The sequence below is a fragment of the Asaia spathodeae NBRC 105894 genome, assembly GCF_025994195.1.
Classification (GTDB): domain Bacteria; phylum Pseudomonadota; class Alphaproteobacteria; order Acetobacterales; family Acetobacteraceae; genus Asaia; species Asaia siamensis.
Window position 1 is genome coordinate 57672 of sequence record NZ_BAPY01000074.1, and the last position, 57550, is coordinate 115221.

Annotated in this window: 52 protein-coding genes (2 of these 52 only partly in view); 29 read left to right on the forward strand and 23 right to left on the reverse strand. The window is 60.5% G+C overall.

Going from position 1 to position 57550, the window contains the following annotated elements; all coding sequences use genetic code 11:
* Window positions 1-127, forward strand: the final stretch of a protein-coding gene (locus tag AA105894_RS15390; RefSeq protein ID WP_267312508.1) for a cell envelope integrity EipB family protein. Its footprint begins 674 nt before the window's first position; 127 of the gene's 801 nt are visible here — the last part of the coding sequence; its start codon lies off the left edge, out of view; the stop codon is at window positions 125-127.
* Window positions 128-212: 85 nt separating this feature from the next.
* On the opposite strand, the gene AA105894_RS15395 is transcribed toward AA105894_RS15390, so the two are convergent.
* Both AA105894_RS15395 and AA105894_RS15400 read right to left on the reverse strand, forming a co-directional pair.
* Window positions 213-1064 carry a PhzF family phenazine biosynthesis protein gene (locus tag AA105894_RS15395; protein ID WP_267312509.1) on the reverse strand — a complete coding sequence of 284 codons (852 nt, stop codon included), beginning with the start codon at window positions 1062-1064 and terminating at the stop codon, window positions 213-215.
* Window positions 1065-1066: 2 nt separating this feature from the next.
* The gene (locus tag AA105894_RS15400) at window positions 1067-1516 is read right to left on the reverse strand and encodes a UrcA family protein (protein ID WP_267312510.1); all 450 of its coding nucleotides are present in this window, start codon (window positions 1514-1516) and stop codon (window positions 1067-1069) included.
* 211 nt (window positions 1517-1727) lie between these two features.
* On the opposite strand from AA105894_RS15400, the gene AA105894_RS15405 reads away from it, so the two are divergent.
* On the forward strand, window positions 1728-3143 hold the full coding sequence (locus AA105894_RS15405) for an aminotransferase-like domain-containing protein (protein WP_267312511.1): 1416 nt from the start codon (window positions 1728-1730) through the stop codon (window positions 3141-3143).
* A gap of 171 nt (window positions 3144-3314) precedes the next feature.
* Here the strand turns inward: AA105894_RS15405 and AA105894_RS15410 are convergent, their stop codons facing one another.
* Window positions 3315-3761, reverse strand: coding sequence for an RrF2 family transcriptional regulator (locus AA105894_RS15410; RefSeq protein ID WP_267312512.1), 447 nt, complete (start codon window positions 3759-3761; stop codon window positions 3315-3317).
* A gap of 79 nt (window positions 3762-3840) precedes the next feature.
* On the opposite strand from AA105894_RS15410, the gene AA105894_RS15415 reads away from it, so the two are divergent.
* A complete protein-coding gene (locus AA105894_RS15415; protein ID WP_267312513.1) occupies window positions 3841-5034 on the forward strand; it encodes a globin domain-containing protein in 1194 nt (397 codons plus the stop codon).
* A gap of 151 nt (window positions 5035-5185) precedes the next feature.
* Here AA105894_RS15415 and xth read toward each other — a convergent pair whose 3' ends face one another.
* On the reverse strand, window positions 5186-5953 hold the full coding sequence (gene xth, locus AA105894_RS15420; RefSeq protein ID WP_267312587.1) for an exodeoxyribonuclease III: 768 nt from the start codon (window positions 5951-5953) through the stop codon (window positions 5186-5188).
* A gap of 10 nt (window positions 5954-5963) precedes the next feature.
* A complete protein-coding gene (erpA, locus tag AA105894_RS15425) occupies window positions 5964-6335 on the reverse strand; it encodes an iron-sulfur cluster insertion protein ErpA (RefSeq protein ID WP_188425958.1) in 372 nt (123 codons plus the stop codon).
* Window positions 6336-6393: 58 nt separating this feature from the next.
* Between erpA and AA105894_RS15430 the strand changes: the two genes are divergently transcribed.
* From AA105894_RS15430 to AA105894_RS15475, 10 genes are all read left to right on the forward strand, one after another.
* Complete coding sequence (locus AA105894_RS15430; protein ID WP_267312514.1) at window positions 6394-7563, forward strand: deoxyguanosinetriphosphate triphosphohydrolase; 1170 nt, start codon at window positions 6394-6396, stop codon at window positions 7561-7563.
* Window positions 7564-7602: 39 nt separating this feature from the next.
* Window positions 7603-9408 carry an arginine--tRNA ligase gene (gene argS, locus AA105894_RS15435; RefSeq protein ID WP_267312515.1) on the forward strand — a complete coding sequence of 602 codons (1806 nt, stop codon included), beginning with the start codon at window positions 7603-7605 and terminating at the stop codon, window positions 9406-9408.
* The gene (locus tag AA105894_RS15440) at window positions 9405-10487 is read left to right on the forward strand and encodes an SPOR domain-containing protein (protein ID WP_267312516.1); all 1083 of its coding nucleotides are present in this window, start codon (window positions 9405-9407) and stop codon (window positions 10485-10487) included. Before argS ends, AA105894_RS15440 begins: the two co-directional genes overlap by 4 nt.
* Window positions 10488-10492: 5 nt before the next feature.
* Complete coding sequence (locus tag AA105894_RS15445; protein WP_267312588.1) at window positions 10493-11326, forward strand: segregation and condensation protein A; 834 nt, start codon at window positions 10493-10495, stop codon at window positions 11324-11326.
* Entirely contained in the window at window positions 11326-11901 is a 576-nt protein-coding gene (scpB, locus tag AA105894_RS15450; protein ID WP_267312517.1) for an SMC-Scp complex subunit ScpB, read from the forward strand. The genes AA105894_RS15445 and scpB overlap by 1 nt, the downstream gene beginning before the upstream one ends.
* Window positions 11902-11939: 38 nt before the next feature.
* Window positions 11940-12572, forward strand: coding sequence for a Sec-independent protein translocase protein TatB (gene tatB / locus AA105894_RS15455; protein WP_267312518.1), 633 nt, complete (start codon window positions 11940-11942; stop codon window positions 12570-12572).
* Complete coding sequence (gene tatC / locus AA105894_RS15460; RefSeq protein WP_188425951.1) at window positions 12569-13348, forward strand: twin-arginine translocase subunit TatC; 780 nt, start codon at window positions 12569-12571, stop codon at window positions 13346-13348. The genes tatB and tatC overlap by 4 nt, the downstream gene beginning before the upstream one ends.
* A 22-nt stretch (window positions 13349-13370) precedes the next feature.
* A complete protein-coding gene (gene serS / locus AA105894_RS15465; protein WP_267312519.1) occupies window positions 13371-14633 on the forward strand; it encodes a serine--tRNA ligase in 1263 nt (420 codons plus the stop codon).
* Window positions 14634-14770: 137 nt separating this feature from the next.
* On the forward strand, window positions 14771-16507 hold the full coding sequence (gene dld / locus AA105894_RS15470) for a D-lactate dehydrogenase (protein ID WP_267312520.1): 1737 nt from the start codon (window positions 14771-14773) through the stop codon (window positions 16505-16507).
* A 1190-nt stretch (window positions 16508-17697) separates the two neighbouring features.
* Window positions 17698-18927, forward strand: coding sequence for a Gfo/Idh/MocA family protein (locus tag AA105894_RS15475; RefSeq protein WP_267312521.1), 1230 nt, complete (start codon window positions 17698-17700; stop codon window positions 18925-18927).
* A 127-nt stretch (window positions 18928-19054) separates the two neighbouring features.
* On the opposite strand, the gene AA105894_RS15480 is transcribed toward AA105894_RS15475, so the two are convergent.
* Window positions 19055-21520 (reverse strand): helicase-related protein, encoded by a 2466-nt coding sequence (locus AA105894_RS15480; protein ID WP_267312522.1) that lies wholly within the window; start codon window positions 21518-21520, stop codon window positions 19055-19057.
* Window positions 21521-21720: 200 nt separating this feature from the next.
* Between AA105894_RS15480 and AA105894_RS15485 the strand changes: the two genes are divergently transcribed.
* The 3 genes from AA105894_RS15485 to gorA all read left to right on the forward strand — a co-directional run bounded on the left by AA105894_RS15485 (window position 21721) and on the right by gorA (window position 25772).
* Window positions 21721-23277 (forward strand): S10 family peptidase, encoded by a 1557-nt coding sequence (locus tag AA105894_RS15485; RefSeq protein ID WP_373316793.1) that lies wholly within the window; start codon window positions 21721-21723, stop codon window positions 23275-23277.
* A 117-nt stretch (window positions 23278-23394) separates the two neighbouring features.
* Window positions 23395-24279, forward strand: coding sequence for a ferredoxin--NADP reductase (locus AA105894_RS15490; RefSeq protein ID WP_188425945.1), 885 nt, complete (start codon window positions 23395-23397; stop codon window positions 24277-24279).
* Between the two features lie 101 nt (window positions 24280-24380).
* Window positions 24381-25772 carry a glutathione-disulfide reductase gene (gene gorA / locus AA105894_RS15495; RefSeq protein WP_267312523.1) on the forward strand — a complete coding sequence of 464 codons (1392 nt, stop codon included), beginning with the start codon at window positions 24381-24383 and terminating at the stop codon, window positions 25770-25772.
* Window positions 25773-25811: 39 nt separating this feature from the next.
* On the opposite strand, the gene AA105894_RS15500 is transcribed toward gorA, so the two are convergent.
* From AA105894_RS15500 to AA105894_RS15520, 5 genes are all read right to left on the reverse strand, one after another.
* Window positions 25812-26642 (reverse strand): alpha/beta fold hydrolase, encoded by an 831-nt coding sequence (locus tag AA105894_RS15500; RefSeq protein ID WP_267312524.1) that lies wholly within the window; start codon window positions 26640-26642, stop codon window positions 25812-25814.
* Between the two features lie 86 nt (window positions 26643-26728).
* On the reverse strand, window positions 26729-29122 hold the full coding sequence (locus tag AA105894_RS15505; protein ID WP_267312525.1) for a TonB-dependent receptor: 2394 nt from the start codon (window positions 29120-29122) through the stop codon (window positions 26729-26731).
* 411 nt (window positions 29123-29533) lie between these two features.
* Window positions 29534-30502: a glycosyltransferase family 2 protein gene (locus AA105894_RS15510; RefSeq protein ID WP_267312526.1), complete on the reverse strand. Its 969-nt coding sequence runs from the start codon at window positions 30500-30502 to the stop codon at window positions 29534-29536.
* 216 nt (window positions 30503-30718) lie between these two features.
* Entirely contained in the window at window positions 30719-30958 is a 240-nt protein-coding gene (locus tag AA105894_RS15515) for a hypothetical protein (RefSeq protein ID WP_267312527.1), read from the reverse strand.
* Between the two features lie 76 nt (window positions 30959-31034).
* Window positions 31035-31421, reverse strand: a complete 387-nt coding sequence (locus tag AA105894_RS15520) for a hypothetical protein (RefSeq protein WP_267312528.1) — start codon at window positions 31419-31421, stop codon at window positions 31035-31037.
* A 137-nt stretch (window positions 31422-31558) separates the two neighbouring features.
* Between AA105894_RS15520 and alkB the strand changes: the two genes are divergently transcribed.
* The 8 genes from alkB to AA105894_RS15560 all read left to right on the forward strand — a co-directional run bounded on the left by alkB (window position 31559) and on the right by AA105894_RS15560 (window position 41238).
* Window positions 31559-32215: a DNA oxidative demethylase AlkB gene (gene alkB / locus AA105894_RS15525; RefSeq protein ID WP_267312529.1), complete on the forward strand. Its 657-nt coding sequence runs from the start codon at window positions 31559-31561 to the stop codon at window positions 32213-32215.
* 62 nt (window positions 32216-32277) lie between these two features.
* Window positions 32278-33672: a class II 3-deoxy-7-phosphoheptulonate synthase gene (locus AA105894_RS15530; protein ID WP_188425937.1), complete on the forward strand. Its 1395-nt coding sequence runs from the start codon at window positions 32278-32280 to the stop codon at window positions 33670-33672.
* Window positions 33669-34874 (forward strand): nicotinate phosphoribosyltransferase, encoded by a 1206-nt coding sequence (locus AA105894_RS15535; protein ID WP_267312530.1) that lies wholly within the window; start codon window positions 33669-33671, stop codon window positions 34872-34874. The genes AA105894_RS15530 and AA105894_RS15535 overlap by 4 nt, the downstream gene beginning before the upstream one ends.
* The gene (locus AA105894_RS15540; protein ID WP_188425935.1) at window positions 34871-35245 is read left to right on the forward strand and encodes a hypothetical protein; all 375 of its coding nucleotides are present in this window, start codon (window positions 34871-34873) and stop codon (window positions 35243-35245) included. Before AA105894_RS15535 ends, AA105894_RS15540 begins: the two co-directional genes overlap by 4 nt.
* Window positions 35245-36003, forward strand: a complete 759-nt coding sequence (locus AA105894_RS15545) for a transcriptional initiation protein Tat (protein ID WP_267312531.1) — start codon at window positions 35245-35247, stop codon at window positions 36001-36003. The genes AA105894_RS15540 and AA105894_RS15545 overlap by 1 nt, the downstream gene beginning before the upstream one ends.
* Window positions 36004-36078: 75 nt before the next feature.
* Window positions 36079-37413, forward strand: coding sequence for a glutamate--tRNA ligase (gene gltX / locus AA105894_RS15550; RefSeq protein ID WP_267312532.1), 1335 nt, complete (start codon window positions 36079-36081; stop codon window positions 37411-37413).
* A 20-nt stretch (window positions 37414-37433) separates the two neighbouring features.
* Entirely contained in the window at window positions 37434-38381 is a 948-nt protein-coding gene (locus tag AA105894_RS15555; RefSeq protein ID WP_267312533.1) for an ion channel, read from the forward strand.
* Between the two features lie 421 nt (window positions 38382-38802).
* Entirely contained in the window at window positions 38803-41238 is a 2436-nt protein-coding gene (locus AA105894_RS15560) for a TonB-dependent receptor (protein WP_267312534.1), read from the forward strand.
* Window positions 41239-41401: 163 nt separating this feature from the next.
* Here the strand turns inward: AA105894_RS15560 and AA105894_RS15565 are convergent, their stop codons facing one another.
* From AA105894_RS15565 to AA105894_RS15575, 3 genes are all read right to left on the reverse strand, one after another.
* Window positions 41402-42184, reverse strand: coding sequence for a CDP-alcohol phosphatidyltransferase family protein (locus tag AA105894_RS15565; protein WP_188426271.1), 783 nt, complete (start codon window positions 42182-42184; stop codon window positions 41402-41404).
* 142 nt (window positions 42185-42326) lie between these two features.
* Entirely contained in the window at window positions 42327-43052 is a 726-nt protein-coding gene (locus AA105894_RS15570; RefSeq protein ID WP_267312590.1) for a phosphatidylserine decarboxylase, read from the reverse strand.
* A 34-nt stretch (window positions 43053-43086) separates the two neighbouring features.
* The gene (locus tag AA105894_RS15575; protein WP_267312536.1) at window positions 43087-43851 is read right to left on the reverse strand and encodes a class I SAM-dependent methyltransferase; all 765 of its coding nucleotides are present in this window, start codon (window positions 43849-43851) and stop codon (window positions 43087-43089) included.
* Window positions 43852-44043: 192 nt separating this feature from the next.
* Here AA105894_RS15575 and gloB point away from each other — a divergent pair, with 192 nt between their 5' ends.
* Together gloB and AA105894_RS15585 are read left to right on the forward strand one after the other, a co-directional pair.
* Window positions 44044-44763: a hydroxyacylglutathione hydrolase gene (gene gloB / locus AA105894_RS15580; protein WP_267312537.1), complete on the forward strand. Its 720-nt coding sequence runs from the start codon at window positions 44044-44046 to the stop codon at window positions 44761-44763.
* 17 nt (window positions 44764-44780) lie between these two features.
* Window positions 44781-45380 (forward strand): HAD family hydrolase, encoded by a 600-nt coding sequence (locus tag AA105894_RS15585; protein WP_267312538.1) that lies wholly within the window; start codon window positions 44781-44783, stop codon window positions 45378-45380.
* On the opposite strand, the gene AA105894_RS15590 is transcribed toward AA105894_RS15585, so the two are convergent.
* The 9 genes from AA105894_RS15590 to AA105894_RS15630 form a co-directional block, all read right to left on the reverse strand.
* Window positions 45361-45492: a DUF2474 family protein gene (locus AA105894_RS15590; protein WP_188425926.1), complete on the reverse strand. Its 132-nt coding sequence runs from the start codon at window positions 45490-45492 to the stop codon at window positions 45361-45363. The two genes, AA105894_RS15585 and AA105894_RS15590, sit on opposite strands and share 20 nt — an antisense overlap.
* A 12-nt stretch (window positions 45493-45504) precedes the next feature.
* Complete coding sequence (cydB, locus tag AA105894_RS15595; RefSeq protein WP_267312539.1) at window positions 45505-46527, reverse strand: cytochrome d ubiquinol oxidase subunit II; 1023 nt, start codon at window positions 46525-46527, stop codon at window positions 45505-45507.
* Between the two features lie 8 nt (window positions 46528-46535).
* On the reverse strand, window positions 46536-47945 hold the full coding sequence (locus AA105894_RS15600) for a cytochrome ubiquinol oxidase subunit I (RefSeq protein ID WP_267312540.1): 1410 nt from the start codon (window positions 47943-47945) through the stop codon (window positions 46536-46538).
* Window positions 47946-48029: 84 nt separating this feature from the next.
* Window positions 48030-49091, reverse strand: a complete 1062-nt coding sequence (locus tag AA105894_RS15605; protein ID WP_267312541.1) for a hypothetical protein — start codon at window positions 49089-49091, stop codon at window positions 48030-48032.
* Between the two features lie 330 nt (window positions 49092-49421).
* Window positions 49422-50165 (reverse strand): lysophospholipid acyltransferase family protein, encoded by a 744-nt coding sequence (locus AA105894_RS15610; protein WP_267312542.1) that lies wholly within the window; start codon window positions 50163-50165, stop codon window positions 49422-49424.
* A gap of 219 nt (window positions 50166-50384) precedes the next feature.
* Window positions 50385-50987, reverse strand: coding sequence for a YdcF family protein (locus AA105894_RS15615; RefSeq protein ID WP_267312543.1), 603 nt, complete (start codon window positions 50985-50987; stop codon window positions 50385-50387).
* Window positions 50984-51892: a cell division protein FtsX gene (locus AA105894_RS15620; RefSeq protein WP_267312544.1), complete on the reverse strand. Its 909-nt coding sequence runs from the start codon at window positions 51890-51892 to the stop codon at window positions 50984-50986. Before AA105894_RS15620 ends, AA105894_RS15615 begins: the two co-directional genes overlap by 4 nt.
* Complete coding sequence (locus AA105894_RS15625; protein ID WP_267312545.1) at window positions 51889-52569, reverse strand: cell division ATP-binding protein FtsE; 681 nt, start codon at window positions 52567-52569, stop codon at window positions 51889-51891. The genes AA105894_RS15620 and AA105894_RS15625 overlap by 4 nt, the downstream gene beginning before the upstream one ends.
* A 36-nt stretch (window positions 52570-52605) precedes the next feature.
* Window positions 52606-53016, reverse strand: a complete 411-nt coding sequence (locus AA105894_RS15630) for a hypothetical protein (RefSeq protein ID WP_267312546.1) — start codon at window positions 53014-53016, stop codon at window positions 52606-52608.
* Between the two features lie 204 nt (window positions 53017-53220).
* Here AA105894_RS15630 and AA105894_RS15635 point away from each other — a divergent pair, with 204 nt between their 5' ends.
* The 3 genes from AA105894_RS15635 to hslV all read left to right on the forward strand — a co-directional run.
* Complete coding sequence (locus AA105894_RS15635; RefSeq protein ID WP_267312547.1) at window positions 53221-55092, forward strand: response regulator; 1872 nt, start codon at window positions 53221-53223, stop codon at window positions 55090-55092.
* Window positions 55089-57014: a response regulator gene (locus AA105894_RS15640; protein ID WP_267312548.1), complete on the forward strand. Its 1926-nt coding sequence runs from the start codon at window positions 55089-55091 to the stop codon at window positions 57012-57014. Before AA105894_RS15635 ends, AA105894_RS15640 begins: the two co-directional genes overlap by 4 nt.
* An 88-nt stretch (window positions 57015-57102) precedes the next feature.
* Window positions 57103-57550: the 5' portion of an ATP-dependent protease subunit HslV gene (gene hslV, locus AA105894_RS15645; protein WP_188425916.1), read on the forward strand. The gene runs 131 nt beyond the window's last position; 448 of the gene's 579 nt are visible here — the first part of the coding sequence; it begins with the start codon at window positions 57103-57105; its stop codon lies off the right edge, out of view.

Genomic DNA, 57550 nt, shown 5'->3' on the forward strand with positions numbered 1-57550 from the left:
TTCCGCCTATAGCGATCGTCTCTGGACCAATGGTGTGGAAGACCGGCTTCTGATTGATTTCGGTGATTATGTCCTGTCCGGCACGCTTGATTCCCTGATATCCCTGCCAGCGGCTTCCTGCCATTAGGGCATGGGGTGCGCAGTAAGGGCGCTGGCACAGATCGCTTGCAGGGCGCGGTAACGCAGCGCCTGCAAGCAATCCGTTCAGATCATCAGAGAGTGATAGTGCCGTTGATTCGCGTGACCACGGCGCCACCCACCCAGATGTCATCGCCCAGCTTTTTCACCGAAACCTGCCCGGCACGACCCAGAGCCGTTCCCTGAAAGGCGGTGTAGGAGTCAGGGGCCTTGCCGCTTTCGATCAGCAATTGGCCGATGGAGGCATTGAGGCTTCCTGTCACAGGGTCTTCGTAGCCGGGGTTTTCCCCGACAAAGGCGCGGACTTCGAAACAGGCTCCAGTGGCGGCAGGGCTTTCGTGCCATTTTCCCACAACGCCGAGTTTCTGCCCTACCAGCGCGGCCCAGTCAGGCTTTATGGCAAGCACCGTGTCACGATTATCGACATGCACAACCAGCCAGCCAGGGCCGTTATCGGCCCACTGGATGTCGAGCACGGAAGCGGTGTCGAGCCGCAATGCCTCAATTGCCCGGTCGCGTTCCTCCTGACTGGCAGGACCGGTCCGTCGCCGTGGCGGTGCGGCAAAGGCCAGTCCCCCCGCCTGTCTGCGGATCGGCACCAGACCGGCGGCGCATTCCTGCACGATCAGATCCTTTTCCGGCGCATGGCCCGATGAGCGGGCCAGACTCTGCCAGACATACGCGCTGCCAAGCGTGGGGTGCCCGGCAAAAGGAAGTTCGCTATGCGGTGTGAAGATACGCACGCGATAATCAGCCTCTGGCGAGGTGGGTTTGAGCAGAAAGGTGGTCTCGCTCAGATTGGTCCAGTTGGCGATGGCGGCCATCTGCGCGTCGGTCAGGGAATCTGCCCCCGTAACAACGGCAAGAGGATTGCCCTTGAAGGGCTCTGCCGAAAACACATCGACCTGCTGAAAACGTAATTCCATAATCAGGGCTCCTCCTGGGGCGGCGTGGGGGTGGCGGGAAGCTGAAGAAGGGTCCCGTCAGCGAGTTGTGTCAAAAGCGGATTGTGAATGGCCGTCACGCTGCGGTGTAGACTCTCCCGGTGGCAATCGGACCGTTCGATCGCCAGACGAACCGGCATGGAAAGACCATCCATCTCTCCACAGACCTGCAGGGCAGCGCGATCGAGACGGCGCAGCAGAAGGCGGACATAAGCCTTGTCGGCCAGAGCCTCCGGTCGATACGTTACTAGAAGCTGGTCGAGGCTTTCCTCGCTGTCCAGAGGTGAGCGATCCGACACGCGCCCGGCAGGTTCTGCCAGATCCAGCGCCGTCTGGTCGTCAGCTGTTCCTGCTTGCACCATTTGTCTCGTGCCATGGTCCTGAGCATGGGCGCAGGGCGATACGGCCCAGCTGGCCAAGGTCAGGGCAAGCATGATGCGCCTGACGCCTGCCCTATGGCGCGTCTTTCTCCGCTCCGGAGGGGATGGGGAGGAATGCGCGGAATCCGCGCCGGAAGAAAACATGATCACCTCGATTGTATTGGTACAATAGTAACGAATCGATTCGATTGTGTTATTCTGCTTGGGGCGATAAAAAGAGCAATGACTTTAATGTCTCATGACAATATTGCCGAGAGTGACCTTCATGTGGACTCCTGAGCTCAAGCCCGGCCCTGCGCCGCTCTATGAACGGCTGGTCCAGTCCATTGCCGGCGATATCAGAAGCGGCACGCTTGCCCCTGGCATGCGTCTGCCGCCGCACAGGGAACTCGCCTTCAGACTGGGGGTGAGCGTGGGAAGCGTCACGCGCGCCTATACCGAAGCCGAGCGTCGCGGGCTGCTGGTTGCCCATGTAGGCCGCGGGTCATTCGTAAGAACGAACGCGTCGCCCGTGCCCGACATTCCCACCACTGAGCGGGGCGTGGCGCGCCTGACAAATGCCGGGCCAAGGGGGGCAGGGGCGATCGATCTGCGCTGCAATACGCCGCCGCCTGTTTCCCTCATGCAGGATCTGAATGAAGCCCTCATGGCCCTGATGGCACGTGGTGCGCTCGATCCGGCAGTGCATTATATCCAGGGGACCGGGCTGGCGCCTGTGAGGCAGGCTGCGTCGCTCTGGATCAGAAACGCCTATGGCCTTGAGGTCGATGCGGCCAATCTTGTCCAGTGCAACGGAGGGCAGCACGCCATTGCTCTGGCCTTCTCGTCTTTCTGCGGCCCGGGTGACACGATTTTATGCGAGTCCTCGACATTTTACGGCGCGCGTATGGCGGCAGAACATCTCGGGTTGAAACTGCACGGTTTGCCCATGGATGAGGAAGGTATTCTGCCAGAAGCGCTCGACCGTGCGGTTACAGAAACCGGAAGTCGCCTGCTGTTCACACTCCCCACGCTGCACAACCCGACCACGCGTACGATGTCGTTGCAGCGTCGAGAGGCCATTGCGGCGATAGCGCGCAGTCATGACCTGACCATTCTCGAAGACGATGCCTATTACGCCTATTCCCGCAGGCCGCCGCAGCTTGCCTCTCTCGCACCGGAGCGGACGCTCTATCTCGTCAGCCTGTCCAAGGGCATCTGCCCCGGCTTGCGCGTTGCTTTTCTGGCCCTTCCGCCGGGCCTGGCGCGCGAGCGTCTGATGCGCGGTGTGCGCGCTTTCGGATATTGCCCACCCGCGCTGGGGGCCCTGGTCTTTGAGGAATGGGTGAGAGAGGGTCGTATCGACGACATCGCACAGGCCATCCAGAAAGAAGCTGCCTCACGCTGGAAGATGGCCCATCAGGCCCTGGGGCCTCTGATGACGCCGCCCGGCGCCGACCACTCGCCGCATGGCTTCCTGCCCATGCAGGCGCTTGAAGCCGAGCGGGTAACGACGCGTCTGCTACGCGCTGGCGTCGAGGTGACGCCACCAGACGCGGCCCTGGTCTCACGCGATGCCGATACAGGGTTGCGGCTCTGCTTCGGGGCGCCGGAAAGTCAGGCCGAGCTTGGCGAGGCCCTGACGATCATTACCGAGGTCATTGCCGGTCATGGCCGTGCTGATCGCGACGGCATCGTCTAGGCTCAGGACCCATCGGCTAAACGGACTATCCGCCAGGCGATCCTTGGTCAGTTCTTACCGTCAGCAGAAACAGGGGGCTGTCGGAACCGAAGCACGTGAGTCTGGCGCCTGATGAAAGACGCGAATCAGGCGAAGGGCTGATTGTCTGTCAGCACTGAGGCCCGCTGCGCCTTACTCAGGGGCTGGGGGTTGCAAACGTGCAGCAAGCGCTGACCAGTCCGGCGGCTTGAGCAGGTCTGCGAGTGTCTGTCCGTCCAGAACGGCCATGAAAGCGCCGAGTGCGTCTCCAAGAAGGGTCTGGAGCCGACAGGCACCTGTCAGCAGGCAGCTCTGACCTGTCTGGAAACAGGCGACCAGCGCCATATCCTCTTCGGTGAAACGCACCAGATCGCCAAGCCCGATTTCGGCGGGGGAACGGGCAAGTACAAGCCCCCCGCCACGGCCACGCGTCGTGGTAACAAAACCGCCCTGTCCGAGGCGATGAACGATCTTGACCAGATGGTTTTCCGAAATCCCGTAGCGCTCGGCAATCTCGTGAATCGAGACGCGCCTTTCCTGGTTGAGGCCAAGATAAAGCAGCACGCGCAAGGCGTAATCTGTGTGGAGGGTCAGGCGCATTCCTAAAGATGTAGCAGATTTGCATCTTTCATGCATCAGGCCTAAAAGATGTGCGTAATATACATCTTTTAGGAGTCGCATGATGGTCAAACCGCTCGAATCCGGCACCCCGGCGATCGTCAAAGCCACGATCCCAGCCCTCGAGGCGCATGGCGTCACGATCACCAGAACCATGTACGCCTCTCTCATGCGCGACCCGGCCATAGCGGCCATGTTCAATCAGACAGATCAGGCCAATGGGCGTCAGCCCCATGCGCTCGCTGCTGCGGTTCTGGCCTATGCGCGCCATATCGAGCATCCCGAGAAACTCGAGGCGGCGCTCAGCCTCATCGTCGAGCGCCACGTCGCCGTAATGGTCAAACCGGAACAATATCCGGTCGTCGGAGCCGCTCTGCTCGGCGCGATCAAGACTGTTCTCGGAGAGGCTGCAACACCGGAAATCATGCATGCCTGGGGCGATGCCTATCGCTTTCTTGCCGATGTGCTCATTGCCCGTGAGGCCAGCGTCTATGATGAACGCTCTGCCCTTCCGGGTGGCTGGCGCGACTGGCGGGCCTTTAGGGTCGAGAAGCGCGTTCAGGAAAGCGACAGCGTCACGTCGTTCTGGCTTGCTCCCGTCGATGGCAAACCGGTCCTGCGTCATGAGCCGGGTCAGTTTCTGACCTTCCGCCTCGAACGGGATGGGATCAACACAAGGCGCAGCTACAGTATTTCCAGCGCACCGGACGCAAGCGGCTATCGTATCTCGGTAAAGCGCGACCCGCAGGGGCTGGTGTCACGCTGGTTTCATGACAGGCTCGCAGTGGGCGATGTGCTCGATGTGACACCGCCTGCGGGTGATTTTACCCTGGCGTCAATCGGCAAGGCGCCTGCCATGCTGGTCAGTGCCGGGATTGGCATCACGCCGTTTCTGAGCATGCTCCTTGCCAGCAAAGGCGGTGCTGAAGACGGCAAACGCCACCTCGTACATGGCGATCACGATCTGCACCATATGCCGTTCCGATCGGCTCTTGCAGAGCTGGCGACTGCAGAGTCAGCACCGAAAATCGACGTCTTCAGTACTCTGGGGCAGGATCGTCATCTTGCCATGCCGACCCATGAGGGGCGGGTCTCGGCTGAGTGGGTGTTCGCCCGGATGAGTCCTGACACGCATGTGTTTGTCTGCGGTCCGCGCAGCTTCCAGCGTGATCTTATAGGGGGGCTGAGCCGGTTGGGTGTCGACAGGGCGCGCATCCATCATGAATTCTTCGGCTCTGATGAGGGTGTTGCCTGAACATGCTTTTCAGGCGGCCCTTTGGGACTCTCCTCATTCCTGCCGCGTCATCGAGGAGCTGACCGGCAGGTCTTTCAGCGCCAGAGCCGCAGCCGTCCGCTGGGGCAGTCGCTCCCGTCACGTCTCCAGGGGTATCACGGGAGCGATATGTTCAGGACAGGGTGACGATGAGGGGAATATGATCCGAGGGCTGATCCCTGGCGCGTTCGTCACGATCGGGCGTGACGGAAACGAGGCGCTCAGCTAGACGGGGCGATAGCAGCGCGTGATCGATGCGCAGTCCGGCATTCCGCTGGAACGCCGCATTCTGATAGTCGTAAAAAGTATAGTGGCGTCCGGTCGGATGGAGCGCCCGCAAGGCGTCGGTCAGGCCGAGCCAGAGCAGACGATGCCAGCCCGCCCGGCTCTCCGGCCGCAGCAATGCGTCATCGGGGCTGAGGGCACCGGGGGCGTAATCCTCATCGGTCGGGCAGACATTGAAATCACCGGTGAAGAGAAAATCTTCTTCAGCCTCGAGCAGTTCTTTTGCCCGACGGGCGAGGGCATCGAGGAAGTTGAGTTTTGTCTCGAACCCGGCTGCGCCGCCCGAATTGCCATTGGGCAGATAGAGATTGCCGATCACCATGCCCGCCATGCGTAATTCGACATAGCGCGAGGCGTCGTTTTCAAAACCCGGCAGACTCATATTGGTTACTGCAGCCGGTTCGCGCGTCAGCATGGCGACGCCGTTATAGGCTTTCTGCCCGACCACAACCGGGTGATATCCTGCCTCGGCGAAGCTTGCCGGAAAGACCCCGGTCTCGCATTTCAGTTCCTGCAGGCAGAGCAGGTCAGGTTTGACGCGATCGAGCCAGTCAAGGACATGGCGTTCGCGCTGGCGGATGGAATTGACGTTCCAGCTGGCAAAAGTGAAGCTCATGGCAGACGGGTCACGCCAGCGAAAAGCTGGTGCCGCAACCGCATGACGAGGCGGCATTGGGGTTAGTCACTGCGAAATGCGCGCCCATCAGCTTGTCGATGAATTCGAGCTGCGCCCCTTCGAGCAGATCGAGGCTGACCGGATCGACCAGAACGGTCGCGCCATCCTGTTCGATCACGACATCATCTGCCGCCCGCTCGGTGTCGAGCTTGAACTGATACTGAAAGCCGTTACAGCCCCCGGCCAGAACCGCCACGCGCAGGGCAAGCCCCGACGGATCGGCCTGCTGCGAGATGATCTCCGAAATCCGGGCAGCGGCACCGGCGGAAACCGAGAAGCGTCCCGCGAGGGGCGCTGCGGAGGGGGGCGTGGTCTGGCTCATTTTTTCCCATATAATGCGCCAGTGCGCCCGCTCAAAGCGGGTGATGTGGAGAAAGCGGATGATCAGCCAGGATGTCGCCCCTTATGCCGTGCGTCGCGAGACCGCGCGAGGCCGCCTACACGCCGAGGAAGACGCTCCCACGCGCTCGCCCTGGCAGCGGGACCGCGATCGTGTGATCCACTCGGCGGGGTTTCGTACCCTGCAATACAAGACCCAGGTCTTCATCAATCACGAAGGCGATTTCTTTCGCACGCGGCTGACCCATTCTCTCGAAGTCGCCCAGATTGCGCGCTCCATCGCCCGCCAGTTGCAGCTCGATGAGGATCTCACCGAGGCGCTCGCTCTCGCGCACGATCTCGGTCACACGCCTTTTGGCCATGCAGGCGAAGATGCTCTCAAGCTCTGCATGAAAGACTGGGGCGGGTTCGATCATAACACCCAGTCGCTGCGCCTCGTGACCCATCTCGAAGGCCGTTACCACGCTTTCGACGGTCTGAATCTGACATGGGAGACACTTGAAGGGCTCGCCAAGCATAACGGTCCGGTCAAGCGCCCGACCCCCTATCTGTTCGAATACGACCAGCGCCATCATCTCAACCTGTCAAGCTATGCCTCGGCCGAAGCGCAGGTGGCCGCTCTTGCCGATGATATCGCCTATCACGGTCATGATCTTGATGACGGGCTGCGCGCCGGGTTGCTGGCGCTCGAGGATATTGCGGGTCTTCCCATTGTCGGCCCCGCGCTCGAACGCGCCATGGCAGGAGCGCGGACAGATGACCGCTATGAGCGCGAACGCCGCATCAGGCATGAGACGATCCGTCAGGTCATCAATGTGCTCGCAACCGATCTGACGCAACAGACACGGGCGAATATCACGGCACTGAAACCGGAATCGGCTGACGACATCCGCAATGCGCCAATGCCTGTCGTGGCTTTCAGCGAGACGATCGCGCGTGAGAACAAGGAGATCCGCAAGTTTCTCTATGCGCGCATGTATCGTCACTGGAAGGTGAACCGCATGACGCGCAAGGCGCGCTTGGCGACGACCGAGGTTTTCGAGATATTGTCCGAAGATCCGAGCCTGCTGCCCGATGGCTGGCGGGAGAAGGCAAAGACCGCAGACGAGGCTGGCCGGCGTCGCGTGGTGGCGGATTACATAGCAGGAATGACCGATCGTTTTGCGATGGATGAACATCGACGGTTGACGGAACTCTCCATGCTGGGTTGATACAGGCAGCAAGAACCACGTCAGGAACGCAAGGCCCTCATGTCCGATACACAAGCGCCCACCACAGATTGCCTTTTCGCCCGTTACCAGGGGCAGGTGCGAGAGGCGCTGCGATCTGTCGTGGCAGATCTGCCGGACGAGATTGCCGCACGTGTCGAACTCACCCCGGCGCGTGACGCCTCCCATGGCGACATGGCTACCAATGCTGCGCTTCTGGCCTCGAAATTCGCCCGCCGCCGTCCGGCTGATATCGCGGCTGATCTGGTGCCGCTGCTCTCGGCGCTGCCGGGTGTCGCCAGGGCAGAAGCGGCGGGGCCAGGCTTTGTCAATCTGACGCTCAGCCCGGACGTGCTGCAATCCGTTGCGCGCTCTGTCATCGAGGCCGGGCCGCGCTTTGGTGAATCGCGTCTTGGCGCCAATCGCCGCGTGAATGTGGAATATGTGTCGGCCAACCCGACCGGCCCGATGCATGTTGGTCATTGCCGTGGCGCCGTGGTGGGTGACGCGCTGGCCAATCTACTGGCCAAGACCGGGCACATCGTCACCAAGGAATATTACATCAACGATGCCGGAGCGCAGGTCATCGCGCTTACCTGGGCGGCCTATTGGCGCTATCTGCAGGCCATCGGCACGCAGATCGATGTCGAGGCCTTCTCGGCGCTTACGCCGACAGGTCTGCAATATCAGGGCGATTACCTGATCCCCATCGGTGTGTCCTTGGCTGCCGCGCATGGCAAGGGCCTTGCCGATGCAGCGGGTCAGCCCGCCGATCCGTCTGTCTGGTTCGAGATCGTGCGTGAAGCCACGCTCAAGGTCATGATGGAAGAGATCCGCACCGATCTCGGCCTTCTGGGTATCCATCACGAGGTTTTCTCGTCCGAGGCCGAGACGCTGGCCAGCGGTCAGGTCGATGAGGCCATCAACGCCCTCGACGCCAAGGGCCTGCTTTATGAGGGCGTGCTCGAGCCCCCCAAGGGCAAGACCCCGGAAGACTGGGAGCCGCGCCCTCAGACCCTGTTCCGCTCCACGCAGTTCGGCGATGACGTCGACCGTGCGCTGCGCAAATCCGATGGCAGCAACACCTATTTTGCCAATGATATCGGCTACCACGCCCAGAAGGCCCGCAACGCCGACGAGCTGATCGACGTTCTCGGCGCCGATCATGGCGGCTATGTCTCTCGTATGCGTGCAGCTGTCAGTGCCCTGACCGATGGCAAGACGGGTTTCGAAGTCGTGATGTGCCAGATCGTTCGTATCATGAAGGGCGGCGAACCTGTGCGCATGTCCAAGCGCGCGGGCACGTTCGTCACGCTGCGCGACCTGCTTGACGAAGTCGGACGCGACGCCGTGCGTTTCACCATGCTGACGCGCAAGGCCGATGCGCAGATGGATTTCGATCTCGATGCGGTCGTAGCCCAGACGCGCGACAACCCCGTGTTCTACGTGCAGTACGCCCATGCGCGGTGCCGCTCGGTCATGCGGAGTGCCGAGACCATGTTCGGCGCCGAGGTCACGAGCGATGCGTCCCTGACCGGTGCCGAGCTGTCACGCCTCGACTCCGATGTCGAGCTTGCCGTGCTGCGCCGTCTGTCGACTTTCCCCCGCGTGGTCGAAGGCGCAGCCCAGACGCGTGAGCCGCACCGCATCGCCTATTACTGTGGTGAACTGGCAGCGGATTTCCATGCCTTGTGGAACAAGGGGCGTGAGGATACGACGCTGCGCTTCCTGCATGAGCAGGACAAAGCAGCGAGTCTGGCCAAGCTCGCGCTCGTGGCATCGGTTGCCAGCGTGCTGCGCTGTGGCCTGGCCATTCTCGGTGTCGAGCCGGTTGAGGAGATGCGATGAACGACGACACGCCAGACTGGCGCGACGACCGGCAGGGGGGCGATGAGCGCCCCCGTCAACCCGGCGGCAATGACCGACGCGCCAATGATCCGCGTTTCACCGATACGCGGCCCCCGTCTTACGGCGCTGAGTCCTCATCGGCGCGCGACACTTCCCGCGCCTCGTCACCGCGCGAGCGCCTGAGCGCCGATTATGACGAAGAGCCCGTCTTCCGCCGTCGCGCTGCGACGGGTGGCGGTCTGGGCGCATTGCTCGGCTCTGACGTGATGACACGCCGTCTGGTCTATGGCGCAGCAGGGCTTGGCGCGCTTCTGGTCGTGGGCGTGGGGGGCTGGTCTCTTCTCGGCGGTCATTCCGGCGGTATTCCTGTCATCGGGCCGCCACCCGGCCCCGTGCGTGATCGCCCCGCCGATCCGGGCGGGATGCAGATCATGGGCGATGGCACCGATCTCGATGTGACTGGGCAGGGTGAAGCGCATCTGGCGCCCGAGCCCGAACAGCCGCGTCCCGAGGCGCTTGCTGCCCGCACAGCCCCCGAGGCACCGGCAGCGTCATCCGCCACTTCCGGCGAGGCAGATTCTACGGGCGCAACATCCGGCACAGCACCAAAAGAGAGCGCTGGCGCGTCAGACAATGCCGGGCCCTCTGCCGCCCCCGAAGCGCCTTCTGCCACCGCGCCGGAGCCGAAAGAACCACCTGCTTCACCACCCGCCCGCAAGCCGGAAGCGAGTCAGGCCGAGCCAGCTGCCAAGGCCGCGCCTCCGGCGCAGAAGGAAGCAGCCCGACCTGCCCCCGAGACGGCTCCGGTGGCGCCTGCGGCCAAGGCGGAAAGCGCGGGTCACATGGTGCAGCTGGCGGCTCTGGGCAGCGATGCCGACGCGAAGGCGACCTGGTCCAGGCTTTCGAAGCAGGCGAGCGATCTGCTGTCGAGCCATGAGCCGGTCATCGAGCAGAAGACGATCAATGGTCATGTCTTCTATCGACTGCGCGTTGGCGGGTTCGACTCAGCGCAGGCAGCCCGCGCTTTTTGCGTGCGTCTGCATGCCCGCTCGATTGCCTGCACACCGGCGGTCTTCTGATCGCAATGGGTGAGGGGGGTCTTGTCTTTCCGACGGGCGCGGAACCGGAAACCGCGCCCCACCTGTCCCTGACGGGTTTCGAGGGGCCGCTCGATCTGCTGCTCGATCTCGCGCGCGCCCAGAAAGTCGATCTGGCCCAGATCTCGATCCTGCAGCTGGTCGAACAATATCTCGCCTTCGTGGAAGGCGCGCGCCAGATCCGGCTCGAACTGGCAGCGGACTGGCTTGTCATGGCGGCATGGCTGACCTGGCTCAAATCGCGCCTCCTGCTGCCTGCTGAAAACGAACCCGATGGCGAGGCCGAAGAAGCAGCCGAACTGCTTCAGGGCAGGTTGCTGGAGCTTGAGGCTATACGCGGTCTTTCCCGTTGGCTGGATAACCGTCCCCGCCTTGGAGAGCATGTCTTTGCCCGTGGTTGCGGCGAGAACATGACCCAGATCGACCGTTCGGGCCTGCGTGTCGACATGATCGGGCTCATCACAGCCTATCTCGCCATGACGCGTCGACGGGGGCGCAAGCGTTTCTACGCGCCGCCACGCCCGCGCTACTGGACCGTGACCGAGGCGGTATCGGCCCTGCAGCGTCTGCTTAATGCGAGCGAAGTGGCCGGCTGGCAGAAACTGACTGCCTTGCTGCCTGCGCAGGAAAGCACAGCGCCACGCGCGCGCGCTGCCGCTCTGGCCAGCGCGCTTGTGGCGGGGCTGGAAATGGCCAAGAGCGGTGCGGTCGAGCTGAAGCAGGAAGGTATTTTCGCCGAGATCATGCTCAGGGCGCCGCAGAAGGACGATGTTTTCGAAGAAGCATCTGCCGGGCAGGTTCCCGAAAAGGACGAAACGTAATGGATGCGCTGATGACCCTGTCCCGATTGGTGGAGGGACTGATCTTTGCCAGTGCAGAACCCGTATCGGAGAATGCGCTCAGGCAGTTTCTCGTCACGCAGGGCGCTGAAGAAACCGTTCTCGGACCCGTTCTTGCGATAGTCATGGCCCGTTACGAGGATCACGCGGTCGAGCTCATAGCGGTCGCCAAGGGCTGGCAGTTCCGCACCCGGCCCGAAATCGCCCCCGCTTTGACGCGCATCATCGAGAAACCCCGGCGCCTGAGCCGTTCCGCCATGGAAACGCTCGCGATCATCGCCTATCATCAGCCCTGCACACGTGCCGATATCGAAGGCATACGCGGTGTTTCGTTGAGTCAGACCGTGCTCGACACGCTGATCGAGGATGGACTGATCATGCCGAAAGGGCGCAAGGAAGTTCCGGGAAGGCCAATTCTCTGGGGAACCTCGGCGCATTTTCTCAGCAGTTTCGGCCTGAGCGATCTCGGCGCCCTTCCACGTCGTGACGAGTTGCTGCTCGATCCTGACGCAGCGGGGCAGGCGGGGCGTGTCGTGACCCAGCAGGGCATTCAGTAGGCGCCTCGTGGATCGGGCTTTTGGTATGAGTGGGGAAGATGTTCGATTTTAGCTGGTCGGAAATTGCGCTGATCGTCATTGTGGCGCTGGTTTTCATCGGCCCCAAGGACATGCCGACCGCCATACGCGCTGTCAGCCGGGGGCTGAAGGCCGTGCGCCGCATGGCCTCAGAGTTTCAGGGCCATGTGGACGAGATGGTGCGTGAGGCCGATCTCGGTGAGGCACGCGATCATTTGCGTGATCTCAAACGTTTCGATTTTCGCGATCGCATCGCCCGCACTATCGATTCAGACCAGACCATCAGCAAGAGCCTCGATTTCAGGCCGCCGCCGTCCCTGTCTGCGCCCGCCTCGGCGTCGGTTGCGTCAACAGCGCCTGCCGTCATTCCGGTCAGCGGGCCGGGTGTCAGCAATACCGAGACCGCTCCGGCCCGGCAGGAAGAGGCATCGGCCCCCGCAATCCTGCCGCCTCTGACGGCGCGACGCCTGAATCATGAAAAGACGCTCTGGCACGCCCCAGCGGTCATACCGCCCCTGCGTGTCATTCATAATGGGCGTCGCGTTGCGCTCGATCCGCCCCCAGAGGCGGCCCCGCTCTCCGCCACGCCAGCGGAAACGCCCATATTGTCGCCCGCGACCCCAACCCAGCCAGACTGCCCGACCGCGCCATGACGAACGAAAATTCCATCGACGACAAGGCGATGCCGCTGCTCGAACATCTGGTCGAGCTGCGCAAGCGCCTCATCTGGTCACTGGCGGCGTTCATTGTTGCCTTTCTGGTCTGCTATCATTTCTCCGAGCAGATCTATCTCTTCCTGGCCGATCCGCTGGCCAAGATTATGCGCCAGCAGGGTGAGCAGCCGCATCTGATCTATACGGCCCTGTCAGAAGCCTTTTTCACCTATGTGCGTGTCGCCGTTTTCGGCGCGATCTTCCTGTCTTTCCCGATCGTCGCCATGCAGGCCTGGATCTTCATCGCGCCGGGCCTCTACAGGAACGAGAAGCGTGCCTTCGCCCCATTCCTGATCGCCACGCCGGCCATGTTCCTGCTCGGGGCAACCATGGCCTATTACTTCATCTTCCCCATCGCCTGGCGCTTTTTCCTGTCGTTCCAGACAGCGCCGGTGGGATCTCATGGCATGCATATCGAGTTGCAGGCCAAGGTGTCCGATTACCTCTCGCTGGTCATGAAGCTGATCCTGGCTTTCGGCGCGGCTTTCGAGCTGCCTGTAGTGCTGACGCTTCTTGCGCGTGTCGGGATTGTCACCTCGGCAGGGCTCAAGAAATTCAGGCGCTATGCCATTGTGGGTGCCACGGTTATCGCTGCCATACTGGCGCCCCCCGATGTGATTACCCAGGTAGGTCTCGCCGTGCCGCTGATCTTTCTGTATGAAATCTCGATCTTTACGGCACGACTTGTCGAGCCGCGCGCTGTCGCGATCGACTAGGCAATAACGGGAAACGATTACGATGCATGACTTGCGCGCCCTTCGCGCCGATCCGGCCGGTTTTGATGCCGCTCTGGCCCGTCGTGGCCTGTCGCCCGTTGCCGGTGATCTGGTCCGTCGTGATGAAGAGCGTCGTGCAGCCCTTCAGGCCCTGCAGGAGCAGCAGGCGCAGCGCAAGGTGCTGGCCAAGGAAATCGGCCAGGGCAAGAAGACAGGTCAGGACACGACTTCGCTCGAACAGAAAGCCGTCGAGCTGCGCGACCATATCGCTGCCCTTGAGGCCAGCGCCGCGCAGATTGAAAACGATATCAGTGGCGTGCTTGCCAGCCTGCCCAATCGTCTTGACGAGACCGTGCCTGAAGGCCGCGATGAAGAGTCCAATCAGGTCGTTCATCAATGGGGCGAGGTGCCGGTTTTCGATTTCGAGCCGAAGCAGCATTTCGAACTCGGTGAACAGCTCGGCCTGATGGATTTCCCGACCGCTGCCAAGCTCTCCGGCGCGCGTTTCACCGTGCTGCGCGGGGCGCTTGCCCGTCTCGAGCGGGCATTGGGTCAGTTCATGCTCGATACCCATACGCAAGAATTCGGCTATAGCGAAACCATCGTGCCGCTGCTCGTCAATGATGCCGCGATGTATGGCACCGACAAGCTGCCCAAATTTGCCGAGGATTCATTTCAGACGACTGATGGCCGCTGGCTGATCCCCACGGCCGAGGTGCCGCTGACCGCCAGTGTGGCGGGTGAAATACTTGACGCCAAAATGCTGCCGCTGCGCATGACGGCGCTCTCCAGCTGCTTCCGTTCCGAGGCGGGCTCGGCGGGGCGTGATGTGCGCGGCATGCTGCGCCAGCATCAGTTCAGCAAGGTCGAGCTTGTTTCTGTCACGACGCCTGAGGCAAGCGCTGACGAGCATGAGCGCATGACACGCTGCGCCGAGAGCATTCTCGAGCGTCTGAATATTCCCTATCGCCGCATGCTGCTCTGTGCGGGCGATACCGGGTTTGGTGCTGCCAGGACTTTCGATCTCGAGGGCTGGCTGCCCGGGCAGAAGGCGTGGCGCGAGATTTCCTCCTGCTCCAACACGCGTGATTTTCAGGCCCGCCGCATGAATGCGCGCTATCGTACCGAGAACGGTCCCGCCTTCGTGCATACGCTCAATGGGTCTGGCCTGGCTGTCGGTCGCACGCTGATTGCGGTCATGGAAAACGGCCAGACTGCAGAGGGTGCCATCGAGATTCCGGCAGCCCTTCAACCCTATATGGGCGGGCTGACCCGTATCGGCTGAGCCTTGTCCTGTCGCGCCCGACAGGGCGTGACAGGGCTTTGCGAGAAGCCCTATCTTTCCCGTTCGAGCGCACGCGTCGAACGATCGATGCCGGGGCTGTATCGGCCTTTGGCATCGCCAGACAGAGGAAGACGATCATGCGCCTGACAGAACCCACCTTGCATGCAGACCGCCTGCTGGTTCTGTTGCGGCAGGTCGTCGGTACGCCGCATGTGCTGGTCGCGCCCCATGCGACAGCGCCCTATACGAAGGGGTACCGTTTCGGCTCGGGCAAGGTGAGGGCGGTCATTCGCCCCCGAACCCTGGTCGAGTTCTGGCGTGTGGCCGAACTCTGCGTAGCCGCCGATCAGATCATGATCGTGCAGGCAGCCAATACGGGTCTGACCGGAGGGTCGACCCCCGATGGCGAGAATTATGATCGCCCCGTCATTCTGATCAATACCCGCCGGTTGCGCGGCATGCATCTGCTCGGAGGTGGCAGGCAGGTCATCTGCCTGCCCGGCACCACATTGCACAAGCTCGAGACCGTCCTTGCACGCCATGGGCGCGAACCTCATTCGGTCATCGGGTCGTCCTGTATCGGCGCATCGGTTCTGGGGGGGATCAGCAATAATTCAGGTGGGGCGCTGGTGCAGCGCGGCCCGGCCTATACCGAGATGGCACTGTTTGGCCGGGTGACGGCAGACGGGCGGCTGGAACTGGTCAATCGTCTGGGCATCAGGCTCGATGCCGATCCGGTCAAGGCGCTCGCCCGCCTTGAGAGCGGGGCTCTCAGCAGAGAGGAGATCGAGTGGACTGACGCCAGGGGGCATGACGATGGCTATGTCACCCATGTGCGCGATGTCGAAGCCGATACCCCAGCACGTTACAATCAGGACAGCGCACGCTGGTTCGATGCATCGGGCTGTGCTGGCAAGCTGATCGTTTTTGCTGTGCGTGTCGATACCTTCCCGGCTGAGAAGAACAGCCAGGTTTTCTACATCGGTACGAACAGCACCAATGCGCTCGAATCCCTGCGTTGCCACCTGCTGACGGCTTATGACGAGTTGCCCATCGCGGGCGAATACATGCATCGCGATGCCTTTCGCATCGCCGAGATCTATGGCCGTGATACGGTGGCCCTCATCCGTTATGCGGGCACGCGGTCCATTCCGCGTCTTTTCGCCGCCAAGGCATGGCTCGATGATCTCTTCTCCGGGTCGAGATTTCTGCCCCCGCATCTGACCGATCGGGTCATGCAGAAACTGGGTCGGCTTCTGCCCGATCAGATTCCGGCAAAGATGCACGCGTTCGAAAAGCGGTTCGAGCATCATCTGATGCTGCGCGTTTCCCGTTCTCTGGCGGAAAAGCTCCAGGCCTATTTTGCGACGCTCAGTGCAGGGCAGGTGGGTGATAAGGACGCGTTCGACTGGTTTGCCTGCACTGATGATGAGGGCAAACGCGCCTTTCTGCATCGCTTTGCGGCGGCTGGCGCAGCGCTACGCTGCAGGAATGTGCTGGGAAAGGAAGCGGGGGAAATCGTCGCTCTGGATATTGCCCTGCGACGCAATGACGAGGCGTGGTTCGAGACTTTGCCCGATGCGATCGAGCAACGCATAGAGCACAAGCTCTATTACGGTCATTTCCTGTGCCATGTGATGCATCAGGATTATGTACTGAAGCCCGGCGAGTCAGCGGAAGATGTGGAGCACGAAATGCTCAAATTGCTGGATGCACGCGGGGCGCGTTATCCGGCAGAGCATAATCTGGGGCATCTTTATGAAGCCGGGGCTGAAATACTCAGCCATTACCGGGATCTCGATCCGTGCAATTGCCTCAATCCCGGTATCGGGAAGTCGACAAGAAAGAGAAACTGGAAAGCAGAAGAGGTCTGAAGGACAGAATATGAGGGGAATCCGGCGCTGCACCTGCATGAGGAGGTAAACGCCGGAGCCGGTTCGCCGATCTACGGCGGCCCTACGCCTTTATATTTGGCATCTGCGGAGAAAACCCTGAACGCTTTCATGGTTTTCGAAGACAATGTGCTTACGGAAAAATCAGACGACATATCTGTATTCCTTCTTCACATGGCGCCAGATGCGCCCTATTTCGTATTTGACTTACTTCACTATCGTCAATGCTATGAAAGTATTGGCGTTGGAGTGTTGGCAAAGGGTTGAAATAGAGAGACGAAAAGAGGTTAAGGAAGAAACGGGTGTTTTAGATCCTGTGATTACTCTAGCCGATGAGAGAAACCTGAGGACTGCGAGGCTCCCTTATGGGGGGCCGACCCCTTGATATTTGGCTTCTGCGGAGAAAACCCTGACCGAAATCATGGTTTTCGACGAAAATGTGCTTACGGAAAGACCAGACGACATATCTGTATTCCTTCTTCACATGGCGCGAAATGCGCACTATTTTGCGGTGGCCGTACTTTACTTCCTTCTTCGAAGTGATTTTCGAAGAATTATTTGAAGCAACCTCGGTTGCCGCAAAAGAACGCTAGCGCGGTTTTTGTGAAGAATGGAAGAACTTTCTGCGTCGTTTCGGCGAAAAATCTGCCCCGTAGAAAGCCCGATTGCCCGAAAACCAGACGGCACAAGGGTTTTTCAGCGATGTGAGGGGTCAAAAAAAGGCTTCAAAAGCGAGTCGACGGGCAATTGACGCTCCCTTTTCGCGTCGGGCCCTACCGATCTTGCTGTGCCGTTTGGCGCGTCTTGTGTCTTTGAGGTTCTGCGTATCCAGCCACGGGAGCCGGAATCTCCCGCCTGGGGATGAACCAGCCCATTTGAGAGTCTCGCGGCGCAGGGAAGGCATTTCTCCGGTCGGTTACCAGCGGCGGTGATCTCGTTCTGCCGTATCTGAATGACCGCGCGACAGGCTGCTAGGCCCGTCTGATTTCATCACCAGTCAGATCCGGAAAACTGCCTGAGTGCTGTTGTTGCGGCGATATACCGGCCGTCAGAGGTCATACTTTGTCATCGGTCTAAGCCAATCCCATGGCGAACCACGACGCTCATCACGCGCTTGTGAAGTGAGGCTGCCGAATGAGGCGGAACGATTCTGAAACGCTGAGAGAGATGAGATGAGCGACAACGACACTCGCCAACAGCCTGCGTCGCAGATACGTCGCAGATTCCTGCAGGTCGCAGGTGTTGCCGGGCTGGTTCTGGGCAAGAGCGCCTCGGCGCAGACGACACCGCCGGATCATCTGGCACCCCGTCCGTCGCCCCAGCCGATACGCCCGCTTCCGGAAGGTCGCCGCCCGTTTGGCTATGCCATTGTCGGTCTGGGAAAATATGCGATCAATCAGATCCTGCCCGCATTTGGCGAGTGCCAGCATGCGCGACTGGCCGGTCTGGTCAGTGGCGACCCGCAAAAGGCACGCAAGGTCGCATCGGCCTATGGCGTGCCCGAAAAGAACATCTACAGCTACGACAATTTCGACGATATCCGGAATAATCCCGAGATCGATGCTGTCTATATCATCCTGCCCAATGCGCTTCATGCCGATTTCGCGGTGCGGGCCTTTCGTGCGGGCAAGCATGTGATGTGCGAAAAACCGATGGCGACCAGCGTCGAGGATTGCCAGCGCATGATCGACGCTGCCAGGCGCGCCAGCAAGCAGCTGATGATCGGCTATCGCTGCCATTTCGACCCGATCACCCAAAGTGCATTACAGACCATCCGTGCGGGAAAGCTCGGCAAGCTGCGTGTCGTGACGACCGAGAATACCGATGTCCTCAGCATTGATGATCCGTCCGGCCAGTGGCGTGTCAAACGCAGCCTTTCAGGCGGCGGCTCTCTGATGGATCTTGGTATCTATGGCGTGAACGGCGCACGCTATCTGCTGAATGAAGATCCGATCGAAGTCAGCGCTATCAGGGCCGAGAGCAGCAACCCTGTTTTCCACGAGGTGGAAGACATCATTTCCTGGACGTTCCGTTACCGCTCAGGCGCTCTGGCCCATGGCAATTCGTCCTTCACCGCTGCAGCGACATCGCGCTTCGGCATTCAGGCGGAGAAGCTCTCCGGAACGCTCAACCCTGCCACCGGATATTACAATAATCGCTTCGAAACCGTTGCCGGAGAGGAAACGCATGTCCTCTCCGATCCCATGTTCCAGATTCCGGCGCTTAACCAGTTTTCGGCCCAGCTCGATCACCTGCCGGATGTTCTCGGAAGCGGAAAGCCGTCGCTCGCCACGGGTGAGGAGGGGATGCAGGATATCAGGCTAATACAGGCCATTTATCAATCCGCTGCGACGCGTCGGCCGGTCTCGACGGATTGGGGCGACTGGCGCAGGAAGGCCTGACTTTTTCAGGTCGTGTCATGACCTGACTGTCTCGAGATGCGGCTCATCTGTTCTGGCATCGTGATGGGGCCAGAACAGAAGGGTACCGTCAAATCAGCTTTCGGGCCAGAAGAGTGACGGCGCGGCTTCAGCTGCGCCCGCGTTTCCTTGTGCTTTTTGGTCCACGGCCATCGCGGGGCGGTTGCGCGTCCCGTTCTGCCGGGCGTTTTCCAAAGGGGCGCTTGCCCCCCGGCTTCTGGCCGCCCGGCCGCTGACCTCCGGGTCTCTGCCCCGGTCCTGCCCGCCGCTGATGTTCACGCTCACGGCTCTGCTGGCGCAGAACAGCTTCAATCCAGTCATTCAGCGCGTTTGTATTATCCTCTGCCGCCTGCTTGTCGGTATAGGCATCGGCAAAGCGCAGCGAGAGCCAGCGCCACGCGACAAGGCGCTTATGGCGCTTTTCGGCGCGCTCCAGCTCTTCACGTCCTGCCTGTGACGGCTGGACGAGACGCCCTGTGCCAGGTGGTGGCACGCGTCTGCCGGCGGCATGGTCGCTCGCCCAGCCAACAAGCCGGGCAATGCCATTATCGCGCTCGTCGATCGGGCACATCGCATAGACCCAGCGTTGCGTGAGGCTGAGCCCTTCCACACCTTCCAGCGCCGAGGCGATTTCGAAGGCCTGATCCATATCGGCAAGACGGTAATTCGGGTCATCGGCGCGCAAAACGGCGCGTTTGATGCGCACGAGAACACCGTAAAGACTGTCCGTTTCGATTTCCTCGGCGACAGCGCGCACGATATCGGAATCGGGCTGCACAAGCGGGCGCAGTTCGGTGATCGGCTCAGGCGGGGCGGCGAGCATCTTGCGGATATGGGCAGGGGTTCCTGCCTCCCCCAGAACGGCCACGATGCCGTTCTCATGGTGCCCGTAGCGCCCGGCACGCCCGCCAATCTGCTTGATTTCCTGCGCCGTCAGGTCGCGGGTCTGCTTGCCGTCATATTTGCGCAGCGCACTGAACACGACGCGTTTGATCGACAGGTTGAGGCCCATGCCGATGGCGTCTGTCGCCACTAGAATTTCCGCCTCACCGTTATTGAAGCGCGCCGCTTCGGCACGACGCACTTCCGGGCTGAGTGCGCCATAGACCACAGCCACGCGCTTACCGAGTGTCAGCAATTCAGCGCGCAGGTCGAGCACCTCACGACGCGAGAATGCAATCAGCGCATCGCCTGCCTCGAGATCGCGCAGCCGCACGGGGGCGCTGGCCGCCCGCAGCGGCGATTTGCGCTCAAGGGTGATCTCGTCAAGCGGGTCGTCGCAGAGTTCGGCAATGCGTCTGATGAGGGGAATGCAGTCAGGCGCACCCAGAATATAAAGATGGCGTGCAGGGACACCCATGATTGCCGCCGTCCACGCGGCCCCACGGTCAGGGTCCATCAGCATCTGCGCTTCATCGATCAGCGCCACATCGACCGGGTTATGGAACGGACACATCTCCACCGTCGCGGCAAGATGGCGCGCACCGGGGAAATCGATGCGTTCCTCACCAGTCGCCAGAGAGGCAGGCACGCCGCGAGACAGAAGCGACTCCCGGAATTCATGCGCGAGAAGACGCAGCGGGGCGAGGGCCAGACCGCTCTCGGCATTGGCCAGCGCATTGAGCGCCGTATAGGATTTGCCGGAATTGGTCGGCCCGGTCACGAGGGTGATCCGTCGCTTGAGCGAGCGCGCCGTGCGGAAATGCGCCACGTAACGATCAAGCGCTGCGACGCGGGCAATGACGGCATTACCGACCTTGCGGCCGGTGAGGGCAGGGGTGCCGCGTGCGTCGCCGCGCCATTCCGCAAGCTGCGAGCGCAGGCGCTTGAGAATCTCGGGGTCGAATTCGAATTTTTCCGTGCCATCGGGCTGCGGCGTGCGGCGCGTGACCGGCAGGCGGTTCTCGGCAATCCAGCGCAAGGCCTCACGCGGGGTGCAATGCAGAATGGTCGGCACCTGCTCGAACCCGACAAGGCTTTCTTCCCAGGCCTTAAGGCGTTCATTCTCGCGCTTGCGGCGGGCTTCGGCGCGTGCCTCGATCCGCTCTTCTTCTTCCCGCCGTGCTTTCTCGCTGGCGATCAGCTCGGCTTCGAACCCCGTATCCTCAACGCCAAAGGCGGAGGCAACGATCTGGGCCAGACGGTCGATCTGCCCGCCCGAAAGGAAAGTCCCGGCATCGCTCAGATCGGCCTGCACGGCTTCGAGCACGTCACGCGGCGTATGGCCCATCTCGCGCAGGCGCCCTGCCAGCGTGTCGTCGAGCGTGCTGCGCAGCAGGTCGAGCCCGGCGCGCGGGTCATGCACGCGGCCTACCGCATCGAGAATATCCGCCTTGCCGATCCACAACTCGCCCGCGCGTCGGGTGGCGTTCATCAGCTGGGCGGCCCAGTCCTTGCGGCGTACGTCGCAAAGCAGACGCTCATATTCCGAAGGCAGGATGCGCTCTGCCCCCGGCACAAGGCTTCGGGCGATCAGTTTGAGAAGGCGCGGCTCCTCTTTGGGCGTAGGAGAAAGGCCAGTGTCCTCAACGGCCAAAGCGAGAGCGTGATCGGCGGGGGAGCGTGCAGAATCCATGAATGTGTTTGTGCGTTATGACACGGTTTGCTGCAACGGCAGACTTGTCCAAGCGGGCGTTTCGTTCTCCTATACGAGTGCGAAACGATCTGAAGGAGCCCATGGTGCGGTTCAAGCAAGCCCCGAAACTCTCTGCCATTCTCGGTCTGACGACCCTTCTCGCAGGCACGGCTTTGGCCGCGCCCGACATGCCGCCCCATATGGGACCGCCGCCGCCCGGCCCCGATGGTGGCCCCGGTGGCGTTCCGGGACCGGCTTTCCTGATGAAGCCGCAGCACGTGCTGAGCGAGGGCAGCGTGACCATTCGCGGGCAGGCGATCCCGTACCAGACGGAATCCGGCACACTCATCATCCATCCGGCCGGGTGGGATGACGCCAACCCGGACCCCAAGGCGCCTCAGGCTGTCGCCTCGGTTTTCTATGTCGCCTATTTCAAGAAGGGCGCGCATCCCGAAAACCGCCCGATCACCTTCGTCTATAACGGTGGCCCCGGCTCCTCGACCGTCTGGCTGCATATGGGCGCGCTCGGCCCCAAGCGCGTCGTGACGGTGGATGATCAGCCAACCCCAGCTGCCCCCTACAAGGTGGTCAATAACGACGACTCCCTGCTCGATGCGACCGATCTCGTCTTCATCGACGCGCCCGGCACGGGGTACGGCCGCGTTATCGGCAAGGATCGCGACAAGGCATTTTATGGCACCGACCCTGATGCTGCCGCCTTTACCGATTTCATCGCGCAGTTCCTGTCGCGGCACGGGCGCTTCAACTCGCCCAAATATCTCTTTGGTGAAAGCTACGGCACGACGCGTTCGGCCATCATCGCCAATGCGTTGCGTCAGGATAAGGGGATCGACCTCAACGGCGTCATCCTGCTTTCGCAGATCCTGAATTACGGCAATTCCATCGACCGGGCACAGAATAACCCGAGCAACGATCAGCCTTATGTGCTTGGCTTGCCAAGCTTTGCCGCGACAGCCTGGTATCACCACAAGCTGCCTGACCAGCCCACCGATCTGAAAGCCTTTCTGGCCGAGGTCGAGCATTTTGCGCTGACCGATTATACATCGGCGCTCCAGGATGGCACCGGCATCAGCGACGACAAGCTGAAAGCGACAGCAGAGAAACTGCACCGCTATACAGGCCTGCCGGTCGAGTACATCATCAAGGCCAATCTGCGCGTCAATGGCGGCGAATTTGCCAAGACCCTGCTGGGCGATCAGGGGATGGATACGGGTCGTCTGGACAGCCGCTTCTCCGGCCCGAGCATGGACCCGCTGGGCCAGACGCCCGAATATGACCCGCAATCGGCCGCCATGGAGTCCGCCTATGTGGCGGCGTTCAATGACTATGCCCATACGACGCTGCATTATGGCGCCGACCCGTCCTTTGGTGACGGCTATATGGAATATCGCGTCAGCGCCCATAGCATCGGCAAATGGAGCTTTACGCACAAGCAGCCCGACCAGCGTGGCCCTGCACGGGGAGAGCCGAATGTGCTGCCCGATCTTGCAGCGGCCATGAAGGCCAATCCGGCGCTTCAGGTGATGCTGAACCAGGGGTATTACGATCTCGGGACGCCCTATTTCGAGGGTGTTTATGAGATGCGGCATCTGCCGATCCCGCGTGCGCTCGCGAAGAATATCGAGATCAAGCAATATGCCTCGGGGCATATGGTCTATGCGCATCTGCCGGCGCTGCATGAAATGCACGATAATGTTTCGCAGTTTATCGCAAGGACGCATCCGAAATCGTCGTAATATTTTAGAACAGACGGGGCTGTGGGGTTTTCAAAGGGCGAGAGGATGTTTTAGAAATTTCGCCACTTTGGGCGGTGTCAGACCGCCCGCCCCCTGCTGCCTTGCGAAAGATACCAGATGAACGCCCCCGTCTCTCTGCCCATGCCGACCATTTCCGAGCCACTGACCGGGCTCCTGCCCGTCGATGGCCATCCGGGCCAGTACCATCTGGCGCCGCCCAGCAAGGAATATGGTCACCTTCAGGCCTGCGAAGTGCTGAGCGTCCATCACTGGACCGACCGTCTCTTCACCTTCACCTGCACGCGTGACCCCGGCCTGCGCTTCGAGAACGGCCAGTTCACGATGATTGGCATCGAGGTTGAGGGCAAGCCGCTCCTGCGGGCCTATTCCATCGCTTCGGCCAATTACGAGGAAGAGCTCGAATTCTTCTCCATCGCGGTGGAAGACGGTCCGCTGACTTCGCGTCTGCGCCATGTGAAGGTGGGCGATACGGTTCTGGTCGGTCGCAAGCCGGTCGGCACGCTGCTGCTCGACAATCTGCGCCCGGGTCGCAATCTGTATTTCCTGTCGACCGGCACCGGTCTTGCACCGTTCATGAGCCTGATCGAAGACCCCGAGTGCTACGAGCGTTACGAGAATGTGGTGCTGAGCCACACCGTGCGTATCTCGGGCGAACTGGCTTATATGAACCATATTCGCCACGACCTGCCGAACCATGAATTCCTCGGCGAATTCGTGTCCAAGCAGCTCAAATACTACCCGGCCGTCACGCGTGAAGACTTTGCCGTGACCGACCGCATCACCACGCTGATTGAAAACGGCAAGATCTTCGAGGATCTCGGCCTGCCGAAGCTCGACCCAGAGCATGACCGCGTGATGATCTGCGGGTCGCCTGAAATGCTGGCCGATACCGAGAAGCTTCTCGTTTCGATGGGCTTCGAGGAAGGCAATATGAGCAAGCAGGGCTCTTATGTTGTCGAAAAGGCTTTTGCGGAACGCTGAGCCCGCCTTGTCCGTTCTGAACGGGCGCAGATTCTATTGATGACCATGACATGCGCGGCCGGGAGCTTTTCCGGCCGCGTTTTCTTTTGGAGACAGGCCTCATGCCGGATTTCGATCTTTTCGTGATAGGTGCCGGATCGGGCGGCGTGCGCTGCGCCCGTATTGCCGCACAGAATGGTGCCCGCGTCGGCATTGCCGAAAGCCGCCACTGGGGTGGCACCTGCGTCAATCTGGGCTGCGTGCCCAAGAAGCTGATGGTCTATGCCTCCGAGGGGGCCGAAGCTGCTGAAGACGCCCGCGCCTATGGCTGGGATGTCGAGATTGGCGCGCATGACTGGCCCCGCTTCATCGCGGCAAAAGACAAGGAAATCACGCGGCTCGACGGGATCTACAAATCCATGCTCGACAAGGCCGGGGTAGGTCTCTTTGTCGGCAGGGCAAAGCTGATCGACGCTCATACGATCGAAATCGGCCCGGGCCCACTCGATGAAAAGGCAACGCCTCAACGTGTCACGGCTGAGAAGATCGTCATCGCGACCGGCGGCCGCCCCGTGCGCCCACCGATCGAAGGCGCCGAACTCGGTATCATCTCCGACGCGGCCTTTCATCTGACAGAGCGGCCCGAGCGCGTCTGCATTATCGGTGGCGGCTATATCGGCGTCGAGTTTGCCGGGATCTTCGCGGGACTCGGATCGAAGGTCGACCTCGTTTTCCGCCAGGATCTGCCATTGCGCGGTTTCGATCAGGAATTGCGTGAAAAGCTGCTTGAGGCGCTCCCGAAACACGGAATCACCGTTCATGCGGGCGTTTCTCCCGAGAAGATCGAGGCGCTGGAGGCTGGCGCTAGAAGAGTCAGCCTTTCCAATGGCACCACAATCGACACTGACTGCGTGTTTTTCGCGACAGGGCGCAAGCCTGCTACCGACGGGCTGGGCCTTGAGACGCTTGGCGTCAAAACCGAAAAAGGGGCGGTTGTCGTCGACGCACATTCGGCCACATCGGTTTCGAACCTCTACGCCATTGGCGATGTCACCGATCGCATCAACCTCACGCCGGTTGCCATTGCAGAGGGGCATACGCTGGCCGAGCGCCTGTTCTCATCGCACACACCGCGCGACTGGGCTTATGAGACCACCCCGAAGGCCGTGTTCTTCTCTGAAACGCTGGCCAGTGTCGGGCTGACGGAAGAAGAGGCCGCGAAAGAGTCGGATCTCGACGTCTTCACGGCCTCTTTCCGTCCGTTGCGCCAGACGCTGATCGGCCGTGACCGCAAGGCGTTCATGAAGCTGATCGTGTCACGCGACAGTCAGAAGGTCGTGGGCGCGCATATGATGGGTGATGCGGCTGCCGAACTGATGCAGGGAGTGGCCATCGCCGTAACGGCCGGGCTGACGAAGCGCGATTTCGACCGCACAATCGGCATCCACCCGACGACGGCGGAGGAGTTTGTGACGATGCGCAGCCCGACCCGTCAGGTCAGCCGCACTTCATGACTCTGTTCCCGGCCCGTCGAAGGGCCGGGAAAACCGTGATCAGCCTCTCGTGCTGTTCAGGAAGGCAAACAGATCGCGGTTGAGCGCCTCGGCATCGGTAGCAAAAAGACCATGCGGGGCACTGTCATATTCGACATAGCGCGCGTGGGGCACGGCTTCGCTCACACGCTTTGCCGTCAGCTCGTAGGGCACGGTTTTGTCGCCCGTGCCATGCACCACCAGAACGGGCAGGGTGAGAGCGACCAGATCAGGGCGGAAATCGGTGCGGCTGAAGCTGTCGATACAATCCAGCGTTGCGTTCGGGCTTGCCATGATGCCCAGCGTAAAGCTCCAGTCGATCAGGGCCTGACTGACCGGCTTGCGGATCATGCTGACGCCGTAGAACCCTTTCAGGAACTCGGCGAGGAAGTGAAAGCGGTCGCGGCGTATCTGCGCCTTGAACTCGGCAAACACATCGACGGGCACCCCATCGGGATTATCGTCGGTCTGAAGCAGAAACGGCACAACAGAGGCGATCAGCCCGACGCCAGCCAGGCGGGTCGTGCCGAAACGGCTGACATAGCGCGTCACCTCGCCACCACCCATCGAGAACCCGACAAGGGTGAGATCGGTCAGGTCGAGATAATCGATCAGCTCGGCGAGATCGGCGGTGAGCGTCTCGTAATCATAGCCGCCGAAAGGATGGCTCGACTGGCCAAAACCGCGTCTGTCATAGGTGATGACACGATAACCGGCCTCGAGCAGGGCCAGTGTCTGATATTCCCACATATCGCCGGTAAGGGGCCATCCATGAACCAGCAGGACCGGGCGGCCTGCGCCCATATCCTTGTAATGGAGGCTGTTTCCGTCACGCAGTTTCAGCGAAGGCATGGTCGCATCCTTTTCAAGAAAGCCAAAGCGGTCTCAGGCCAGAACTGGCCTGAAACCGGGGAGTTCCCGCTACGACAGGAGCGTGATCACTCGAAACTGGCCGAGACCGTCGCAATGGCCGCAAAGCCGGTGCCAACCGCATAGGCGGGCTGCGACCCGACAAGGGTCTTGCCGCCCATTCCCTTGATCGAGGCGGCAGCTGTCGGCGTAAATCCGGTGATGGAAGACAGATAATGCACATCGCCGATATTCATCAGGCTCACCATGGCCTTGGGGCGCACGCGGCCGAAACGGGGCAGCCAGCGGCCGATCGAGGCATCGGCCGTGAAATAGGCCGGAATGCTCTGATCATTCATCAGTGTTGAATATTGCGAGTCAGAATAACGAAGGTTGAAATTGCCGAAAGTCGTGCCGTCATCATAGGTCAGTCCCAGTGCGCCCAGGAACTTGGGCGAGGCGACCTCCTGCTTGCCCTTGGTGGGCAGCACATCGCCCATATAGGCTATGTTATTGCCGATCTTCGTATGCATGTACTGGCCTGAGGCATAGGCGCTCAGATGGTGCCAGGGGCGGGTCGAGAGTTCAGCCTGAATGCCCATGGCCGATTCACCACCAGCATCGATAGGTTGTGAGGTCAGGATGCTCGTGCCGGGGATGTAGGACACGCTGCTGATCTGATGGTGCGTCAGATTGTAATTGAAGCCCGAAATCGTCGCCATGACTGGCCCGTAATGACGAAAGCCTATTTCTTCACCAATCATGTATTCAGGCGTGAAATTGGCCAGAGGCTGGGTGACCGGCACCGGCGTCGTGAAGGTATAGACAGGCACCTGCGCCTGAAAGGAGGAGGGCGCGCGATAGCCCGTGGTCCCGTTGATATAGATCTGGTTGTCAGATGTAAGCTGGTAGGAAATCAGCACCTGAGGGGCCGGGATGAACATGTTCTTCACCGATTTATACGGCTGGGCGCCGGGGAGATCTTCGGTGAAGCTGCGTGAAATCATGTTGGCCCGCAGCCCGGCATCAATCGTCAGACGGTCATGGAACAGCTTGATCTGGTCTTCGAGGCCGAGCGCGTTGAGCTGCTGGAACCCGTTGATGTCATATTGGGTGATCGCCTTGCCGCCTACGGTCAGGTAGCCGTTATTCTGGGTATACTGCCCCTGTGCATTGACCGCGTAGTGGTTCTGGAATTCGGTATGGACCGCATAGCTGTACCAGTAGGAGAATTTCAGCGTGTTGATACCACGGTGCCATGAGCCGATCAGGTTCAGGCCGCTTGATGTCTGCACCCAGGGATGAATGCTGATGGCCGTCACAGACCCTTTCGCGGGCGTATAGCCATCAAGCACGGCATATTGTTCGGTCCCGCGATAGCCGTTTGTAATGGGAATATTGGCACCGTAATTATTGGGCCCGTAGGTTTCGACCGCATAGGGCTGGGCATCGAGCGCAAACCCGTCTCCCAGATCGAAATGGTTCTTCAGTGTCCCGACGACGGCATTCGTCGCCTTGGTGTTGAGCTTGTAGTAAAGCGTATCGCCCGGCGTGTATTGGCCATGGGTGTTATAGCTGGTGCCGTATTGGCGCCATTGCGCCAGATTGGGATAGAGCCATTCCGTCTGATTGGCGTAGTTATAGCCGAAGATGAGCTCAGAACTGCTTTTCGGCGTCCAGTGCTTTTCGACCGCCGCATCAAGATGCCAGCGATAAAGACTGCCCGGCCCACGCCACAGATTGCCGCTGGAATAGGAACCCGAGACGAAACTCGTGACACCGCTATGACCAATCTCGCCGGTATCGATGCGTACGAATTCCTTGTTCGAGCTGTGGGTGCCACCCGAGCCTTCAGCATAGGCAGCGAAACGCGCTCCCGGGTGGCGCAGGCTCATGGTCATCTGCGCGCCATCGGCATTATAGGTTGGTGCTGTGAGGTCTGATGAGCCCTGACTGACGGCTACATTGGCAAGGTCTTCATTATCCACCATGGCCGAGGTGTAGGCGCTGTAGGTGAACGGGTCGGCCAGTGGCATGCCTTCATAGACCATGCCGATCTGCGTCTGATCGAGACCACGGATATGGACGGTTTCCGATGTGGTGCTGAGCGGCCCCTCATTTGTGCCCTGAACACCGGGAAGGCTGGACACAAGCACACCGGGGTTAACCAGAGGCGACTGCTTGGCGATATAGTCCTGCGTGACCATGCTGACCGATTTTGCTTCAGTCTGTCGGGTCATGAGGCCGCCTCCCTGCACGGCGCGATGAGCCGAGACGCTGACATTCTCGTCATGCGTGGCCATGAGGTCATGCGGTTTTGCCTGTGTCTTTGGCGCCGCCTTGCGCCGTGCGGCTGCCGGAACGGGCTTGTGATGCGCCTTCGCGACTGCCGGATGACACGTCCCGGCAGCTGCGAGAGCGACAAACCCGAACGTGCCGAGAGGAAGAAGAGCCCGTTTGCGGGCGGAACGCGAAAACGACATGGCCTGATCCTGATGGTCTCAGGGCAGACGCAACCTCACGCCGCCCGATGCGGACGCGACGGTGTCGAAACGATCGGTTTCTTTCAAACCACGATTTTATTTCGTTTTTATGATGGATTTGTTAACTGACATACTGAGTGGATAGGGAATGAATATGAACAAACACGAGGTAAATATCATATTAATAACTTTATTTTATTATGAATTTATCGACTCATGTGGGTATTGTTTTCTTTTTTGCCGTTGTGCGTTAAATTGAATATACAGTACCATCCCTATGATGTGTCAGTCGATGTCATGTGGAGCGGTTGATAATCTATATAACGATCTAGTTAATAAAAGTATCTGCCTACATATGCTGCAATTTATCGAATTTATATTTCAAATAGGGATTTCAACCCATATTGAAAACTATATCTCCGGCTCTCGCTCGGGATCGCAGCCATTCTGCATGCCGTGCATTTTTCGAATGATGTAGATGGGGCGGCATTTCGCTTCCATGTAAATCCGTCCGATATACTCTCCGAGAAGGCCAACAGAGATCAACTGGACTGAACCAAAGAAAATGATAGCGACAAACAGGGAAGGATAGCCCGGTACCGAATTGCCGAGGATGAGCGTGCGCAGCAGGATCAGGAAGCCGTAGATCATGGCGGCAAAGGCCCCGCATCCGCCGATCAGGGTCCAGATACGTAATGGCGCGGAGGAAAAGCTGGTAAACCCCTCCATCGCGAGATTGAAAAGGGAAAATGCGGAAAATTTCGAGCTGCCAGCGCTCCGCGTCATCCGGGTGTAATCGATCGTGACGGTACGAAAACCGACCCATGCAAAAAGACCTTTCATGAAACGCTGGCGTTCTGGAAGGCTCTTCAGAGCATTAACGACACAACGATCCATCAATCTGAAATCACCGACATTTTCGGGGATTTTGATGCGTGAGAGTGCATTGTGTATCTTGTAGAACCCGCTGGCCGTTTTGCGCTTCAGCAAAGAGTCTGACATGCGATCCACGCGTCGGGCATTGACAATTTCGGCACCCTCTCGCCAGGCAGCAACCATATCCGCAATGAGTTCGGGCGGATCCTGCAGATCGATATCGATAGGGATCACCGCGTCACCTTGCGATACGTCGAGCCCGACCGTAAGTGCTGCCTCTTTGCCAAAATTTCGTGACAGCTCGACGACCCGCGAACTGGGCATTTTCTGCGTCAGGGCAATGAGTTTTTCGAGCGTATCATCCCTGCTGCCGTCGTCGACATAGATGACCTCCCAACTGGTATCCGCAATGGCGTCGAGAATGGGCGTAACAGTCGCGACAAACAGGTCTATGGCACTGCTTTCATTGTAGCACGGCACAATCAGGGAGATCAGTTGGGGCAAGGCAGGTCTCTTTATGGGCGCGTCGGGCTGCCACTTTCCGGCATCAAGTCACGCCGGATCAGAGCACGGGTAATCGTGCGTATTCAGCAAATGCCATAGCCTATGGTCTGGCACAATAAAGAGCATACGGCTCGCTCCCGGTATCCGGGCCGATGCAAGGCGTAGCCTTTTGCGCATGGTGGCTGTAATGGAGGCGAATTCGTTGCGCGCCTTTGCTCACGCGGGGCAGATTGCCAGTTCGCCGATCTTCTCGGCCGGGAGGAGAGGGCAGGGCGGTTTACGCAGAAGCTGCGGAACGGACTCACTGCTTGTGCGATCCCAGGAGGGATCTGCGACTTCTCGAAGAGGCAGGGGAATCGCCGTAAAATCAGGCACATCGACCGGGAAGAACTTGCCCCCCATGTCGGAAAGGCGCAGGGGGCGTATGACGCGCCCCTTAGTCCAGAAGTAGATCACCCAGGCAAGCTTTCAGCACCTGGGTTGTAGATGCTCGCGTTACTCGGGCTGCCATAGCCTCCCGTTCATCATCAACTCAGCGCGGGGCGACCCAGCCATTGCCGGAGGCATCGCCGAGCTGGCCGCTCTGGACCGGGCTGCTGTTGGAATAGGCGGAACCGAATTTGCTGAGATCGGCACCCGTCACGGCATCGCGCTGCACGTTATCAGCGTGATCGGGGTCGGGGCCGTGGTTGAATTCGGTGCTGGGCGTTTCCTGATAGCCGGGGGGCAGGGAGTGACGTCCCTTGGCGGTCAGATGCTCGCCTTTGCCATGATACTCGACGCCGCCGTCATTGGTCGTGCTCTGCGGGACATGAGCGTCATTGGGGGCGTTCTGCCCCGTGAACTGGGCCCAGGCCGTACCGGCTGGCAGGGCGATGAGAGTGGCGGCCAGAAAGGCGCCGCGTCGGAGCTTTGCCATCGAAGCATTCCCTTGCAGTTTCGTCCCGTTTCGCATGGCGTACAGGAACGGTGGTTGCCAATTCGGAAATAAGCCCGATCTCTGGCGCTGTAAGAACGTCAAGTAAGCGGTGAGGCGGAAGGCGGCAAGAGTCTATTATGATGGATGATCTGTTCACTGCCCTTCGCGCACCCGAGGTCCTCGCGCCAGGGGCGGTGTTTTTTCCCGGTGCCGCCGCCTCGCATCAGCAAAGCCTTCTGGCGCAGGTGAATGAAGTCGTGTCGCAGGCGGCGTTGCGACAGCTCATGACACCGGGCGGGCGTCGCTTTTCCGTTGAAATGACAAATTGTGGCTCGCTCGGTTGGCATTCAGATGAGGCCGGCTATCGTTACGAGTCCCGAGACCCGCTTTCCGGCAGGGTCTGGCCGGCTTTGCCATCCGAGTGGATCACTTTTGCGCGTGACATGGCGGCGCAGGCGGGTTTCGACAGGTTCGAGCCACAGGCCTGTCTTCTCAATCGCTATGTTCCCGGTGCGCGCATGGGGCTGCATCAGGACCGTGACGAAACGGCATTCGACTCCCCCATCGTTTCTGTCTCACTGGGGTTGCCGGCGCAGTTTCTGTTCGGCGGGGGCGAGCGCTCCGACCCCGTTCGCAAATTGCGCCTTGTCAGTGGCGATGTGGTGGTGTGGGGTGGTCCCTCCCGTCTTTTCTATCACGGGATTGCGCCATTGGCCCCCGGTCATCACCCCCTGACGGGCGCCTGTCGCTGGAATCTGACCTTCCGCCGTGTCTGTGCCGAGGATAGCCCCTAGGCGGCACGGATATTCCGTTTCATACTAGCCCCCCTCTTTTTGAACCGAAGGAAGACGCTCTCATGCACCCGAACCGCGAACCCGCCCAGCACGCCGGCTGGACGCCGTCGAGCTGGCGGTCGCACCCCATTCGCCAGGCACCGCATTATCTGGATGCAGCCGCGCTCGACTCTGTCGAAGCCCGACTGCGGCGCTATCCGCCGCTGGTGTTTGCTGGCGAGACGCGGCGCCTGAAAAGCCAGCTCGCCAAGGCGGCGCGCGGCGAGGCGTTCGTTCTGCAGGGCGGGGCATGTGCCGAGAGCTTCAACGAGTTCACGGCTGATATCGTGCGCGACACGTTCCGTGTGCTGCTGCAGATGGCCGTCGTGCTGACTTTTGGTGCCAAGGTGCCGGTCATCAAGATCGGGCGCATGGCCGGGCAATATGCCAAGCCGCGCTCTTCCGACACTGAAACGCTCGATGGCGTGACGCTGCCCTGCTATCGCGGTGATATCATCAACGGACCGGAATTCACCGAAGCCGCCCGTCTGCCCGATCCGGGCCGTATGGAAACCGGTTATTTCCAGTCTGCGGGTGTCATGAACCTGCTGCGTGCCTTTGCTTCTGGCGGCTATGCAAATCTGCACGAGGTGCATCGCTGGAATCTGGGTTTCGTCAAGCGTTCACCGCTGGCCGAGCGCTATCAGGATCTTGCCCAGCGTATCGACGAGACGCTGTCCTTCATGGGGGCCTGCGGCTTCAACCAGAGCGCACCGCAGATCAACGAGACCGAGTTCTATACCTCGCATGAGGCGCTGCTTCTGCCTTACGAGCAGGCCCTGACGCGCATCGATAGCCTGAGCGAGAACTGGTACGATTGCTCGGCGCATTTCCTCTGGATCGGTGACCGTACGCGTCAGCCCGATGGCGCTCATGTCGAGTTTCTGCGTGGTGTCGGCAACCCGATCGGCATCAAGGTCGGTCCGACAACGACCCTCGATGATCTCGAAAAGCTGCTGGATATTTTGAACCCCAAAGACGAGGCGGGGCGTATCACCCTCATCTCGCGTATGGGTGCGGGCAAGGTGGGCGATTTCCTGCCGCCGCTTCTCGACAAGGTTCAGGCCAGTGGCCGCACGGTCACCTGGCTCTGCGATCCGATGCATGGCAACACCATCACCACGGCAGACAAGGTCAAGACGCGGTCTTTCGACTCCATTCTGGGCGAGGTGAAGGGTTTTTTCTCGGTCTTCCAGCAGGCCGGTCTGCGTCCCGGTGGCATTCATATCGAAATGACGGGTCAGGACGTGACGGAATGCGTCGGCGGCGCCCAGTGCCTTACCGAAGCCGATCTGGCCGGGCGCTACGAGACATTCTGCGATCCGCGGCTGAATGCCGAGCAGTCACTCGAAATGGCCTTCCTGCTCGCTGAAGAGCTGACGGGGCATTTCCGTGATCATGGAGTGCTGCAAAAATGAGTCCGAACCGGCCCGATGAAGAAAATACGGCTATCAAGGCGGCGGTCGGCCCGAAACTCGCTCTGACCAGAAGCGAGATCGCGGCGCGCACCGATGCGTATTTCAACCGCACCCAGGCCATCGTCTCGCATTTCGGCGAGTGCGAAGTCACTTATGCGCTCTTCATCCGTCGGCCGGTTATCGCTGCCCATGGTCTGATGATCGAGTGGCTTGAAAACGTTGCGCGGGAGCAGGGTTTTTCGGTCGCAATCGAGATCGTGACACCGGAAGGCAGCTGGGTCGGGGCAGGGGAGCCGCTGGTCTATCTGACCGGCCCCTTCACCCGAATGGCCCCGCTTGAGACATTGCTGCTTCAGAAGCTCGGCTCTGCCTGCGTCGCGGCCCATAATGCCTATCAGATGGCGCTCGCCCTGCCTGATGCGGCATTCCTGGCCATGGAAGCACGGCATTGTGCCGGTTTCGAAATGCAGGAAATCATGGGCTACGCGGCCTCGGTGGGGTCGCGTGCCGCACGGCGCGAGGGGGCCAAGGGCTTCATCGGCTGCGCCAATGACGTGACTGCCGGTTTCTTTGGTTGCGAGCACGGGCTGGGGACCATGCCTCATGCCCTGATCGGCTATGCCGGTTCGACCCTGCGTGCGGCCGAGATGTATCACGAGGTCTATCCCAACGACCCTCTGGTGGTGCTCGTCGATTATTTTGGCCAGGAAATCACCGATGCCCTGGCCGTCTGCCGTCGCTTCCCCGAACTGGCTGCTGAAGGGCGCATCAGCGTGCGTCTCGACACTCATGGCGGGCGCTTTATCGAAGGGCTCGACCCGCAATCTTCCTATGGCGTGCTCGAGCGTCATACGCCGGGCACGATCAGGCGCTATCGCTCCGATCACGAGCTGAAAGACCTCGTCGGCACAGGGGTGTCGGCAGCGGCTATCTGGTGGATGCGCGAATCGCTTAACGCCGCCGGTTTTACGGAAGTGAAGATCATCGTCTCGTCCGGTTTCGGCCTTGAGAAATGCATGACCATGCGCGACTCTCATGCACCGCTTGATGTGGTCGGGACAGGATCTTTCATTCCGGTCAAATGGAACGAAACCTATGCCACAGCCGATATCGTTGCCTATGACGGCGAAAAGCGGGTGAAGGTCGGGCGTGAGTTCCTCCTGCAGAAAATCCCGTCAAGAACAAAGGAGAATGAAGCGTGAGCAGTTCTGAAGCAGAGCCCGATCGCGGCTGGTTTGTCCGCATTCTCGATAATTCGGGCGGTGCAGAAGAAGGGATTGTGGAAGAGGTCAAGGACTTCCAGGATCTCGCCCATGCCAATGCCTATGCCCGCGCCTATGTGCGTGACAGCATCGAGCGTTGCCGTGTCGGCGGCGCTGTCGGGCGCGAAGTGCTCGAATCCTGGTTCTCGTTCGGTGAAGACGCGATCGTTGTCGAAGCAGGCGATGATGGCTGGAAATCGGCTTCGGAGCTTGAGGATTTTGCGGCAACGCCCGCCTCTCCCATGGAACGCGACTGGCGCACCCTCGACCCGCGCCGCCTCGTGGAAGACGACGAGCAGGTCGAACTCTGATGGCTCTCGACCGCCGCAAACTCCTCCTCGCCGCAGCGTCACTCGGCATGGCTGCGCCTGTGTCAGGTCTTGCCGCAACCGTGCTGCCACCCGCCCCCGCACCGCAGAACGGCCTCTCGGATCTGAGCCGACTGCTTGCATCCCTGCCGCGGCGCCGCCAGTTTACCACCGTGCCGCGCCTGCTCGATCACCCCGATCTGTGGGATGATGTGGCCTTCGATGCGCTGCTCGCCTATCGCGGCCAGCAGAAAATGATCGGCACGGGCACATCGCTGGCAGGTAACTGGCCAAGCGAGGCGCAGAACTTGCTCAACAGCGAGATTTTCTCGTTTGTTCATCCCGATGCCTTGCTGGTGATGGCCTTGTGGGGCGAAGCGCAGCTCGCACTCTATAACGAGGCTGCCTGGTCCCATTTCGATCTGGCCAGGCTGGTGGCCCCAGGCCAGACCGCGTCTCCGCTGCATCAGACACCGGCAGGCACATCGCGCCATCATCAGGATGAGCAGGGTGCCTATGGCGCTGCAGGGCGCAGCATTCCCGCGCTTCAAGCGCGTGGTGTTGTCTTCCTGGCCTGTCATAACGCCATCTGGGCGCATGCAGGCAGGCTGATCGCTCTTGATTCCGGGCCTGCAGGGTTGAGTCAGGAGCAACTGGCGGCAGAACTGACCAATGCGCTTGATCCGCGCGCCATCGTGACGCCAAGCGCGCTGGGCGCGCTGGCAGAGTTGCAACGGGCCGGGTTCTCGCGGATTTTCTGAGAACCCCCGGTTTTCTGAACATCCGGGGGCGCAGAGGCTCTGGCAAATTGCCGAAGCGCTTGGCATAGAAGCAGCATGAAACTGCGCTTCGCCCCCAGCCCGACCGGCTATCTTCATGTTGGCAATGCCCGACTGGCCATTGCCAACGCCCTGTATGCCCGCAACCATAGCGGCAAATTCCTGCTGCGTATCGACGACACGGATGTCGAGCGCTCAAAGGCGGAATACGAGCAGGGCATCAAGACCGATCTGGAATGGCTCGGTCTTGGCTGGGATGAAATTGCCCATCAGTCACAGCGCCTCGACCGCTATGCGCTTGCCATCGAGGCCCTGAAAGCGTCGGGGCGTCTTTATCCGTGCTTCGAGAGCGAGCTCGAACTCGCTGCCAAGCGCGAGGCCCGTCTCAAGGCGCGCAAACCCCCCATCTATGACCGTGCAATGCTGCGCCTGACGCCCGAACAGCGCGAGCGGGCAGAAGCCAATGGCAAGACGCCCTATTGGCGCTTCCGCCTTTCAGACGGCCACAAAGCCTGGCGCGATCTCGTGATGGGCGATCTGTCGGTAAAGCTCACCGCCATATCCGACCCGGTTCTGGTGCGCGCGGACGGCACGGTGCTTTACACGCTTGCCTCGGTCGTCGACGACATGGAGCTGGGCGTAACCCACATCATCCGTGGTGAGGATCACATCACCAATACCGGCGTCCAGCTCGATATCATCGAGGCGCTGGGTGGCAGACCGAACCGCTTTACCTTTGCCCATCTGCCCCTGCTTCTCGATGAGGGCGGTGGCAAGCTGTCCAAGCGCTTTGACGCCCTTTCGCTGCGCGCCCTGCGTCATGACGGCATGGAGCCGCAGTCAGTCGTTTCCTATCTGTCGAAAATCGGCAGCTCTGACGACCCGGTGCCGATGACGCTTGAGCAGTCGATCGCAAGCTACGATCTGTCTCACGTCTCGAAATCGGCAGCGCGCTTCGACATGCAGCATCTGCTCGGCCTCAATCGCCGTCTGCTGCACAGCCTGTCCTTCGAGGATGTGAAAGCACGTCTGCCGCAGGGCGCCGATGAGGCCTTCTGGAACGCCATTCGTGGCAATGTCGATCTCACCGGCGAGATCGCGTTCTGGTGGGATGTTGTGCAGGGCGAAATCGCGCCCCCCGCTCTGAGCGATGAGGCTGCCTTCCTCGCTCAGGCAGAGCAGACCCTGCCCGCAGCCCCTCTGGACTCCGAGAGCTGGAAGCTCTGGACCAATGCCCTCAAGGAGGTTTCGGGCCGCAAGGGCAAGGCCTTGTTCCACCCGCTGCGTCTTGCCCTGACAGGAGAGGATGCGGGCCCCGAGCTTCACGCTCTTCTGCCTCTGATGGGTCGCGAGCGCGTCATCCGGCGCCTGCAGGAAGCAGCCCTGACCTGAGAAATCGGGGGGGCGCCGTCATGACTGGCGATCCGGCTGAGAAGGCGGAGCAGGACAAGGTGCCACCCCCGGGAGCCCTTGGGCTCCTGACCGACTCAGCCGATGGATTGCAGGATCGCGCGCGCGCCTCTGTGACGCGCGTGGGGATTGGCAGCAATTTCTGGACCGATCTCTATCATCATGCCCTGACCACCTCGTGGCCCCGCTTCATGGGGTGGTCGACTATTGCCTATTTTGTCATCAATCTGGCTTTCGCGCTTCTGTATCGGCTGTGCAATGCGCGCATCAACAATGCCGCCGATCTCGATCTGCTGTCGCTGTTCTTCTTCAGCGTGCAAACGCTCTCGACCGTCGGCTATGGCGTTATGGCCCCAACGGGCCATATGGCCAATGCCCTCGTCTCGATCGAGGCCCTGCTGGGCATGATGATCAATGCGCTTTCGACGGGCGTGGTCTTTGCCCGGTTTTCGCGCCCGCGTGCGCAGATCGTGTTCAGCAAGGCAGCGGTCATCAGCAAACGCGCAGCCCCGCCTGTCCTGTGTCTCAGAATAGCCAATGCGCGAAAGAGCGCTGTTCTGGCGGTCGATGCCGAACTGTCCCTCTCGCAATTCGTCATCGGCGAGGGTGGTTATCCGACACGCATTTTCACGCCGCTGAAGCTGCTGCAGTCGCGCATGCCGGAATTGCGGTTCATCGAGACACTGGCGCATCCCATCGACAGCAACAGCCCCCTCGCGCTGCTCAATCGTGAGCAGCTCGATGCGACCTATGCCCAGATCCTGGTGACTGTGCGCGGCACCGACGAGGCCACGGGTCAGGCGGTGCTGTCGCAACATGCCTATGAGCCAGCCCGTATTCTGGCGGGCAGGCGTTTTGTCGATATGGTCTCGCAGGACAGTCAGGGAAACTACCTGATCGATTATCGACGTCTGCATGTGCATGAGCGCGAACCTGCATTCGACAGCTGAGGCCCGACCGTTTCAGTGAAAAGCGCGCGCTGCCTTGTCTGGTGACGTGGCAGGCCAGAAGCCTGTAGACACCGCACTACGTTTCTTATTTCGCAACAGGTTGTTTTCAGGCAGAAAAAATAAAAAATTCATATAAAAACTCTTGTTGCGCTAAATTTCATTTAGAAATGCAACTATGAATAACAAGAAAAACTATTTTTAAATATATAAGTCATTACAACATATATTTCACACTACATACTTGTTTCGACACAAAACTATTCTCAAACCGCATTAAGTCATGCGCGCCGGATGTGCGTCACCATGAGCGATGCCCCGGTTTTCGTGCGGATCGAAGAAAGCCGGAAGCCCCGACTGGGCAAAATACAGTCGGGCAGGGGCGGGAGAAATGTTTGTGTTGAAGGGTAAAAGACTGTGCCTGGTGTTTACGTTTCTTTGCTGCACCGGCTCTGCCTATTCCGCGACCAAAAGCGACAAGAAGTCACAGGTACATGACCGGGCCCACGCCGCTGCCAGACAGAGCGCAGCGACACCTGCAGCGAAGAGAGGCTCTTCCGGTCAGGTCAAAAAGTCGGCCTCCAAGAAAACCGTCATGCTCAAGAGTGACCCCGAGAGCATCGACGTGACGGCGCAAAAACACGCTAGAAACTTCCAGAAAGACCCAAGCTCGGTCACGGTCTTCTCGGCAAAACAGCTCGCCAATCGTCATGTCGTCTCACTGACCGATCTGGGCGATGGTTCCATCCCGTCGCTGCGTATTGCGCAGTTCTCGGGCCGCAACTCGGCGCTGGTCGTCAATATCCGTGGCGTGGGTGTGCTGGGTGACAGCAACCAGCCAGCGCGTGATCAGGGTGTGGGTGTCTATATCGATGGCGTCTATGTGGCGCGCCCGCAGGCACTCGGTACAGCGCTTTTCGACGTCGAGAGCATGGAAGTGCTCAAGGGCCCGCAGGGCACGCTCTTCGGGCGTAATACCGAAGCCGGCGCGCTCAACATCATCACGCGCAGGCCGACCGGCAAGTTCGGCATGCGTCTTCTCGGCGGGTTCGGCAATTACAACAGCAACAAGGGCGAGCTGCATCTTGACCTTCCGGCATTCCACGATCTGGCCATCAAGATCGACGCCGTCACGGCCCATCGTGCGCCGTTGGTAACGAACCCCCTGCCCGACACGGGCGGGTTCAACCAGTATGACAAGCATGGCTTCCATGTCGAAGCGATGTATCACCCGGTCGATAATTTCACCGCCGATTATGCCTATGACAATTCCTATGACAGCACAACCACCCTGTGGATGCAGCTGCTGAAACCGGGCACCAACAAGCTGGCGCAGATTGCCCAGCTGCAGACGACCCGCGCCAAGCGCGCCTTTGTGGGCGTTCCGGAGGAGCCGAGCATCGGCAAGACCAACGGCCACCGCATGACGCTCGACTACAAGGCCATCCCGCAATATCTCTCCTTCAGATCCATCACGGCCTATCGCGAGCTGAGCCAGAGCCAGTTCGATAACGGTATGGCTGCGGGCAGCATGTCCAACACAAGCGGCAAGTTCACCGGGGTAAGCTTTGCCCGCAACTCGCTTGCCGGTTTCTGGCAAAACCAGATCAGTCAGGAAATTCAGGCTTTCGGCCATACCAAACGGCTGAAATATCAGGGCGGCCTTATCTATTTCCGCGAGCATGCCGCCGATAACGCGCAGGCGTTTTACACCAATCAGTTCACCAACGCGTCCGGCAGCGAATACAAGCTGCTCACCGGTCCGGCCTATGATGACTGGGGTCTTCAGCCCATCGACCGCGCCAGCCACGTCACGTCCAAAAGCTGGGGTGTCTATGGCAATGCGGTCTATACGCCGCCCATTCTCTACGACAAGCTGCATCTGACGGCAGGGCTTCGCTGGTCGCATGACGGCAAGCATGGCACGCTCACCACGGTCAACAACAGCGCCCCCATCAACACGGCGGGTGTCTCGGGTCCGATCGATTTCGATGCGGCGTGGTCACGTGTCGATCCACTGCTCGAAGTCAGCGGCGATCTGACAAAGCGCGTGCTGCTTTATGGAAAATGGAGCACAGGCTACAAGCCCGGCGGCGCCAATTCACGCGCTCAGGACTACGAGGCTTTCGGGCCTGAATCGGTCTCGATGTTCGAATTCGGCTCCAAGACCGAGTTTCTCGACCAGCGCGTCCGCTTCAATGTCGCGGGATACTGGGGTGACTACAAGGACATCCAGGTTGATTTCAGCAAGCCCTATCAGATCGGCAACCAGCTCACGACACGCACCACGACATCGACCATCAATGCTCCCGGTCATGGCGATCTGAGCGGTGTCGAAGCCGAGCTGAATGTCTCGCCCATGCGCTATCTGACAGTCGGCTTTTCCTACGCCTATAACTACGTGCATATCCCGCCGACCGCGAACCCTTACCAGAACTCGCTCGGCGTCATCAGCACCATGCTCGTGCCGATCTACCAAAACTACACGCCCGCCCATTCGGGCAGTTTCCAGGTCGATTACACACGGCCGTTCCATGGCTTCACGCTTCTTGCCCATCTCGATGGCAATATCGACAGCGGCTATTATGCCAATACGACCGACCCGGTTTATCTGGGTGTTGGCAACGCGAGGAACGTCTATCAGCCAAAGGGTGATAGCGGTCTGATCGTCAATGGACGTATCGCCATCTCGAATGTTCAGCTGGGTAATACCGGCACCAAGGCGACCTTCTCGCTGTGGTCACGCAATCTGTTTGCCGAGCAGCACGCCTATTTCAAGTCTCTGGGCGTCACGACCGGTCTGCAGAGCTATTTCAACGAACCGCGTCAGTTCGGTGGTCAGGTCGAACTGGCCTTCTGAGTGCGATAGCTGCGGGTGTGGTTCTGCTCATCCGCAGCTGTATCGCCTGTGTTGGAAGCCTGATGGCATCCCGGCAATGATCCGGTACCGCCAGGAAGGAGCGCATGCAGGGTGACAAATCCCTGGCATGCGCTGCCACATCGGGCATCAGGCACACTAGGCATCAGGCTTCGGGCACGTCTTCCGAAAGGGCCTCAGCCTGGGCTTTCAGACGATGAAAGCTGCGTCGGCTGAAGGGGAGGATCAGCAGATAGATCAGCCCGGCAGCCGCAAGGGCCAGCCAGGGATCGGCAAGCAGAATGGCGGCATAAAGCAGCGTGCCGAGCATCAGCGGCAGCACATAGCGCGATGCGATCTTGAAGTTCTTGAACGACCAGACGGGCAGGGTCGAGACAAGAAGAGCCGCCGTCAGAATCAGCGCTCCGGCCGCCAGTATGGGAGAGCGGGCAATGGAATCGAGCAGGGGCCAATGCATCTTTTCAGCTTCAAGGCCGAGAAAGATCGGAAAAAGCACAATACCCGCACCTGCCGGGGCAGGGACGCCCGTGAAGAAATTATAGGAATATTCCGGCTTTTCCTCGTCATCGAGGCTGGCATTGAATCGAGCCAGACGCAGCGCCATGCAGACGGTGAAGAGAATGCAGGGCACATAGCCATAGCGGCCACCGTCGCCATGCAGCGTCCAGAGATAGAGCAGGAAGGGCGGTGCCACGCCAAAACAGACGAAATCCGACAGCGAGTCGAATTCGGCGCCAAAACGTGATGTGCCATGCAGCAACCGGGCAATGCGGCCATCCAGCCCGTCGATGCACGCTGCAATCACCAGCGCCACAGCGGCATAGGAGAATTGCTGCTCCAGCCCGTAGCGCAGGCTGCTCAGCCCGGCGCAAAGCCCGAGCATGGTCAGCAGATTCGGAATCAGCCGGTTGAAGGAGGGCCCACGCACACGCACACGCCGGGGGCGGATGCGCCTCAGGCGACGGCGCTTGCGCCCCGGTCGCGTGGCGCCGCTTTCCTGGTTGTCAGATCGGGACACCGTGAGATCCGGCGTGGGCGTAAGGGGCGCTTCCGACACGGGCGACTGCGGATCAGAGATGGGCTATGACGGTTTCGCCGCCGACCATGATCTGGCCGGTGCTCACCAGAGGCGTCACGCCGGGCGGCAGATACAGATCGGTGCGCGATCCGAAGCGGATCAGGCCGAAGCGGTCGCCGGGTTCCACCGTGCTGCCTTCCTCGACATAGCAGACGATGCGGCGGGCAATCAGGCCGGCAATCTGCACGATCGCCATGTGGCGTCCGTCTTCGAGCGTCAGGCGCACTTCATTGCGCTCGTTCAGGTCCGAAGCCTTGTCCAGGCTGGCATTGAGAAACTGACCGGCATGATAGGCAATCTTCGTGACCGTGCCCGCGGCAGGCATACGATTGATATGGACGTTCAGCACCGAGAGGAACGTGGCCACACGCCAGACCGGGTCGCTGCCCATGCCAAGCGCTGCCGGGGGCGTTGCCAGCTCGACCGAAACCACGCGGCCATCAGCCGGTGCCAGAGCCAGATCGGTCCGCGACGGCGGGAAACGCTTCGGATCGCGGAAGAAATACAGGCAGAAAGCAAACCCGCCCAGCGCCACATTGCCGATCAGGCGTGTGGCCCGCCAGGGCGTCGCACGGCCCAGAACGGTCAGGCCGCCTGTCAGCGCGAGAAACGGGATGGCTGCGCGATGCGGCGGAGCCAGAACGGATTTGATCGATTGAATCAGGGACATGAGCGCAGTCTTACGACACCGTGGTTTGCGGTCAAGCTTTTGGGACAGAAGGCCGGAAATTCGGTGCTTCTGGCAGGTCGGGTCAGGTTTTTGCCGAACCTGCGAGCGTCGTGACGCGGCGCGCAAAATTCAGCGAGGCGCGCTCGGCTTCCACAGGCATGCCGGAATAGAGATCCTTGCAGGCCGTCACCAGATGCACCCCGCCGAGGCGGCGCCCCAGAAGGCTGAAAAGCCTGTCCCCCATGAAACCGGCCTGCTCGCCAAGCGAGAGCAGACCCGGCGGCGCACTCAATGCTGTCGAGCTGGCTTCGGCACGAAACAGGGCGCGTTGCAGCACGCGGTCGAGCTGCCCCGTCGAGAAGGGGCTTCCATGGCCGAAAGGAAGCGTATCGTCCTTGGCGGCCAGCCCGGTCCGGTTGGGCACGACCAGAACGAGCCGCCCGTGATCGGAAAGGAGCTTCCACACCATACGAAGCAGCGGGTGCGGGTCCACCAGTTCCAGGCCATGCATCAGAACCACGAGATCGATGCTCAGATCATCGAAAGGAAGCGCATCGGCCGCAACAACACAGCCCGGCCAGTCATGCCCTGCCACAGACGGGATACCCTGCCGTCTGGTCAGGGGAGTGTCGAGCCGCGCCGAGGCCACCCACTGCGCCTGGCTGAGGGCGCGCCATTGCGAGAGCACAGGCGCTGCATAGCCAAGCCCCAGAACCCGAAAGCCCTTCGGGTCCGGCAGAAGGGGCAGAAGCCGCGACATCAGCAGAGACGTCACCTGCTCACCCCGTCTGCTGGCATAAAACCCGGCGGCGTCTGACGGCACGGGCAGGGAAGGACGCGTCTGCATGGCGTCACGCTACCCCGAACGGCAGGCAGGGGCCAGAGCAAGAAAGAATGCTCCAGCCGTCGCAACCGTGATCGACCGATAGGCAGTCAGGCTGATGCGTTCGGAAATGAACGAGCGTAACATCTCAAGAGTTAGAATGATCAGAACCATGTTGGGCAACAGACAGGTCTGTGAAAAGAGGAGGACACCGCCATGAGTCTTGCTGTCACGGCAATTTCCTATGCACGGGATAATTATGCATGGCTTCTGACCGACCCTGCGACAGGTGTCGTGGCCATTGTCGATCCGGGTGATGCCGATGCGGTCAGCGCCGTGATCGGCGATGGACGTCTCGATCTCATTCTGCTGACCCATCACCACGCCGATCACATCGGCGGTGCCGAGGCCTTGCGCCAGAAATATGGCGCGCGTATCGCTGGCTCCGAGTCCGATTCTGCCCGCCTGCCGTCACTCGATCTGCTGCTGCATGATGAGGACCGCATCGCGATTGGTCATGATCTGGGTGATGTGATCGCAACTCCCGGTCATGCGCGCGGCCATATCGCCTTCTATTTTCGCTCGGTCCCGGCCTTGTTCTGCGGCGACACGCTGTTCAGTCTCGGCTGCGGGCGTCTTCTCGAAGGCACGGCGGAAGAAATGTTTGCAAGTCTGCATCGTTTCGACGCGCTGCCCGATGAAACGCTGGTCTGCTGCGGGCATGAATACACGGCTGCCAATGCGGCGTTCGCCCTGTCACGCATGCCGGACAACAAGGCGCTGCAGCAGCGTGCAGAAGAGGTTCAGGCGTTGCGCGCGCAGGGTCTTCCCACCCTGCCGGTCACGCTTGGCGTCGAGCGGCAGACCAATCCGTTTCTGATGGCACCCGATGTCGAAACCTTCGCGGCACTGCGTGCGGCCAAGGATCATTTCTGAGGAAAGGAGGGACTCCCATGCCCGATTTTACGCTGGCCGATCATGATTTCGATGCGATCATCTTCGATTGCGACGGCACCATCGCCGACACCCTGCCCGTGCATTACCTCACCTTTAAGGAGGCGCTCGGAGAGCACGGCCATACGCTCGATGAGGCGTGGTACCATGCGCGCACGGGGCTTTCGAGCGGCAAGCTGTTTGCAGCGTATGAGCAGGCCCATGGTGTCACACTCGATCGCGATGCCCTGCTTACGCGCTCACGGGCGCTCTACGAAAATCATCTCGATACATTGCGCGAACACGGTTTCGCGGCAGATATCGCCAGAAGCCAGTTCGGGCATGTGCCGATGGCCGTGGCCTCGGCCGGGCAGAAGAGCGTGGTGACGGCAACGCTCAGAACGCTCGATCTGCTCGAACTTTTCGAGCATGTCGTAACGGTAGAAGATGTCAGCCGCCCCAAACCGGCGCCTGATCTTTATCTGCTCGCAGCTGAAAAGCTCGGGGTTGCCCCGCAACGATGTCTTGTCTTTGAAGACACCGATGAGGGGCTCGAGGCAGCGCGTGCTGCCGGGATGGACGCCGTGGACGTTCGCCCTTTCACCATTGGTGAAAGATAACGATCCTGATTGCGGTCGCGACCACGGCGAGGGTCGCGACCCCGCCTGCCCAGAGCCCGACAAACCACCCGAGACGGGCCAGGAACGAAGAAGACGCTGTAGTGGCAGGCATGATCAGGCTCCCTTAGTGGTAGTGATGGTCAGCGGTCACGGTGCCGCGGAAAACCCAGTAGGAATAGATCGTGTAGGCGAGAATGATCGGCAGCAGGATCGAGGCCCCGGCAAGCAGGAAGAGCTGGCTCTCAGGCGGCGACGAGGCAGACCAGATCGTGACTGTCGGCGGCACGATATAGGGCCAGACATTGATCCCGAGCCCCGAGAAGCACAGGAAGAACCAGCCAAGCGCACAGAGAAACGGCGTCAGGCGGGTGGTTGCCTTGCGCAGTGACAGGAAGAAGAGCGCCGCCAGAACAATCACGGCGACAGGCACCGGTGCCACCCAGATGATCTCGGGGAAATCCGTCCAGCGATGCATGTAAGTGGCATGCAGATAAGGCGTCCAGACCGAGACAATGGCGATCAGGACCAGCATGGCAATGCCAAGCGGGGCCGAGAGCCGCTGCATGACAGCCTTCAGATCGGTCTCGGTACGCCAGACCAGCCACGTGGCACCAAGCAGCGTATAGCCAACGGCAACCGCGAAACCGCAGAAGAGCGGGAAGGGAGCGACCCAGTCCCAGGCGCTGCCGACAAACACGTTGTTCTCGACCTTCACGCCAAGGATCAGCTCACCCAGGATGACGCCCTGCATGATCGAGGCCACAAGCGAGCCGAGGCAGAAGGAGCGGTCCCAGAAGGTCGTGCCGAAAACACCGCTCGCCTTGACGCGAAATTCGAAAGCCACGCCACGCAGGATGAGCGCGAGCAGCATGAACAGGATCGGAAGATAGAGCGCTGGCAGAATGGTGCCGTAGGCAACCGGGAAGACACCATAGAGCGTGGCGCCCCCGAAGATCATCCAGGTCTCGTTACCGTCCCAGACAGGGGCAATGGTGTTGACCATGACATCGCGGTGATCTTTGCGATGTTCACCAAGAAACAGGATGCCGATACCCAGGTCGAACCCGTCGAGGCAGACATAGATGAAGATGGCGAGGGCGGCGAGGGTTGCCCAGATAATGGGCAACCAATAGGCGAGGGTGTTCATCGAGACGCTTACTCCGCCGGGTGATGAGAGATTTGGGTGATGCCTGCAGCACGGTGCGGCTGATCACGCGGGGGTTCGTGCTCGTCCGAGCTGGGCTCCTTGGCGAAGTCGCGCAGCAGAATGCCGATACCGGCGGTAAACACGATGAAATAGACGATCACGAAGGCGACCATCGATATTTCCATGTTCGGCAGCGTCACGGGGGAAACACTGTCGACAGTGCGCAGCAGGCCATAGATCGTGAAAGGCTGACGGCCGACTTCCGTGGTTACCCAGCCGCATAGCAGCGCAATGAACCCGGCCGGCGTCATGAGCAGCGCACCGCGCAGCAGGATCGGGTTGGTGTAGAACCCGCCCTTCCAGCGCAGAAACAGCGAAAAGAAGCCGAGCAGCGCCATGAGGCTGCCAAGGGCCACCATCACGCGGAAGGTATAGAACACGACGTACATCGGCGCGCGCTGGTCCTTGGGGAAGTCCTTCAGGCCCGGCACCTTGCCATCGAGGCTGTGCGTCAAAATCAGCGAGCCGACGAGCGGAATGCCGATCTTGTAGCGTGTGACCTCGTGCTCCATGTCCGGCACGCCGAAAAGCAGCTCCGGGGCCCGGCTCTCGGACTCCCAGTCACCTTCCATCGCCGCGATCTTGGCTGGCTGGTATTTCAGCGTGTTCAGGCCATGGGCGTCACCAGCCAGAATCTGGAGCGGGGCCACGATGGCGGCCATCCACATGGCCATCGAGAACATGACCTTGACCGCATCGGTCGGCGCGCGGTTGTGGCGCTTGGCCTTGAGTAGATGCCACGCACCAACGCCGCCAACGATGAAGGCCACGCAAAGGAATGCGGCCAGAGCCATGTGCACGAGGCGGAACGGGAAGGACGGGTTGAAGACGATGGCAAACCAGTCAGCCGGCAGGAAGCGACCGGTTGCAGCATCGATCTTGTAGCCCTGCGGCGTCTGCATCCAGGAATTCGAGGCCAGAATCCAGCTCATAGAGATCAGCGTGCCGATCGAGACCATGCAGGTGGCAGCAAAATGCAGATGCTTGCCCACGCGGTTGAGGCCGAACATCATCACGCCAAGAAAGCCTGCCTCAAGGAAGAAGGCCGTCATGACCTCATAGGCAAGCATCGGGCCGAGGATTGGCCCCGCTTTCTGGGAGAATTGCGACCAGTTGGTGCCGAACTCGTAGGACATGACCAGTCCCGAGACGACGCCCATGGCGAAAACGACCGAAAAGACGCGCAGCCAGTATTTGAAAAGGTCGAGATAGACGGGCTTGTCCGTCTTGAGCCACAGGCCTTCTAACACAGCCAGAAACGCGGCCAGACCGATGGAAAAAGCGGGAAAGACGATATGAAATCCGACGGTAAACGCGAATTGCAATCGTGCAAGGAAGAGGGCACTCAAATCGGGCATTGCAGTGATCCGCGGCCATCAAGGCCAGTCGTGAAGGGGAATTGGAAACAGCATCCGCCATAAGACGTCAGCTTCCCCTCCGGTTCATCGAGAATGCCCTGTTAATATCGCGAAAATGTGATTTTGCAATGAAATGTCATGGCGGCTCACCGGAAAAGGCAGATCGAGCTGGTCCGGTATCCTTGCCGTTTGTTCATCGAGCGCCTTGAATAGCCTTGCATATTCCGGGTCGATACGAAGCGATTCCGGGGCATGGGCGATCCCGTAACGAACAAAGCCCTGCAAGCCTGTCAGATGGGCCCAAAGTGTCCCTTCGCCTTCATGGGAGAGTGTCCCTCTGGCGATGCACGTCAGTGGACCGAGGCTGAAAGATGCCGCCTGAATTAAATAGCGTCCATTTCCCATATAATGGGCCAATTGCGCCCCTGACTCGCGATCATCGCCGTTCAGTGCGGTCACGATGAGATGCAGGTCGCGAGGGGGCGGCAGCAGCGCAAGAAGCGCCTTCAGACGCCCCGGCGACGCGCTCACAGCCGCGTCGGGCAGAGCGTGATCGGGCAGGGTCTGGCCGGGAGCCGCGACGCCCGGGGCAAACTGGGGCAGCACTGTTTGCGCGCGCAGGTCGACAGCCCATGCAGAGCTGCCCGGCCCGTTCTGCGTGCCGGGGATCAGCCGCGCCGTCAGGGTCTGGAGCGAGAGCGCTTCGATCCCCTCAATGGGCACCCCGGTAACCGTGACGGTTTCCGAAGCCAGGGTTGCGATACGCGTCGAGGGGATGAAACGACCATGCAATGCCCCGGTCGTCAGCGAGAGGGTTTCACTCAACCTGACGATCTGCGTCCCTTCAGCGGTGAAGGAAAGCGATAAAGGATGAACCGGGCTGGTTGCGACACTGAGTTGCACGCCCGCCCAGAGGCGGCTTTGCGGCCCTGCAAGAATAGGCCGCATGAAAATGATCTGCGAGCCCCAGGGGCGCCAGAAGACGCGCTTTTCCTGCCAGGTGAGGTGCCACCCTCTGGAGTCGAGCTGAGAGGGCAGGGTAGCGAGCTGGCGGTCGAGCCTGACAAGGCGCCAGGCGTCTGCACCGATCGCGGCGAGCAGCACGAGCGCAACAGAAAATGCGGCGAAGAAGAAGGGTTTTCTCACTCGAGTAAACCCCCGCGATTACTGCGCAACTCGGGATCTCCAGAGGCCGATTTCACACATCTTTCGAGAAAGAGCACAATTTATCCCCAGAGGTGAGACAGAGCATGTGACAGAAAGGAAAAGACTCTTCGACTGGGGGCTATGAAAGCGCAAATGCCTGTGTTAGATGCCGCCTCCGCCCGTCTCTGCCGGGACAATATCGGGACAAAACCCAGCATTTGAGGCGATTGTCCCTTGACTCGCCTTCCGGGCAGCCAGATCAGGCACTTACGGAGCAGGCGGCGTTTTCTCCCCAATCCATGCCCCGCTTCCTAACAGGTTAGTCTCCGCTCAGCGAGGCGAGTCCACAGAGTTATCCACAGGGCGTGGCAATCCGTTTTCCACACACAGGGCGTCCCAGGATTTGTAGATCGAGTCGATCAGCGAGAGTCGCCCTGCACTGGCGGGAAGAGGCTTTCCTATGGCGATGACGATCTCGCCGGGGGTCATGACCCAGCCTCGGCGTGGCCAGTGCAGGCCGGAATTGGTGGCTACCGGGATCACCGGAGCAGCGGCCTGTTTGGCCAGCGCCACGATCCCGGGTTGCAATGCAGCACGTTCGCCAGGGCGGGTGCGTGTGCCTTCCGGGAAGATCGCGATCTGCCGCCCCTCGTCGAAATGCGCCTGGGTTGCCTTCATGAGGGCGCGCAGGGCCTTGGCACCTGCGGCACGCTCGACAGGCACCATGCCCGAGAGAAGCAGCATCGGTCCGATGAAGGGAATCCGGGTGAGCTCCTGCTTGATGACATAGGCTGGGCGCCTGACCAGAACCATCCAGATGAAGCCATCGAAATAGGCCTGGTGCTGGGACGCGATCAGACAGGCGCCGTCTGGCAGGTTCTCTGCTCCTGTGACGCGTACGCTGACACCACAGAAGAATTTAAGCCCCTTGAGTGTGAGCGATGACCAGAGCTGCGCATAGCGCAGCGCGGCCTCCTGACGGCGAAGGGCGCGTATCGGCAGCGCGCCCAGCCCCATCACCAGGGTCAGGATCACGAAATAGATGATGAAGAAAAGGGCGCGTATCCGGTTCATGACCTCTCCCAGTGCCGGCTCTGTATCCGATCGTCACCAGCGCCCTTCTCATCTGCGCTGGCTTGCGGGGCAGGCGCCCATGGTCTGGATGGGCGTCCCGATCCGGTCGGTCGATTCCGTTCGATCCGAGAAGCTCTAGAGCAACAGGCGCCCTGATGGAATTATGTCCGGGGACGCCGGGCCGAAAAAGAGGCAATCCTCCCGGTCACGCCTCGGGTGTCACCCGTTGCCTTGCGCTCGCGGTGTCAGGTTGACCCCGCGTGAGAGGCCGAGATGGGAGCCGATCCATTTCATGTATTCACGAAACAGAAGTCTGAAAGTCGCCCTGTCGGGGCTACGCCTGAGGGCGGGTGAGCGCACCGGAAAAGGATGCAGCACCACACCGGGTGCAGCGCGATGCAGTTCGAGCATGGCGCGCCGGATATGATAGCCCGCCGTGACCACGAGCAGCGAATGGATACCATTCCTGGCAGCCCATTCTGCCGTTTCCGAGCCATTGCCGATTGTCGAAACCGCTCTGCGCCCCAGTGTGATTCGCGAGGCCAGCTCAGGGGTGAGGGTAATAGGGGCATGCTCGGCCAGTTGAGCGAGCGTGGCGTGGGGGCCGACGCCGGAAATGAGCAGCTTTCTGCCAATGCCCTTGTCGAGCAGTGAGAGCGACGCCTCTATCCGGTCGCGACCGCCTGTCAGGGCGACGATGCCGTCGCAATGAACCGGATCGGATACCGGGTGAAGCGCATCGGCACAGAACCAGGCAAATCCCGCACACCAGGAGAGCGCAAGCACGAGAACCAGAAACGGCAAAGCCAGCCAGAACTTCACGGCAGCCTCCGCAGCCACAGCCGAACCGTTGAATGGGCGACGGTGAAGCTCAGTAGAGCGACCAGAACCGGCACGCAGGCTAACGACTGGAACAGCGGTTGCGGCAGGCTGGTCCACACGGAGAGCCACTCTGAAAGGCCTTGCGGCCAAAGTGATAGCCCGATGCTGTGCTGATCCATGAAAGGCAGGATAAGTCGGTGCAGAACGGCGAGTGTCGCACCGCCCAGGACCGTGCCGAGCACGCCGCCAGCGAGACCAAGCCCCGCGCTGCGCCAGGCGATACGCCGCGCGATCAGGCCGTCACGGGCACCAAAGCCGTGAAGGATCTCGATCGTCCGGCGTCTGGCGATCAGCGTCATGCGCACCGAGACCGTGGTCACCCCCGCTGTAGCGAAGCCGGCAAGGAGCACCGCCAGCCAGGCACAGGCCTGAAGGCTATGGCCCAGAAGGGTCAGCCTCTCGCCCCATTTGGCATTTTCCTCAAGAATGGCAGAAGGGGCGACCGTGTCGAGTATGGCAGGCAGGTCGGTGGCAGGCGCTCCGTCCTTGCGCGTGACAGCCAGAACGACTGGCAGATCGGACAGCTCACCCTGCATTGCTCCAAGCCATGGGCGCAAAATGGCGCGAATCTGCGCTTCCGGCAGGGTTTCGACGAGCGCAATGCCCGGATCGCTCTGTAAGACGGCGCTCAGCTTTTTCGCCGTTTCTCCGGCATCGCCCGTAAAGTCAGGTATTTCGATCGTGACGTGATGCGCTGCGCCATTCTCCCATTCTCGCGAGAGGCTGCGGGCGGCATTCCATCCACCGAGCGCGAGGGCAGCAATGGCGGCAACGGCCGCAATGACCGGAATCAGCCCGTGGTCGCGCCTGCCGAGATGCAGGCCATCGGGGAGGACGCGGCTCATCGCGCCGTCACTCCTGCAAGACGGCCATTTTTCAGCGCGATGCAGGGGTGGTTCACCGCACGAAGCAGGGCTTCATTATGGGTCGCGACAATGACGGTTGTGCCTGACCGGCTCAGGGCCTGGAGAGCGTCGACAAGCTGCCAGCTCTGCCCTTCGGCAAGGGCGTTTGTGGGCTCATCGGCAAGAAGGAGAGAGGGCCGCATGACAAGCGCACGCGCAATGGCCACACGTTGACGCTCGCCGCCGGAGAGCTGGTCAGGCAGGCTGTTCTTCTTGCTGCCCAGGCCAAGCCAGTCGAGAATGGAGACGATCTCGCCTTCGATTGCCTCATATCTGGCGCCTGCCAGTCGCAGGGGAAGCGCAATATTGTCGAAGACATCCAGCTCTGAAAGAAGGCGGAGATCCTGCGGGATAAAGCCGATCTTCTGCCGTAGCTGGGCGCGTTGTCTCCGTTTGGCGCTTTTGACATCGACACCCAGTATCTCGGCCTGACCCTCACAGGGCAGGGATTCCAGATGCATCAGTCTGAGGAGGCTCGATTTGCCGGCGCCGGATGGGCCGGTCAGCCAATGGAAACTGCCTTGGGGGATATCGAGGGTTATCCCCTCCAGAACCGGGCGCCCCTGGGCCCGGCGGCCTCTTTCATGCCGATAGCTCACATTGCGAAACCGGATCATGAACGGCCCTGGATCATGAACGTCTTGTGTGGAAAATCACATATTCCGGGCAGCGACGGCGGAAATCGTCGCGCCGACTGCGGCGATGGCCATCAGCAGGAAACCATCGAAAATCAGACCGCCCGGTGTCATGACATGGCTGCCGATTGTCAGATGGTCGGGAATGCTGCCGACCACATGATTCATGACATCCTGTGCCTGCGGATCGGTCGAGGCGCTGCCTGTGGTGATGGCGGCGAGTGCACGGGGGAGGGCCATCCAGCCGATACCGAGCACGAGACAGAGCGGTGCCAGAACCTCAGCCACCTGCTGGGCGAAGTAGAAGACAAAATGGCAGATCGCCCAGAATGTGGTACGGACAAAACCGAGTCCCGTGGACCGGCGGGTCTCACGATCTTCGCTTGCCTGGGCCAGACGTGACAGGGAAGGGCGGGACGGAGCTTCCATGGGGCGCTTTCAGCTTGTCGTAACGGGCACGGGAAAATATGGCGTCCAGTCGAAGCTGGCTACATTGTCTGTCGTTGAGGTAGCTGTCAGCGCGTCGAAATGCAATGATTGGCAAAAGCTGATCCCGATAATCACCCATTCCTGACCTTGAACGGTTACAGTCGTTCCTCGTGGCGTGTATGATATGATGGACCCCGATACTGTATGACCCTTTCCGACACGCAACTTCCCCTTATCCTCATCGTCGAGGAATGTGACAGTCAGGCTCAGGCCCTCATCACATTGCTCGATAATGCAGGCTTTGCCGTGCGTCGGGTGAAAAGTGGCGAAGAGGCGCTTTCCTGCCTTGATGACGGTCTGCCTGACCTGGTCGTTTCGGATTACCACCTGCCGGGCATGAATGGCGGGCAGATGGCGCGGCAGTTCCGCATGAACGCCCAGACGCGCTCGATCCCGATCCTGATGCTCACCGAAGATGTGGCGCCGGGGCTTGAGCGCGAAGGGCTCGAGAGCGGGGCAGATGCCTATATCTCGAAATCAGCGCATCCCGATTTGCTCGTGCTGCGCATCAGGGCGTTGCTGCGTGAGGGGTCTGATTTTCTTCAGGCCGAAGAGGCCGGGCGTTTCAGGCGCGCGCGCATCGTGATCGTCACGAGCCCGAGAAGCGACGATTGCGAGGAGGATATAAGCGAGAACGCCAACTGGGCACGTGACGCTGCGGGGGCCTCGCTTGGCGAACTGCTCTGGCGTGACGGTCACACCGTGACAACCGTTACCGCGTCGAGCGAACTGATCAATGGGGCCTGGCTGGGGGGGGAGGAAGGGCCGGATTGTCTCGTGCTTGATCTCACCTCGCGTCTGCTTGACGGGGTCAATTTCTGTCGGCGTCTCGATGCGCGTCGTCAGGATGTGCTCGAGGCCGGCGGAACGTCCTTTCGTATTCTCGGCATTGTCGATGCCGACCGGTTCAGGCGGCATTCTGCAGCAGATCTGTTTGATGCCGGGCTCGATGATCTGGTGCCCAGTGATATCGCGCCGGATGTGCTCGCCTTGCGTATCAGGGTGCTGGTGCGTCGGAAGCTGGCCCAGGACGAGATCAGGCAGCAGGAAATCAAGCGTCAGGTGCGCGAGGTCGCGCTGCAGACCGCGCAGAGCGAAGCACGGGCCATCGCAGCCAAGGCCGCCATGGCCGAGGCCCTCGCTCATGCCAATGCCGAGCTGGCCGATGCCAATGCACGCCTGATCGAAACGCAGGCAAAGCTGGTGCAGACAGCCAAGATGGCGTCGCTTGGCGAGCTGGTGGCGGGCATTGCCCATGAGATCAACAACCCGCTCGCGTTCACGCTCGCGCATGAGGAGACGATTGCCCGTGCGCTGCGCAGGCTGATCGAGACGGAAGGGCCGCTTCAGCCCTCGCAGCTCACCCTGCTTGAGAAATGCGCCAATCGTATCGGGGCGATGCGTCTGGGTCTGCAGCGCATCCAGAATCTTGTCCTCAGTCTGCGCCGCTTTTCACGTCTCGATGAGAGCGCGTTTCAGGATACGGACGTGGTCGAGGCAATCGACACGGCACTCGCGCTGCTGGCTCACAAATTCGGGCGCGAAATCACGGTCGAGCGCCATCTGGCGGCGCCGCGCATGCTGGTCTGTCAGCCAGCCCTGCTGCATCAGGTTGTCATGAATATCGTCAGTAATGCTGCCGATGCCATTCGGTCCCGTGCCGAAGCCGAAGGGCTCGAGCCCGGGGCGCCAAGTGGCAAGATCGTCATCGAGACGGTGCTCAAGCAGAATGAAAACGAGGCTAATTACGTGATCAGCGTGGCCGATGATGGTCCCGGGGTGCCAGCTGATTTGCGCGCCAGGGTCTTTGAGCCTTTCTTTACTACCAAGCCGGTAGGAATGGGGACGGGTCTCGGGCTGGCAATTGCCTATGGTGTAATCGAGGCCCATGGAGGCTCGATTGATATTGAAGATGCCAATCTTGACGGCGGTCGCGGAGTAGGGGCGTGTTTCACACTGACCGTTCCTGTGCGATTGACCCCGACTGGCCCTGTTACGATAGGACGCAGCGCATGAAACGCACAGAGATGTCTGTCCCTTATGGGCGCAGCCGCATTCTCATCGTCGATGACGAGGCAGAAATCCTCGTGGCGCTGACGGATCTGCTGGAAGATGAATTCGATATCCTGTCGAGCACGGACCCTGTCGAAGCGCTGAGTTTCCTGAAGAAATCGCCCGATATTGCCGTGATCGTCTCCGATCAGCGCATGCCGAACATGACGGGCGATGTGCTGCTCAGCAAGGCACGCGAATTCTCCGACGCGCGCGGCATTCTCCTGACGGGCTATGCCGATCTGGCGGCTGTGGTCGCCGCTCTCAATCAGGGACGCATCCAGTTCTACGCCCACAAGCCGTGGGAGTCGGACTCGCTACGCGCGATGGTGCGTGAGGTGGCGGCCCATCACAGGCTTGAGCGGGCGCTGATGACCGAGCGCGTGCTGCTGCATGGCGCGATGGAATCCGTGCCGATGAATGTCGTGTTCTCGGAAGCCGATGGCACGGTGCTGCGCCATAATTTCGACGTGGATGCTCCCCTGAACGCCAAGGGCGATATCGAGGAGGACACGCTTTTCGACGAAGCGCTTCGTCCCGAGATATCGGCCATGCGCGAGGAGGCAAAGGCGCGTGACGAGGTGATGCGTCTCGTACCAGAGACGACACCGGCAGGCGTGCGCTGGCACGAGATATCCCGTCAGACGCTTCCCTGGCCACGCAATGCCTCAGGCGTGCCCTATCCCTCAGCGCAACGATGGCAGCTCAGCCTGGACAGGGACGTGACCGAGCGCCTGGCCATGGAAGAGCGCCTGCGTCAGGATGACAAGATGCATGCGCTCGGCACTCTGGCTGGCGGTATCGCGCATGATTTCAACAATCTGCTGACCGCCATGCTGGGATCACTTGAATTGCTGCAGGACATGACGCCGGCAAGCGATCCGATGGTGACCAAACTTTTCGACAATGCGCTCGACTCGGCGCGTCGGGGTACGGTGCTGACGCGACGTCTGCTGGAGTTCGGCCGCCCGAAACCGGTGGCGCTCAAGCCTGTGGATCTGGTCGAGCTGATCTGGAGTATGCGCGATCTGATCGTGCAAAGCCTCAGCCGCCCCAGTGACCTGCGCGGCGAGACGGGGCGATGCACGCTGGATCTTGATGCCGTGCCGCGTGATCTGCCGATCGCGCCCGTGCTCAGCGATTCGGGTCAGCTTGAGATGGCGCTGCTCAATCTGTGTATCAATGCGCGCGATGCGATGCCCAAGGGAGGGACGATCAGTATCCGCCTTGCCAGTGAAACCAATGCGGCAGGGGCTCCATGCGTCATCCTTACGGTGGAGGACCAGGGCTGCGGGATGCCGCCAGAAGTCGTACGTCGTATCTTCGAGCCTTTCTTCACCACCAAGGGGCTTGGAAGCGGAACGGGTCTTGGTCTCTCGACCATCTACGGGTTCCTGCAGCGCAGTGGCGGCGACATCCGTGTCGAGAGCGTCCCCGATCATGGCACGAGCATGATCGTGACATTGCCCGTCTGCGCGCTCGAGAGAGAGGACGCGACCGTTCCCGACAGGGCAGAGACGCAGCCCTCCAGGCCTTTGCGTATTCTGTTGGCGGATGATGAGCCCGGTGTCCGACTCGTGACCGCGCAGTTCCTGACACAGGATGGTCATCACGTTGTCAGCGTGCCAGATGGCGCCGATGTGATCAGCTTTCTCGAAAAGGGTGAGCCAGTCGATCTGGTCGTGCTTGATCTTCTCATGCCCGGCATGGGTGGGCGGGAATGCGGGCTGATGGTGGCGGCGCGTTATCCTGACCTGCCGGTACTTTATGTCAGTGGCTATGCCGATCCGCAGAATCTGCCTGCCCAGGCTTTCGTGCTCGGCAAGCCTTTCACCCCGCAGGAATTGCGTGAGGCAATCTGCACGACGATGCGCAAGCGAGGCTGAGGCATAGCACCTGACAGCGCCGGGCAGTCGTGCCGCCAGAAGAGGTTTCGATCTTGTCTGACGGCGCATACGGCTTATGTGAAGGAGCATGCAGAACTCATCTTCTCCCCATGACCCTGTTGGCTGGCATGGCACCACCATTCTCTGTGTCCGTCGTGATGGTCAGGTGGCCATGGCGGGTGACGGGCAGGTGACGCTTGGCCAGACCGTCATCAAGGGCAACGCCCGCAAGGTCCGGCGTATTGGGCCGAAAGGCGCCATTCTGGCGGGTTTCGCCGGTGCGACGGCCGATGCCTTCACGCTGCTCGAACGTCTCGAAGCCAAGCTTGAGCGTTATCCTGACCAGCTCGAACGCGCCTGCGTGGATCTGGCCAAGGACTGGCGGACCGATCGCTATTTGCGCCGGCTTGAAGCCATGATGGCGGTGGCTGATGCGCATCGCTCTTTCACCCTTACCGGCAATGGCGATGTTCTGGAGCCTGAAGACGGTATCATCGCTATTGGCTCCGGCGGCAATTACGCCCTGTCGGCGGCGC

Excerpts from the sequence above, each read along its gene's own strand:
- gltX (WP_267312532.1), top strand. The coding sequence starts at position 36,079 with ATGAAACTGCGCTTCGCCCCCAGCCCGACCGGCTATCTTCATGTTGGC.
- AA105894_RS15415 (WP_267312513.1), top strand. The coding sequence starts at position 3,841 with ATGATGGTCAAACCGCTCGAATCCGGCACCCCGGCGATCGTCAAAGCC.
- dld (WP_267312520.1), top strand. The coding sequence starts at position 14,771 with ATGCGCCTGACAGAACCCACCTTGCATGCAGACCGCCTGCTGGTTCTG.
- AA105894_RS15400 (WP_267312510.1), bottom strand. The coding sequence starts at position 1,516 with ATGCTTGCCCTGACCTTGGCCAGCTGGGCCGTATCGCCCTGCGCCCAT.
- xth (WP_267312587.1), bottom strand. The coding sequence starts at position 5,953 with ATGAGCTTCACTTTTGCCAGCTGGAACGTCAATTCCATCCGCCAGCGC.
- AA105894_RS15405 (WP_267312511.1), top strand. The coding sequence starts at position 1,728 with ATGTGGACTCCTGAGCTCAAGCCCGGCCCTGCGCCGCTCTATGAACGG.
- AA105894_RS15480 (WP_267312522.1), bottom strand. The coding sequence starts at position 21,520 with ATGGATTCTGCACGCTCCCCCGCCGATCACGCTCTCGCTTTGGCCGTT.
- AA105894_RS15585 (WP_267312538.1), top strand. The coding sequence starts at position 44,781 with ATGCCCGATTTTACGCTGGCCGATCATGATTTCGATGCGATCATCTTC.
- argS (WP_267312515.1), top strand. The coding sequence starts at position 7,603 with ATGTCCGATACACAAGCGCCCACCACAGATTGCCTTTTCGCCCGTTAC.
- AA105894_RS15410 (WP_267312512.1), bottom strand. The coding sequence starts at position 3,761 with ATGCGCCTGACCCTCCACACAGATTACGCCTTGCGCGTGCTGCTTTAT.
- AA105894_RS15555 (WP_267312533.1), top strand. The coding sequence starts at position 37,434 with ATGACTGGCGATCCGGCTGAGAAGGCGGAGCAGGACAAGGTGCCACCC.
- gorA (WP_267312523.1), top strand. The coding sequence starts at position 24,381 with ATGCCGGATTTCGATCTTTTCGTGATAGGTGCCGGATCGGGCGGCGTG.
- AA105894_RS15430 (WP_267312514.1), top strand. The coding sequence starts at position 6,394 with ATGATCAGCCAGGATGTCGCCCCTTATGCCGTGCGTCGCGAGACCGCG.
- AA105894_RS15505 (WP_267312525.1), bottom strand. The coding sequence starts at position 29,122 with ATGTCGTTTTCGCGTTCCGCCCGCAAACGGGCTCTTCTTCCTCTCGGC.
- AA105894_RS15440 (WP_267312516.1), top strand. The coding sequence starts at position 9,405 with ATGAACGACGACACGCCAGACTGGCGCGACGACCGGCAGGGGGGCGAT.
- AA105894_RS15545 (WP_267312531.1), top strand. The coding sequence starts at position 35,245 with ATGGCTCTCGACCGCCGCAAACTCCTCCTCGCCGCAGCGTCACTCGGC.
- AA105894_RS15630 (WP_267312546.1), bottom strand. The coding sequence starts at position 53,016 with ATGGAAGCTCCGTCCCGCCCTTCCCTGTCACGTCTGGCCCAGGCAAGC.
- AA105894_RS15575 (WP_267312536.1), bottom strand. The coding sequence starts at position 43,851 with ATGCAGACGCGTCCTTCCCTGCCCGTGCCGTCAGACGCCGCCGGGTTT.
- AA105894_RS15485 (WP_373316793.1), top strand. The coding sequence starts at position 21,721 with ATGGGACCGCCGCCGCCCGGCCCCGATGGTGGCCCCGGTGGCGTTCCG.
- cydB (WP_267312539.1), bottom strand. The coding sequence starts at position 46,527 with ATGAACACCCTCGCCTATTGGTTGCCCATTATCTGGGCAACCCTCGCC.
- gloB (WP_267312537.1), top strand. The coding sequence starts at position 44,044 with ATGAGTCTTGCTGTCACGGCAATTTCCTATGCACGGGATAATTATGCA.
- AA105894_RS15610 (WP_267312542.1), bottom strand. The coding sequence starts at position 50,165 with ATGAACCGGATACGCGCCCTTTTCTTCATCATCTATTTCGTGATCCTG.
- AA105894_RS15600 (WP_267312540.1), bottom strand. The coding sequence starts at position 47,945 with ATGCCCGATTTGAGTGCCCTCTTCCTTGCACGATTGCAATTCGCGTTT.
- alkB (WP_267312529.1), top strand. The coding sequence starts at position 31,559 with ATGATGGATGATCTGTTCACTGCCCTTCGCGCACCCGAGGTCCTCGCG.
- tatB (WP_267312518.1), top strand. The coding sequence starts at position 11,940 with ATGTTCGATTTTAGCTGGTCGGAAATTGCGCTGATCGTCATTGTGGCG.
- AA105894_RS15475 (WP_267312521.1), top strand. The coding sequence starts at position 17,698 with ATGAGCGACAACGACACTCGCCAACAGCCTGCGTCGCAGATACGTCGC.
- AA105894_RS15490 (WP_188425945.1), top strand. The coding sequence starts at position 23,395 with ATGAACGCCCCCGTCTCTCTGCCCATGCCGACCATTTCCGAGCCACTG.
- AA105894_RS15500 (WP_267312524.1), bottom strand. The coding sequence starts at position 26,642 with ATGCCTTCGCTGAAACTGCGTGACGGAAACAGCCTCCATTACAAGGAT.
- scpB (WP_267312517.1), top strand. The coding sequence starts at position 11,326 with ATGGATGCGCTGATGACCCTGTCCCGATTGGTGGAGGGACTGATCTTT.
- AA105894_RS15520 (WP_267312528.1), bottom strand. The coding sequence starts at position 31,421 with ATGGCAAAGCTCCGACGCGGCGCCTTTCTGGCCGCCACTCTCATCGCC.
- AA105894_RS15640 (WP_267312548.1), top strand. The coding sequence starts at position 55,089 with ATGAAACGCACAGAGATGTCTGTCCCTTATGGGCGCAGCCGCATTCTC.
- AA105894_RS15535 (WP_267312530.1), top strand. The coding sequence starts at position 33,669 with ATGAGTCCGAACCGGCCCGATGAAGAAAATACGGCTATCAAGGCGGCG.
- AA105894_RS15530 (WP_188425937.1), top strand. The coding sequence starts at position 32,278 with ATGCACCCGAACCGCGAACCCGCCCAGCACGCCGGCTGGACGCCGTCG.
- AA105894_RS15625 (WP_267312545.1), bottom strand. The coding sequence starts at position 52,569 with ATGATCCGGTTTCGCAATGTGAGCTATCGGCATGAAAGAGGCCGCCGG.
- AA105894_RS15635 (WP_267312547.1), top strand. The coding sequence starts at position 53,221 with ATGACCCTTTCCGACACGCAACTTCCCCTTATCCTCATCGTCGAGGAA.
- serS (WP_267312519.1), top strand. The coding sequence starts at position 13,371 with ATGCATGACTTGCGCGCCCTTCGCGCCGATCCGGCCGGTTTTGATGCC.
- erpA (WP_188425958.1), bottom strand. The coding sequence starts at position 6,335 with ATGAGCCAGACCACGCCCCCCTCCGCAGCGCCCCTCGCGGGACGCTTC.
- tatC (WP_188425951.1), top strand. The coding sequence starts at position 12,569 with ATGACGAACGAAAATTCCATCGACGACAAGGCGATGCCGCTGCTCGAA.
- AA105894_RS15395 (WP_267312509.1), bottom strand. The coding sequence starts at position 1,064 with ATGGAATTACGTTTTCAGCAGGTCGATGTGTTTTCGGCAGAGCCCTTC.
- AA105894_RS15620 (WP_267312544.1), bottom strand. The coding sequence starts at position 51,892 with ATGAGCCGCGTCCTCCCCGATGGCCTGCATCTCGGCAGGCGCGACCAC.
- AA105894_RS15590 (WP_188425926.1), bottom strand. The coding sequence starts at position 45,492 with ATGCCTGCCACTACAGCGTCTTCTTCGTTCCTGGCCCGTCTCGGGTGG.
- AA105894_RS15445 (WP_267312588.1), top strand. The coding sequence starts at position 10,493 with ATGGGTGAGGGGGGTCTTGTCTTTCCGACGGGCGCGGAACCGGAAACC.